Origin of the sequence: Novosphingobium sediminicola (genome assembly GCF_014196525.1) — a bacterium.
Lineage (GTDB): Bacteria > Pseudomonadota > Alphaproteobacteria > Sphingomonadales > Sphingomonadaceae > Novosphingobium > Novosphingobium sediminicola.
This window is the reverse complement of record NZ_JACIDX010000001.1, coordinates 448,714-506,384: the sequence shown is the minus strand read 5'-3', so window position 1 is coordinate 506,384 and position 57,671 is coordinate 448,714. Positions and strand designations below refer to the sequence as shown.

At 67.4% G+C, this 57,671-nt stretch carries 33 protein-coding genes (1 of these 33 running past the window's edge); 17 read left to right on the top strand and 16 right to left on the bottom strand.

The features are described 5' to 3' along the window. The first annotated feature begins 51 nt into the window (after nt 1–51). From rplK to GGR38_RS02375, 3 genes are all read left to right on the top strand, one after another. Entirely contained in the window at nt 52–483 is a 432-nt protein-coding gene (rplK, locus tag GGR38_RS02385) for a 50S ribosomal protein L11 (RefSeq protein WP_183622238.1), read from the top strand. Between the two features lie 3 nt (nt 484–486). Continuing rightward, nucleotides 487–1,188, top strand: a complete 702-nt coding sequence (gene rplA / locus GGR38_RS02380) for a 50S ribosomal protein L1 (RefSeq protein ID WP_183622237.1) — start codon at nt 487–489, stop codon at nt 1,186–1,188. Between the two features lie 153 nt (nt 1,189–1,341). Next, entirely contained in the window at nt 1,342–1,671 is a 330-nt protein-coding gene (locus tag GGR38_RS02375; protein WP_183622236.1) for a hypothetical protein, read from the top strand. Here GGR38_RS02375 and GGR38_RS02370 read toward each other — a convergent pair. The 6 genes from GGR38_RS02370 to rimO all read right to left on the bottom strand — a co-directional run bounded on the left by GGR38_RS02370 (nt 1,668) and on the right by rimO (nt 7,209). Next, the gene (locus GGR38_RS02370) at nt 1,668–2,420 is read right to left on the bottom strand and encodes a hypothetical protein (protein WP_183622235.1); all 753 of its coding nucleotides are present in this window, start codon (nt 2,418–2,420) and stop codon (nt 1,668–1,670) included. The genes GGR38_RS02375 and GGR38_RS02370 overlap by 4 nt on opposite strands. A 2-nt stretch (nt 2,421–2,422) precedes the next feature. Next, nucleotides 2,423–3,619 (bottom strand): toxic anion resistance protein, encoded by a 1,197-nt coding sequence (locus GGR38_RS02365; protein WP_183622234.1) that lies wholly within the window; start codon nt 3,617–3,619, stop codon nt 2,423–2,425. A 65-nt stretch (nt 3,620–3,684) separates the two neighbouring features. Then, nucleotides 3,685–4,245, bottom strand: coding sequence for a YqgE/AlgH family protein (locus GGR38_RS02360; protein WP_183622233.1), 561 nt, complete (start codon nt 4,243–4,245; stop codon nt 3,685–3,687). Nucleotides 4,246–4,286: 41 nt separating this feature from the next. After that, the gene (locus GGR38_RS02355; protein ID WP_183622232.1) at nt 4,287–4,805 is read right to left on the bottom strand and encodes a hypothetical protein; all 519 of its coding nucleotides are present in this window, start codon (nt 4,803–4,805) and stop codon (nt 4,287–4,289) included. Then, nucleotides 4,805–5,581, bottom strand: a complete 777-nt coding sequence (locus tag GGR38_RS02350) for a competence/damage-inducible protein A (RefSeq protein WP_183622231.1) — start codon at nt 5,579–5,581, stop codon at nt 4,805–4,807. The genes GGR38_RS02355 and GGR38_RS02350 overlap by 1 nt, the downstream gene beginning before the upstream one ends. Nucleotides 5,582–5,826: 245 nt before the next feature. Next, the gene (gene rimO / locus GGR38_RS02345; protein WP_183622230.1) at nt 5,827–7,209 is read right to left on the bottom strand and encodes a 30S ribosomal protein S12 methylthiotransferase RimO; all 1,383 of its coding nucleotides are present in this window, start codon (nt 7,207–7,209) and stop codon (nt 5,827–5,829) included. Between the two features lie 74 nt (nt 7,210–7,283). Between rimO and GGR38_RS02340 the strand changes: the two genes are divergently transcribed. Next, on the top strand, nt 7,284–7,643 hold the full coding sequence (locus GGR38_RS02340) for a DUF1761 domain-containing protein (RefSeq protein ID WP_221226956.1): 360 nt from the start codon (nt 7,284–7,286) through the stop codon (nt 7,641–7,643). Nucleotides 7,644–7,803: 160 nt separating this feature from the next. On the opposite strand, the gene GGR38_RS02335 is transcribed toward GGR38_RS02340, so the two are convergent. The 7 genes from GGR38_RS02335 to GGR38_RS02305 all read right to left on the bottom strand — a co-directional run bounded on the left by GGR38_RS02335 (nt 7,804) and on the right by GGR38_RS02305 (nt 14,600). Further along, nucleotides 7,804–8,862 (bottom strand): peptidoglycan DD-metalloendopeptidase family protein, encoded by a 1,059-nt coding sequence (locus GGR38_RS02335; protein ID WP_183622229.1) that lies wholly within the window; start codon nt 8,860–8,862, stop codon nt 7,804–7,806. Next, nucleotides 8,859–9,623: a 5'/3'-nucleotidase SurE gene (gene surE / locus GGR38_RS02330; RefSeq protein ID WP_183622228.1), complete on the bottom strand. Its 765-nt coding sequence runs from the start codon at nt 9,621–9,623 to the stop codon at nt 8,859–8,861. Before surE ends, GGR38_RS02335 begins: the two co-directional genes overlap by 4 nt. Nucleotides 9,624–9,762: 139 nt before the next feature. Further along, nucleotides 9,763–10,020, bottom strand: a complete 258-nt coding sequence (locus GGR38_RS02325) for a hypothetical protein (RefSeq protein WP_183622227.1) — start codon at nt 10,018–10,020, stop codon at nt 9,763–9,765. 66 nt (nt 10,021–10,086) lie between these two features. Continuing rightward, complete coding sequence (serS, locus tag GGR38_RS02320; RefSeq protein ID WP_183622226.1) at nt 10,087–11,358, bottom strand: serine--tRNA ligase; 1,272 nt, start codon at nt 11,356–11,358, stop codon at nt 10,087–10,089. Nucleotides 11,359–11,481: 123 nt separating this feature from the next. After that, nucleotides 11,482–11,676, bottom strand: coding sequence for a hypothetical protein (locus GGR38_RS02315; RefSeq protein WP_183622225.1), 195 nt, complete (start codon nt 11,674–11,676; stop codon nt 11,482–11,484). Between the two features lie 369 nt (nt 11,677–12,045). Then, complete coding sequence (locus GGR38_RS02310) at nt 12,046–13,332, bottom strand: dicarboxylate/amino acid:cation symporter (protein WP_183622224.1); 1,287 nt, start codon at nt 13,330–13,332, stop codon at nt 12,046–12,048. 80 nt (nt 13,333–13,412) lie between these two features. Next, nucleotides 13,413–14,600 (bottom strand): cytochrome P450, encoded by a 1,188-nt coding sequence (locus GGR38_RS02305; RefSeq protein ID WP_183622222.1) that lies wholly within the window; start codon nt 14,598–14,600, stop codon nt 13,413–13,415. Between the two features lie 119 nt (nt 14,601–14,719). Here GGR38_RS02305 and GGR38_RS02300 point away from each other — a divergent pair, with 119 nt between their 5' ends. Further along, nucleotides 14,720–15,604 (top strand): helix-turn-helix domain-containing protein, encoded by an 885-nt coding sequence (locus tag GGR38_RS02300; protein ID WP_183622221.1) that lies wholly within the window; start codon nt 14,720–14,722, stop codon nt 15,602–15,604. On the opposite strand, the gene GGR38_RS02295 is transcribed toward GGR38_RS02300, so the two are convergent. After that, nucleotides 15,601–16,236, bottom strand: coding sequence for a TetR/AcrR family transcriptional regulator (locus GGR38_RS02295; protein ID WP_183622219.1), 636 nt, complete (start codon nt 16,234–16,236; stop codon nt 15,601–15,603). The genes GGR38_RS02300 and GGR38_RS02295 overlap by 4 nt on opposite strands. Before the next feature lie 103 nt (nt 16,237–16,339). Between GGR38_RS02295 and GGR38_RS02290 the strand changes: the two genes are divergently transcribed. Beyond that, nucleotides 16,340–17,269, top strand: coding sequence for an MBL fold metallo-hydrolase (locus tag GGR38_RS02290; protein WP_183622217.1), 930 nt, complete (start codon nt 16,340–16,342; stop codon nt 17,267–17,269). Between the two features lie 47 nt (nt 17,270–17,316). Continuing rightward, a complete protein-coding gene (locus GGR38_RS02285; protein ID WP_183622214.1) occupies nt 17,317–18,291 on the top strand; it encodes an MBL fold metallo-hydrolase in 975 nt (324 codons plus the stop codon). A gap of 87 nt (nt 18,292–18,378) precedes the next feature. On the opposite strand, the gene hcp is transcribed toward GGR38_RS02285, so the two are convergent. Further along, entirely contained in the window at nt 18,379–20,019 is a 1,641-nt protein-coding gene (hcp, locus tag GGR38_RS02280) for a hydroxylamine reductase (protein ID WP_183622212.1), read from the bottom strand. Nucleotides 20,020–20,115: 96 nt separating this feature from the next. Here hcp and GGR38_RS02275 point away from each other — a divergent pair, with 96 nt between their 5' ends. The 8 genes from GGR38_RS02275 to GGR38_RS02240 all read left to right on the top strand — a co-directional run bounded on the left by GGR38_RS02275 (nt 20,116) and on the right by GGR38_RS02240 (nt 30,474). Further along, on the top strand, nt 20,116–20,502 hold the full coding sequence (locus tag GGR38_RS02275) for an RrF2 family transcriptional regulator (protein ID WP_183622210.1): 387 nt from the start codon (nt 20,116–20,118) through the stop codon (nt 20,500–20,502). A gap of 4 nt (nt 20,503–20,506) precedes the next feature. Then, the gene (locus GGR38_RS02270) at nt 20,507–21,601 is read left to right on the top strand and encodes an HPP family protein (protein ID WP_246404174.1); all 1,095 of its coding nucleotides are present in this window, start codon (nt 20,507–20,509) and stop codon (nt 21,599–21,601) included. A gap of 89 nt (nt 21,602–21,690) precedes the next feature. Continuing rightward, nucleotides 21,691–22,359 (top strand): response regulator transcription factor, encoded by a 669-nt coding sequence (locus GGR38_RS02265; protein WP_183622209.1) that lies wholly within the window; start codon nt 21,691–21,693, stop codon nt 22,357–22,359. Beyond that, nucleotides 22,356–23,690: a sensor histidine kinase gene (locus GGR38_RS02260; protein ID WP_183622207.1), complete on the top strand. Its 1,335-nt coding sequence runs from the start codon at nt 22,356–22,358 to the stop codon at nt 23,688–23,690. Before GGR38_RS02265 ends, GGR38_RS02260 begins: the two co-directional genes overlap by 4 nt. Beyond that, on the top strand, nt 23,687–25,057 hold the full coding sequence (locus GGR38_RS02255) for a TolC family protein (protein WP_183622205.1): 1,371 nt from the start codon (nt 23,687–23,689) through the stop codon (nt 25,055–25,057). The genes GGR38_RS02260 and GGR38_RS02255 overlap by 4 nt, the downstream gene beginning before the upstream one ends. Beyond that, a complete protein-coding gene (locus GGR38_RS02250) occupies nt 25,054–26,022 on the top strand; it encodes an efflux RND transporter periplasmic adaptor subunit (protein WP_183622203.1) in 969 nt (322 codons plus the stop codon). Before GGR38_RS02255 ends, GGR38_RS02250 begins: the two co-directional genes overlap by 4 nt. 3 nt (nt 26,023–26,025) lie before the next feature. Continuing rightward, the gene (locus tag GGR38_RS02245) at nt 26,026–29,109 is read left to right on the top strand and encodes an efflux RND transporter permease subunit (RefSeq protein ID WP_183622201.1); all 3,084 of its coding nucleotides are present in this window, start codon (nt 26,026–26,028) and stop codon (nt 29,107–29,109) included. 297 nt (nt 29,110–29,406) lie between these two features. Next, entirely contained in the window at nt 29,407–30,474 is a 1,068-nt protein-coding gene (locus GGR38_RS02240; protein WP_183622200.1) for a hypothetical protein, read from the top strand. 50 nt (nt 30,475–30,524) lie between these two features. Here the strand turns inward: GGR38_RS02240 and GGR38_RS02235 are convergent, their stop codons facing one another. Beyond that, complete coding sequence (locus GGR38_RS02235) at nt 30,525–31,316, bottom strand: SapC family protein (protein ID WP_183622198.1); 792 nt, start codon at nt 31,314–31,316, stop codon at nt 30,525–30,527. A 444-nt stretch (nt 31,317–31,760) separates the two neighbouring features. Here GGR38_RS02235 and GGR38_RS02230 point away from each other — a divergent pair, with 444 nt between their 5' ends. Next, nucleotides 31,761–54,029, top strand: coding sequence for an autotransporter outer membrane beta-barrel domain-containing protein (locus tag GGR38_RS02230; protein WP_183622197.1), 22,269 nt, complete (start codon nt 31,761–31,763; stop codon nt 54,027–54,029). Between the two features lie 85 nt (nt 54,030–54,114). Then, a protein-coding gene (locus GGR38_RS02225) for a hypothetical protein (protein ID WP_183622195.1) crosses the window boundary here: on the top strand, nt 54,115–57,671 show its 5' portion. Its footprint extends 2,638 nt past the window's final position; the window shows 3,557 of its 6,195 coding nt (coding positions 1–3,557); its start codon is at nt 54,115–54,117; the stop codon falls past the right edge of the window.

Below are 57,671 nucleotides of genomic sequence, written 5' to 3'. Positions count from 1 at the left end.
TTGATCTGAAGGGTCGGCCCGCCGGCTCGTACAGGATGAAAGGAGGCCATCATGGCCAAGAAAATTGACGGTTATATCAAGCTGCAGATCGCAGCCGGCCAAGCCAAGCCCAGCCCGCCGATCGGCCCGGCTCTGGGTCAGCGCGGCGTCAACATCATGGGTTTCTGTAAGGAATTCAACGCGGCCACCCAGGGCGTAGAGCCCGGCACCCCGCTGCCCACCGTGATCACGGTCTATTCGGACAAGTCGTTCTCGTTCGTGACCAAGACCCCGCCCGCCACCTTCTTCATCAAGAAGGCGCTGGGCCTGAAGTCGGGTTCGAAGCTTCCGGGCAAGGATTCGGCTGGCACGATCACCACCGCTCAGCTCGCTGACATCGCTCAGGCCAAGATGAAGGACCTGAACGCCAACGATCTGGACGCTGCTGTCAAGATCATCGCCGGTTCGGCCCGCGCCATGGGCATTCAGGTTGTGGAGGGCTAAGACATGGCCAAGCTGACCAAGAAGCAGAAGTCGCTCGTCGAAAAGCTGGGCGACAACCAGAATCTGCACGGCATCAACGATGCCATCGCGCTGCTGCGCGAACTCAAGAGCGCCAAGTATGACGAAACGCTCGAAATTTCGCTGAACCTGGGCGTTGACCCCCGCCACGCCGACCAGATGGTCCGCGGCATGGTCACGCTGCCCTCGGGCACCGGCAAGGACGTGAAGGTTGCCGTGTTCGCACGTGGCGACAAGGCTGAAGCGGCTCTGGCCGCCGGTGCCGACCGCGTTGGCGCTGAAGACCTGCTCGAAGACATGCAGGCTGGCAATCTCGACTACGGTCGCGTCATCGCCACGCCCGACATGATGGGCATCGTGGGCCGTCTGGGCAAGCTGCTGGGCCCCAAGGGCCTGATGCCGAACCCCAAGCTGGGCACCGTGACCCCGAACGTGGGCGAAGCGGTCAAGGCTGCCAAGGGCGGTCAGATCGAATTCCGCGTCGAAAAGGCCGGTATCATCCACGGCGGCATCGGCAAGCTCTCGTTCTCGGACGAAGCTCTGCGCGCCAACTTCGACGCTTTCGTTGACGCCATCGTCAAGGCGAAGCCGGCCGGCGCCAAGGGCAAGTATGTCCGCAAGATCGGCCTGTCGACCTCGCAGGGGCCGGGCATCAAGGTGGATCTGGCCGAAGTTCACGGCGGCTAATTCCATCGGTGGTTAATTCCATCGACGGCTGATCCGCTTCATCTTCGGATGGACAGGAATCAAGGGTCGGAAAGGGGAAACCTTTTCCGACCCTTTTCCTTTGCGGTCCAGAATTGACTGGACGTCGTTTGTGCGGCGCAGCATAGAAGGCCCATGCTGCATATCGCTGATTATGGCCGCCTGATGGACTGGATCGTGGACACTTTCGCGCCCACACAGGCCGACAAGATCGTCCACACCTATGTCGGTCTGGCGATCTGGCTGGGGGCGGGGGTGCTACTGCGGCGGCCTTTGGCCTCGCGCTGGCCGTTGATCGCGGTGATCGCGGCAGAGACCTTTAATGAGCTCTACGATTACTTCTTTCGTACGCTCTGGTCGTGGCAGGACACCAAGGGCGATATGCTCGCCACTTGGTTCTGGCCCTTTTTGCTGTTTGCGGCGCTGCGCTGGCTACCCTGGCTGACGGCGCGCGTGAAGGATTAACCTTCCGGCGTCTCGCCATATTTATAATCGATAAACCGGCTCTGGATCGCCAGCGCGTCCAGCTTGCCCTCGGCCAATTGGCGCGTCACGCTGTCCAGTTCCCCGCTCAGCCGGGTCAGGCTCTCGCTCAATTGCTGATCCGGGCTGCTGCCCGCGTGGGCCTGTCCACGCAGCGAAGGCGGCACGGCGGTATAGGCATTGACCAGCGTGGGCAGATGTTCGCCCACCAATTGCCGGACCTGCCCCACGGCGGGTGCATTTTCATCCACCCGATCAAGTTGAAGCGCCAGCCCGTCCAGTTGCCCGCCGATCCGCCCGACCAGATCGAGCGCCGGGGCGGGCAGGGCGGCCCGCTGCGCCTCCAGCCAGACCTGCGTTTGCCCGACCAACTGGCGCGCAGGCGCGGCGCGCAGCGTTTCAAGGCTGGGCACCGGCACCGCGCGGTTGCGCATCAGCATCCAGATCACCGCCACCAGCACCGCCGCCACCGCGCCATAGGACAGCCAGCCCAGCAGATGCACGATGCCGGAGAGCAGGCCGATCACCAGATTGACCAGCATGATCGCCACCACCACACTGAGCGCCAGCGCGGCGGCCTTGCGCTTTTGCCCGCTGCGGCGCAGCGCGGCTGAGCGCTGGCCGATGGGCTTGCCTGTGGCCACGCGCCGCCCGCCCGCCCGCTGATCGTTCAGCGAGGCGCGTGCGGCGGCCAGAATGGCGTCGCTGTTATGGGCGGAATTATCAGCCATGCTTATCCTTCAAGGCTGAGCAGCGAGGGGCCGTCATGGGCCACCTGCGCCGAGGACTGTCCCTGCGCGCGTGCGATATAGCCCTTGGATTTTTCCACCTCGGCCGACAGTGTGTTGACGGTCTGCTTCATCGAATCGAGCGCCTTCACCTTGAACGTGTCGATCGTGTCCATCGTGTCATAGATGTTCTGAAACGCGCGTTGCAGCGTTTCGACGGGGATCGTGCTGGCGGCGGCCTGAGCATGGATCTGCCCGGTCTGTTCCTTCAGCAGGGTGCTGGTCGAATCGATGATATTGGCGGTGGTTTCATTGAGCGCCGTGATCTGTTGCAGCACGAGGCGCTGGTTGGTCATCGCCTGCGCCACGGTCACCGCCGTGCGCAGCGCCGCGACCGTGGTCGTGCTGGCCCGGTCCACGCCCTTGACCAGCTCGACATTGTTCTTCTTGACCAGATCGAGCGCCAGATAGCCCTGCACCGTCACCGCCATTTGCGTCAGCAGATCCTGCGTGCGCTGGCGCGTGTAAAACAGTGCGCTTTCCCGCAAGGCCTTGGCCTTGGCCGGATCGGTAGCGTCCAGATCGCCCGCCTTTTCCTCGATCTTCTCGTCCAGCTTCTTGGAGATATGGATCATCTGCTCCAGATTGCCCATCGCCTCCCACAGCTTGGAGCGTTCGACGTCGATGGCCGCATTGTCCATCAACAGCTCGTCCTTGCCGCTGGCCAGCTTGTCGAGGATCGCCTTGATATGGCCCTGCGACGAGACATAGCCGTCGAAATATTTCTGCATCGAATTGCCGAACGGGATGAGGCCGAACAGCTTCTTGCCCGGCGACAATTTGCCCGCCTTGGCCGGATCGAGCGCCTCGACCGTGCGGCGCAATTCGATCAGATTGGCGCCCACGCCCTGATCCTTGTCCATCGCGCGCACCGGCCGGTCGAGAAAGCGGTTCGACATGCCCGATGCCGCCGCAATTTCCTTACGGCCCATGCTCGTCAACTGATCAACGCGCTTGCCGAATTCGGGCGAATTGGCGTCCTGCGCGATCAGGTCGGCGATGAAGCTATCGACCTTTTCATCCAGCTTGCTCTTCTGCTCGGTGGCCAGCGGGACAAGGCCCGCGGCCTGCGCAGGCGCCACCACCGGCACCGGATCGGGCGGGGTCAGCGTGATTGCCGGGCTTTCAAGCGTGCTCGCCATGACTATCCTCTTTGTTCAGATCTCGTGTATTATGAATATAACACGGTTGACGCAAGGCGCAAACCCTATGCCCGCCCGGTGACATTGGTCAGATGGGCCGGGTCGATCCCCTCGGCCCGCCATGCCGCGCTCCATCGCGCCTCAACCGGATGGTTGAACAGGATCGCCCCGCGCCCTTCGGCGGCATACCAGCCATGCTGGCGCATTTCGGCGTCCAGTTGTGCCTCGCCCCATCCGGCATAGCCCAGCGCGACCAGCCAGCGTGCCGGCCCGCGCCCTTCGGCAATCGCAGCCAGAATGTCGCGGCTGCCCGTCAGGCTCCACTGATCGCTGACCAGCAGCGTGCCTTCGCCCTTCCAGTCGGGGCTGTGCAGGACAAAGCCGCGTTGAGGCTCGACGGGGCCGCCGTGATGCACTTCGCAATCGGGGGCCAGCCCGGTGGGAATATTGAGATCATCGAGCAGATTGTGCAGCGTAACGCCTTCGAGCACCTGACCCACGCCAATGCCCAGCGCGCCATCCTTGTCATGCATGCACAGCGCCAGCACCGCTTCTTCAAAGCGCGGATCAGGCATGCCGGGCATGGCCAGCAGCAGGCGTCCGGCAAGGGATTGCGCTTCAATCATCAGCTAAAGGTAAGCGGGAAAGGACAATTCTGCAAGCTGCGCTATTTACCGATTACCGCAGGCGTATAGCATTCGACCACCAGCGCCAGCGGTGATCCATCGGGCAGGCGCAGCAGCGCGCGATGCGAAAGCACCGTATCACGCGGGCAACCGGGCGCCGCCCCGCGCACCGCCCCCAGTCTTTCGCGGGTAAAGCCCAGCGGGCCCGCCACCTTGCCAAAAGGCGTGTCGGTGGTGTCCAGCGTCTGGTTCATCGCCGGGGTCAGCCTCTGGCGCGCATACCAATTATGCGCCTCGGACAGAACCTTGCCGCCGCAGGACAGGCGGACATGGCGATAGGCCGGTTCCTGATCCTCGGAGAGCTTGAGCGTTTCGTCCAGATCGGGCGGGGGCATGGTGTCCTCGCCCTTGACCTGGGCGGCCTTGATGGTGGCCGGATCGGCCAGATGTCGGGCCTCGCACCATTGGCCCAGCGCGGCGGTCGCGCTGTCCTGCGCGGCCAGGGTCGCCTCAAAGGCCGACAGCGACCCGGCATGGGCCAGTAACAGTGCCAGCAGCATCAGATCCCGCCCAGCACCGGATCGCGCCCCATCGCCTCCAGCGCCGCCGATAGAGCCGTCACGCAGGCCGCCAGTTGCTCGGCATCGGTCGAGCGGATCACGAAATTCGAGCCCGTGCGCCCATCGCGGAAAAAGGGATAGGAGCCGATCGAGACGCCCTCGTGGTCCTTCTCGGTCTGGGCCAGCAATTGCACCACCTCGCTCTCGCCCACCCAGCAGCCGACCGTTTCGGCCAGCACCGGCAGGCCGCCTTCCAGCGATCCGGTCAGCGCATCGAGCATGCCCGCCGTAATCATCGGCACGCCGGCCATGATATAGATATTGCCCCAATGGATGCCCGGCGCCCCCGAATAGCGGTTGGGGATCAGCCCCGCGCCCTCGGGCACGCGGGCCATGCGCAGCCGCATCTCGGTCAATTCGCTGCCGCGTGAGGCGTAATAGTCGGCCAGAATCTGCCGCGCCTCGGGGTGGACCACCACGGGCACGCCCAGAGCCTGCGCAATCGCATCCACCGTGATGTCATCATGGGTGGGGCCGATGCCGCCGGTGGTGAAGAGGTAGTCATTGCGCACGCGCAAAGTGTTGACCGCCTCGACAATCGCATCCGTATCGTCGGCCACCACGCGCACTTCGCGCAGGCGGATGCCCTGAACCCCCAACCAGCTCGCGATCTGGGCAATATTCTTGTCCTGCGTGCGGCCGGAAAGGATTTCGTCGCCAATCACCACCAGCGCAGCGGTGAAGATGCGGGGCGAGGGAGAAGCTGATTCAACCATGGCCACAGGGGTAAGCAGACTGGCGCGGCGCGGCAAGGCGGGAAAAAGGGCAAAACTGTGCAAATCTTGCCAGAATCCAATGGAGGCTGCGGATTGCGGGCAAAAAAAACCCGGCCGGAGCCGGGCTTTGGAAGTTTTGGGAGAGGATGCCTAAAAGGCCCGCTCCTTAAGCCTGACAACGCTGACTATTGCAAATGCGAAAAGTGCGTCAATTGTTGCGCAAAACGCAAAGGATGGATTGCCCTTTACGCAATCACCCCAAAAAGGTCATGCGCATCAGCATCTTCGATCAGAACATCAACGATGTCGCCCGATTTCAGATCCTGCGGCACATCGCGCAAAAGCACCTGTCCGTCGATCTCGGGGGCATCGGCCTGGCTGCGGCCGGTGGCGCCCATGTCGCCATCTTCGTCGGGTTCGCCCACTTCGTCGATGATGACGCGAATCACGCGGCCGACCTTGGCCTGAAGCCGCGCGGCGCTGATCGCCTCGGTTTTTTCCATCAGGCGGGCGAAACGCTCCTCCTTGACCGCCTCTGGCACAGCGCCGGGCAGGTCGTTGGCGGTGGCGCCCTCCACCGGCTCAAACCGGAAGGCGCCCACGCGGTCGAGCTGCGCCTCGTCCAGCCAGTCGAGCAGATATTGGAAATCCTCCTCGGTCTCGCCGGGGAAGCCGACCACGAAGGACGAACGAATCGCCAGGTCGGGGCAGATTTCGCGCCATGCCTTGATGCGTTCCAGAACGCGCGCCTCATTGGCCGGACGCTTCATCGCGCGCAGCACATTGGGGGCGGCATGCTGGAAGGGAATGTCGAGATAGGGCGTGATCAGGCCCTGCGCCATCAGCGGGATGATCGCATCGACATGGGGATAGGGATAGACATAATGCAGCCGCACCCACGGGGCCTCGCCCTCGGGCGTGCGAAGCTGCCCCAGTTCGCGGGCCAGATCGGTCATATGCGCGCGGACCTCGCGGTCCTTCCACGTGCGGCTTTCGTGGCGAATGTCGACGCCATAGGCCGAGGTGTCCTGCGAGATGACCAGCAGTTCCTTGGTCCCTGCGGCCACCAGCTTTTCGGCCTCGCGCAGCACCGCGTCGATGCGGCGGCTGGCCAGTTTGCCGCGCAGTTGCGGGATGATACAGAAGGAGCAGGAATGATTGCACCCTTCCGAAATCTTGAGATAGGAATAGTGGCGCGGGGTCAGCTTGACCTCGCCGTCGGCCCCGGCGGGGATCAGATCGACAAACGGCCCGCGCGTGGGCGGCGCGGCCTCGTGCACCGCATCGACCACCTGCTCATACTGATGCGCGCCGGTGACGGCCAGCACATCGGGGAAGCGGGCGCGGATCACCTCGGCTTCGTTGCCCATACAACCGGTCACGATCACGCGGCCGTTTTCGGCAATCGCCTCGCCAATCGCGGCCAGAGATTCCTCCTTGGCCGAATCGAGGAAGCCGCAGGTGTTGACCAACACCACGTCCGCCCCGACATAATCGGGCGCAAACGCATAGCCATCTGCGCGCAGGCGGGTCAGGATGCGCTCGCTGTCGACCAGCGCCTTGGGGCAGCCGAGGCTGACCATGCCAACCTTGGGGGATTCGGGAATTTTTGTCAGCTTGTCACTCATGGGCTGCGCCCCTACGCTAAAATGGCGAATAAGGCCAGTTGCGGCGCAATCGCCCCGAACAAAGGAATAAGCGCATGGGTCCGGTAAACTGGTTGGCGATTGGCGTGGCGGCGCTGGTGGCGGGCCTGCTGGCGTTTCCGTGGTATGGGCTGATGCGGGCGGCGCGCAGCCCTGCGCCTGTGCGCCTGCTGGCGCTGGTGTTTCCGGCATGGCTGATCGGGCATAATTTTGCCCGGGTCGGGGCCGAAACGCTGGCGGCAAAGCCTTGGCTTTACTGGATGATGTCGGGCGGGTTTGCGCTGTTCATCGCCATTCCGGCGGGGGCGGCGCTTTATGGCCGCCACGGCATTGCCGGGCGCGAGGCGGCGGCTGACGCCGGTTATGTCTTTGTCGCCTTCATGGCGATGGGCACGGTATTTTGGGCCATGGCATAATCTTCAGTGCGCGCCATAGATCGAGGCGGGCATCTCCTCGCCATCGATCCGCATGATGATCATCCGACGCTCGTAACCTTCGCCCTCAAATGCATTACGCCGCACTCCACCCCGAATCGACCAGCCGCCCGCGTGCCATAGGAGGCAAGGCGTGTCTGGTTCAACGGGCGGGCTTTTTCGCGGCGGATGATGGCGTGTCGGATTTGCCGGGGGCCTTGCCCGCGCCCTTCTTGCCCTCGCTCAATGCCTTTTGCGCAGCGGCATCCTCCTTCTCGCCCTTGCCCGCATCGCGGCGAGGCAGCAGCGGCAGCGGGTTGACCGGATCGTCATTGCGGCGGATCTCGAAATGCAATTCGTCGCGCGTGGCCCGGCCCGAATGGCCCACAAGGCCCACCCGCTCATGCGCCTTGACGCTGTCGCCGCGCTTGACCGTCAGTTTGGACAGGAAGCCATAGGCGGTCTGCCATCCCTTGCCATGGTCGATTACCACCAGATTGCCGAAACTGTCAGGCTCACGCCCCGCAAAGAGCACCTCGCCCGGTGCGCTGGTGCGCACAGCCTCGCCCTCGGGCGCAACAATATCGAGCCCGTTGTGGAAATCGCCGCCGCCCATGTCGCGGCTCTTGGCCACGAAACCGCGCCGCATCCGCCCTTCCAGCGGCCAGAGGAAGCGAGGCCTGGCATCGGTCTTGGCCTCGCTATCGGGCGCAGCCTCATCGGCAGATTTATCCGCCTTGGCCGCATTCGTCTTGGCCATATCCGCTTTGCCCGCGCCATCGGGCTTCAGCACGGTGGGGATCAACAGCTTCTGTCCCTCACGCAGCCGAGCATTGGGCTCCAGCCCATTGGCCACCGCGATGGAAGGGTAGGATACGCCATAGCGATAGGCGATGTCGAAACCCGTTTCGCCCGCCTTGACCACATGGTGGCGCGTGCGCGGCAGAAACAGCTTTTGCCCGGCATGGACCGCGTAATGCGGCGGCTTGAGGTGGTTGGCCTCGATGATCAGGATCTTGGGCACCTTGGCCCGGTTCGCGATCCCGCCCAGCGTTTCGCCCGGCACCACCACATGCTCGCTCTCTTCTTCCAGCGGCAGCGGCGTGGGCAGATCGCCTTCGGCGCGGGGGCGGCTCTTGGCCGTCTGCGCCCAAGCACCGGGCGCGCCGATGATCAGCGAACCCGCCACCAGCGCGGCCATGCGCCAACGCGCTTTGCTCATTGAGCGAACCGCCCGGCCAGCGCGGCCAGCGAGGCGTCATGCGTCAGATCAAGCTGAAGCGGGGTGACCGAGATGAAGCCGTCGGCAATCGCCTCAAGATCAGTGCGGTGGCCCAGCGTATGTTCGATACCGTGCAGGCCGAACCAGAAATAGGGATAGCCGCGCGGGTCGACGCTTTCGACCACCGATCCGCGGGCGTAATCGTGAAAGCCCTGACGCACCACGCGGATGCCCTGAACGTCACCGGCGCGCAAGGGGGGGAAATTGACATTGACCAGCGTACGCGGCGCAAAAGGCGTGTCGATCAGTGGGCGCAGCACCTTTTCGCCCCATTGCTCGGCGGCATCGAAGGAAACATCGTCGCCCACGCCCTCCTTGGAATAGACCTGAGACAGCGCGATCGAGCGGATGCCCGCCAGCGTGCCCTCCATCGCGGCCGAGACCGTGCCCGAATAGGTCACGTCATCGCCCAGATTGGCGCCGCGATTGACGCCCGACAGGATCAGATCGGGCGCCTCGGGCAAGACCTTGCGCAGGGCCAGCGTGACCGAATCGGTGGGCGTACCGGTGACCGAAAAGCGGCGCTCGCCATGACAGCGCAGCCGCACCGGGCGCGTCAGCGTCAGGCTGTGCCCGGCTCCCGATTGCTCCTCGGAAGGCGCCACGATCCAGATGTCGTCGGAAAGGGTGCGCGCGATGGCTTCCAGAACCTTGAGGCCGGGCGCGTGAATCCCGTCGTCATTGGTCAGGAGGATGCGCATGCCTTGGCCCTTTCATTAAGAAATCAACCACCCGGCCTTACAGCCAAGCGCGCCGCCCCGCAACGAAAGCAGGACGGCGCGACAGGGATTTCTTGGTCGATTTGGCGGTCAGATTTCCAAAATGGGCCAGTCTTGGGGGTCAAATATGTTTTTTGGCCGCCTTGGCGGCATCATCGACCGCATCGTCGGCCTTGTCTGCGGCCTTGTCGATGGCTTTGCCGATCTGGTCGGCGGTGTGGTCGATGGCGTTGCTTTTGGCGGTTTCGCTGGCATCATACCGGTTAAACAGGACCAGCCCGCCCACCAGCACCGCCAGCAGCAGGATGACCAGCAGGATGGTGCCGGTGCTGCTTCTTTCGACCACGATGATCCGGGGTTCGCTCCGCTGTTCTGTCATGGTCCGCGCTCCTTTGCTGCCGATGCCTGATGGAAGAGGCACCGGCGGCAAAGGTTCCATGATCGGTTAGAGCGCGGTGATGCGATCCAGCCCGCCCATATAGGGGCGCAGCACCTCGGGAATGGTCACCGAGCCATCTTCGTTCTGATAGTTTTCGAGGATCGCCACCAGCGTGCGGCCCACGGCAAGGCCCGAACCGTTGAGCGTGTGAACGAATTTCGTGCCCTTCTCACCCGCAGGGCGATAGCGCGCGTTCATGCGGCGTGCCTGAAAATCGCCGCAGTTCGAGCAGGAGCTGATCTCGCGATACTTGCCCTGACCCGGCAGCCAGACTTCGAGGTCATAGGTCTTGCGCGCGGAAAAGCCCATGTCGCCGCTGCACAGCAGGATCCGGCGATAGGGCAGGTCAAGGCTTTGCAGGATATGTTCGGCAGCCCCCGTCATGCGCTCGTGTTCATCATCGCTTTGTTCGGGCGTGGTGATGGAGACGAGTTCGCACTTGTCGAACTGATGCTGACGGATCAGGCCGCGCGTGTCCTTGCCCGCCGCGCCCGCTTCGCTGCGGAAGCAGAGGGTAAGGGCGGTGAAGCGCAAGGGCAGGTCGCCGTCGAGGATCTGTTCGCGCACCAGATTGGTCAGCGACACTTCGGCGGTGGGGATCAGCCAGCGGCCATCGGTGGTGGCAAACAGGTCTTCGGCAAACTTGGGCAATTGCGCGGTGCCGAAAAGCGCATCGTCGCGCACCAGCACGGGGGGCACGACTTCCTGATAGCCGAAAGTCTCGGTGTGGGTGTCGAGCATGAATTGGCCGATGGCGCGGTTTAAACGCGCAATAGGCCCGCGCAGATAGGCAAAGCGTGCGCCCGAAACTACCTGCGCGCTTTCGAAATCGAGGCCCAGCGCGGCGCCGATGTCGAAATGCTCGCGTGCATTGGCGATTTCGACCGGTTCGCCCCAGCGGGCCACTTCGGCATTGTCATTCTCGTCCGCGCCCTGCGGCACTTCATCAACGGGCAGGTTGGGGATCGTGGAGAGCAGATCGACCAGCACCTTGTCGGCGCTCCGCTTGGCTTCTTCCTTGGCGGGCAGATCGAGTTTGATCGCCTCGACCTCGGCCTTGAGCGCGGCCGCGCCTTCCTTGTCACCCTTGCCCATCAGCGCGCCGATCTGCTTGGACGCGGCATTGCGCGTCGCCAGCATCGTGTCCACCGAGGTCTGAGCCGAGCGCGCCTGCGCGTCCGCCTCAAGAATAGTGGCCGAAAGCGGCTCAAGACCACGGCGCGCAAGGCCGGCGTCAAAAGCTGCGGGGTTTTCGCGGATGAATCGAATGTCGTGCATAGGGTAAGGCGGGTATGGGGTGGGCCGGTTTTGGTCAAGTCCCTATGGGGATTGCGCCATCAGCCCCGGCCATCCGGCCTGATACTGTGGGCGGGCGCTGAGGCCCGCCGCATCACAAAATTTTCAATCGCGGGTGCGATCGCAGAAGGAGCGCAGCCGGTCCTCATCCACTTCATTCTGAACATCGACGCGGATCTTGCCAAGGAAATTGCGGATTTCCACTTCGCCCAGATTATTGCCGTCACCGATCCACTTTTCGATGTCGGTAATCTGCGTGCGGTCAACGGTGAAAGACTTGAAAGGGATTGGCATGCCCATGGCAATTTCCTCGATGTTTTATGAAAAGGCTAAATCAGGATCATCGTCTGGCCATGTCTTGTATAGGTGATTCTGGTTACTAACGGATTAAGTGGTGATACTTATAGTTGGTGGGCAAGAGGTGCCTCCGGCGGGCAAAGGGCGGGGGCCCTTTGCAATCCCGTTAATGGGGTAGCGCTTTGGTTGGCACGGATGTGGATTGGGTGATCATTGAAAGCCTGCGGCGCGGCGATCTTGCGCTGTATGGCGCCGCAGGCTTTCATTTTCCCAATGCTGCGCCGATCCATGGCGGCTGATCCATAGGCGCAACAAAGACAGTATCGGGATTGCCAAGGGACAAGTCCCTTGGCCCGCCGGAGACAAACCCTTTTACCCCTTCAACGCCGCATCCAACGCCGCCTTATCCAGCTTCCCCTCCCAGCGCGCGACCACGACCGTGGCCACCGCATTGCCGACGAAATTGGTCAGGCTGCGGCATTCGGACATGAAGCGGTCGACGCCAAGGATTAGCGCCATGCCTGCCACCGGCACGGATGGCACGATGGAAAGCGTGGCCGCCAGCGTAATGAAGCCCGCGCCCGTCACCCCCGCCGCGCCCTTGGACGACAGCATGGCCACGCCCAGCAAGAGCGCCTGCTGGCCCAGCGTCAGGTCGACATTGCAGGCCTGCGCAATAAACAAAGCGGCCAGCGTCATGTAAATATTGGTGCCGTCGAGGTTGAACGAATAGCCCGTGGGCACGACCAGCCCCACCACCGCCTTGGGGCAACCGGCGCGCTCCATCTTTTCGATCAGCGCGGGCAGCGCGCTTTCCGACGAGGACGTACCCAGCACCAGCAGCAGTTCGGATTTGAGATAGGCCAGCAGGCGTAAAATCGAAAAGCCCGCAAAGCGCCCCACAATCCCCAGCACCACCACCACAAAGAGCAGCGAGGTCAGGTAGAAAGTCGCCACCAGCGCGACCAGATGGGCCAGACTGTGGACCCCATACTTGCCGATGGTAAAGGCCATGGCGCCAAAAGCCCCCAGCGGCGCGGCCTTCATCACAATGGACACCAGCCGGAAAAAGACCGTCGAAACGTCCTCCAGCACGCCCAGCACCCGTTCGCCAACCTCGCCCACCGAGGCCAGCGACACGCCGAACAGGATCGCCACCACCAGCACTTGCAGGATATTGCCCTCGGTCAGCGCCGAGACATAGGTTTCGGGCACCATCGCGTTGATAAAGCCCATGATTGAGCTTTCATGCGCCTTGGCGGCATAATCGGCCACCTTGCTGGCATCGAGGCTGGCCGGATCGATGTTCAGCCCCGCGCCGGGCCGCACCGTATTGGCCACGATCAGCCCGACGATCAGCGCCAGCGTCGAAAAGGTGAAGAAATAGGCGAAGGCCTTGGCCGCAACCCGCCCCACCGAGGACAGATCGCGCATCCCCGCAATGCCCGTGACGATGGTCAGGAAGATCACCGGCGCGATCACCATCTTGACCAGCTTGATGAAAATATCGCCCAGCGGCTTCATCGCCTCGCCCGCATCGGGCGCGAAATGGCCCAGCGCCACGCCGGCCGCAATCGCCATCAACACTTGCGCGTAAAGATGACCGTACCAGCGCTTGGTCGCCGGCTCGGCCAGAGTGGAAACGTCAGGAATATGCATGAGGGCCTTTCGCGCATCGGTTTGCCCCCATGATAGCGGCTGAACCCATGCGCGAAAGGGGGATGGCTACGCCTTATCGCTTATCCGCGGCGCAGCAGGAGTTTGCCGGGGCTGCGGAAATTGGACGAGGGCACCCATTCGAGTTGTTCCTCGACGCGGCTGAATTCCGGCACGGCGGTCAGGAATTCCTCAAACAGGATCTGCACCGCCACCCGCGCCAGCATCGAGCCGAGGCAGGCATGGACCCCGCCGCCAAAGCCCAGATGGCGTTTGGGCCGCCGGGTGATGTCATAGGTGTCGGGGTCGTTGAACACCGCGCTGTCGCGGTTGGCCGAACCATAGGCCAGCATGATGAAATCGCCCGCCTTGATGGTTTTCCCATACAGTTCAATATCCTGCGTCGCGCAACGCTTGAACCGTTGGGCCGAGGTGTTGAAGCGCAAGGATTCCTCTATGGCATCGGGCAGCAGCGAGAGATCCGCGCAGATTGCTCGCCGCGCATCAGGAAAATCGGCCATGTTCAGCGCGAACATGCCCATAAAGCCCGAGAGCGATTCAATCCCCGCCATAATCAGCGTGGTGACGGTAAGCTGCACTTCCTTGTCGAGCAGCTTTTCCCCGTCGATTTCGGCGGTGATGAAGTTGGAGAGCAGATCGTCGCCCGGATTGGCCTTGCGCTCCTCGACGATGCGCGCGGCATAATCAGCCATCCATTGAAACGCGGCCAGATGGGCCGGGCTCTTTTGCCGCGTGACCGGATCGGTCTGGACCATCAGCACCGCATTGTCGCGCACCTCATCGGCGTTTTCCGGCGGCAGGGCAAAGAGATAGAAGATGAGATCAAGCGTGACCGCGCCGCCCAGCTCGCCCACGAAATCGAACACATCCTTGCCCTCGATGGCCGCCAGATGCCGCCGCACCGAGGCGCGCGCCGGTTCGATCACATGGTCGAGCGCCCGCTTGGTCATCGCGCTTTGCACCAGCGCGCGCAGGCGGTCATGGCGCGGCGGATCGCTGCTGCCCAGCGTTGCTCCGGCGCGACCGGGGAATTCATTGATAAGATTGCCCTTGGCCGAAGAATAGAGCCGCCAGTTCTGCAAGGCGTTCAAAATATCCTCATGGCGCGAGAGCACCCACATGCCCGCCTCCTCGCTCCAGAAACAGGGATGCTCCTCGCGCAGGACTTTATAGGCGGGATAAGGATCGGCATCGTTTTGGGGAGAATAGGGATCGAATCGGAATGGTCGATTCAGCGTGATCTGGCTCATCTTGCATATCCTCTCATGGTTTCTATGCCGCCATGATTGCCATGGGCGCAGGCCCGGCGTGAGGGCCGCGCCGCGCAAGCTCTTGTACTTTTCGATCAATCGGCGCAGGATTCTGTCCCATGGCAAAACCGCATCAGATCCGCCGCTATGCGCTCTATGGCGAGGGTAATCATGCGATTGCCCCGGAATTCCTGCATATCGAAACGATCTCGGCCCGATCGAGCCAGCATGAGTGGACGATCTCGCCCCACGCCCATCCTGGTATTTTTCAACTCCTTCTGCTTGATGGCGGCCATGGCGATCTGGTCGATGATACCGGCGTCACCCGGCTTGACCCGGTCAGCCTTGTCGTGGTGCCATCGGGCTGCGTCCATGCCTTTCGTTTTGCCACCGATGCGCAAGGCTGGGTGCTCTCGTTGGCCGATGCGCTGCTGCATGATCGGCGGCTGGCGGGCTTGCTGGGCGATGGTGGGCTGGCCGGGCATGGCGCGCGTCATCGCCCATTGCCGCCCGGCCCGGCGGCTCGGCTCGGCTGGCTATTGGCCGATCTGGCGGCAGGCGCAGCACAGGGCGCGGGTATGCTGCCCACTTCGCTGGTGGCGCAACTGGCGCTGGTGCTGGCGCTGGCCGTCGAGGGACTGAGCGCCGCGCCCAACCTGCCGCGCAGCGGGCATGACGCGCTGATCGCCCGCTTCAAAGCCTTGGTCGAGGCGCATTATACCGAAGGCTGGAGCGTGCAGGATTACGCCGCCCATCTGGCCACCACCGCGCCCACGCTGACCCGCGCCTGCCGCGCCGTGCTGGATCAGGCACCCGCCGAGGTGGTCCAGCAACGCCTGCTGCTCGAAGCGATGCGCCTGCTCACCTATACGGCCAGCAGCATCGGCCAGATCGCGACCACATTGGGCTTTGCCGATCCGGCCTATTTCGCCCGCTTCTTCAAATCGCGCACCGGGCGCACCGCCTCCGATTTCCGCGAAAGCCGGGCATGGGTTTCAGCCTAAATATAATGCCGGATTTCCCGGATGAACAGGTCGACATCGACGGACGGCTGGGCCGTGCTCAGGCAGGCGGGGAAAAAGATTTCGGAAAAGAACAGGCTGCGCAATAGCAGACCGATCTGGCGCGCCGAGGCCGCCGGATTGGCCGAGCCCAGCCGGGCAAAGATCGGTTCCCAACGGGTTTGCCGCGCCAGCATGACATTTTCGACCAGTTGCATCAGCTCCGGATCGCGCCGCGCCATCAGGAAACACTCATAGCGCGCCAGCACGAATGTATCGCGCGCCTGACTGGCCACCCATTGCCACATTTCAAAGCAGCATTGCGCGACCACCTCGACGCTGGGCGTCTCGCCGCACTTCGCCTCGATGCGGTCGACGATCTGGTCCATCTGTTGGGCGTCGCGCGCAAAGACCGTGCGGATGGCCATGGCCACCAGATCCTCGCGCCGCCGAAAATAGGCCGATGTCGTGCCCTCGGGCAGGCCGAGATGGCGGTCGAGCGCGCGATGGGTGAACCCCCGGCTGCCATATTCGCCCAGCACTTCGAGCGCAGCCTGCGCCAGATCCTCGCGCCGGTTGCCTTTGGTTGCGCTTGTGGCGCGGGTGCGCGGGGGGGAGGGGGGCAGTTCGGTCATGTCACCCTCGTTTTGCCCTGCCCAACCTTGCTTGACAAGGATAGGTGTATTCTACAAATGTAGAAATGATAGAGCGGCGGACGAAACCCGCGAAAGGAGAGCGATGAAGAAGCACCGGATCGGCAAGGGGCTGGCCATGGCGGCCCTGATGATGGCGCAAGGGGCATGGGCGGCCGAATCACCCGCCCCGACGGTTTCGGGCAATCGCCTGGTCCTGCTGGGCACGGGCGGCGGGCCGGGCGGGCGGGTGGACCGCTCTGGCATCGCCACCCTGCTGGAGGTCGGCGGCCATCGCTATCTGATCGATGCGGGCGGCGGCGTGTCGCGCCAACTGGCGCTGGCGGGTGTGGCCGAGCGCGATGTGCCGCTGGTGTTTCTCACCCATCTGCATGACGATCATTACGCGGGCCTGCTCAGCCTTGCCAGCTTTGGCTGGTCGACGCGGGGGACGGGGATGCAGTTGCTGGGGCCGGCCGGCACGGTCGATCTCGCCCATGCGCTGGGCGCGGTGATGGAGGTCAATGCCCGCATCCGCAACGCTGAATCCGGGCAGGATCGCCCGGTTGCGGGGTTCCTTGCCGCACGCGATCTGACGCCCGAGGCGGGCTTTGCCGATGGTACGGTGAGCGTCAAAGCCATCGCCAACAGCCACTACACGTTGATGGACCACGCCCGCGCGCCCGGTGCGCAATCGCTGTCCTATCGTTTTGACATGGGCGGCAAGGCGGTGGTGTTTACCGGCGATACCGGGCCGATGGCGGGCCTGGCCGAATTTGCGCGCGGGGCCGATGTGCTGGTGGCCGAAATGGCGACGGCCGCCGACCGCGCGATGGTGCCGCCCCCGGTTCAGCGCCATATGGATGTCGAACATCTCTCGCCCGCGCAGGTGGGCGATCTGGCCACGCAGGCGGGCGTGCGCAAACTGGTGCTGAGCCATGTGGGCAAGGTGGACGAGGCCGATCTGGCGCAGGTGCGTGCCCATTATGCCGGGCCGGTCGTGCTGGGCCGCGATTTGCAGAGCATCGCATTTTGAAAACAACCGGCGCGGCATGACGTCCGCGCCTGGAACGGGAGATGATCATGGCGAAGAAACTGATGCTGCTGGCGGGCCTGCTGCTGGCGCAACCTGTCGCGGCCCAACCTGCCGGCACGCCGCCTGCCAAGGACGCCTATACTTGGGTGACGCTGGGCACGATGGGCGGGCCGATGCCGCGTCCGGGACGCAATGAACCGGCCAACCTGCTGGTCCGCGCGGGCGAGGCGCATCTGATCGACACCGGCGACGGCGCGATGACCGCGATGGCGGACGCGGGCGCCGACTATCCCAATCTGCGCACCGTCTGGATCAGCCATATCCATTTCGACCATCTGGGCGGGCTTTACGCGGTGCTGGGCCTGCGCCTGCAGACGCGCACGGTCCGGCCGCTGACCATCTATGGCCCGCCGGGGATGAAGGAAATCGTGGCGGGCCTGATCGCGGCGATGCGGCCCAGCGCGCGCTCGGGCTTTGGCATTCCGGGCGAGGTGCCGATCGATCCGGCCACCAATATCAACGTGGTCGAACTCGACGATGGCGCGGTGGTGAAACTGGACGCATTCACCGTTCGGGTGGCCACCAATTCACACTATAGTTTTGTTCCCGGCAGCCCCGAAGAGCATACCTATCGCTCGCTGTCCTATCGCTTTGATCTGCCGGGGCGCTCGATCATCTATACCGGCGATACCGGGCCCAGCGAGAAGGTGACGCAACTGGCCAAGGGGGCGGACATGCTGGTGACCGAGATGATCGATCTGGACAATACGCTGGCCCAGATGGACCGCCGTGTGCAGCATATTTCGCCCGAGGAAAAGACGCATATGGCCGAGCATCTGACGCGCCATCACCTCTCCACACAGGCCATCGGCCAAATGGCGGCGAGCGCGGGCGTGGGCCGGGTGGTGGTTACCCATATCGCGGGCGGCGCGGCGCAGGGTGGCGAACCGGCCTATCGCGAACAGATCGGGCGGCTGTTCAAGGGGCCCGTGGTCATCGCCAAGGATATGGAACGGTTCTGATGAAGGGATTTTTCCGGCCATTGCTGCCCTAAGGCATGGCCTAAACTGTGGCGGCCCCGGTTTTGGCCGGGGCCGCCAATCTTTGGCTTATGCCGCTTCCAGCATCCGGGCCAGGTCTTCCTTCGCATCGCCGGTCGGGCGGATGTCGAAGTTCTCCACCAGCACGCCCAGCACTTCGGGCGTCAGGAATTGCGGCAGCGTGGGGCCAAGGTGGATCTTCTTGATCCCCAGATGCAGCATGGTCAGCAGCACGGCGGTGGCCTTCTGTTCAAACCAGCTGATCGCGTAATGCAGCGGCAGGTCATTGACCCCGCAGCCCAGTGCGCCCGCCACCGCGACCGCCACCTGAATGGCGGAAAAGGCGTCGTTGCACTGGCCCATGTCCAGCACGCGGGGCACGCCGTTGATGTCGCCCATATCCTCGCGGTTAAAGCGGAACTTGCCGCAGCCCAGCGTCAGCACGAGGCTGTCCTTGGGCGTGGCGACCGCCAGATCGTGGAAATAATTGCGGCCCGGACGCGCCCCGTCGCAGCCGCCGATCAGGAACAGGTTCTTCACATCGCCCTTGCCGATCATGTCGAGTAAAGTGTCGGCCACGCCCATCACGGTGTTGCGGGCAAAACCGGCCGGGATGCGCTGTTCGGGGGCATCGGCGGCAAAACCGGGCTGAGCCAGAGCGCAGGCGATGGCGGGGGCGAAATCATGGTCGGTCAGATGCGGAATACCCGCCCAGCCCACCGGCCCTGCGGTAAAGATCCGGTCGGCATAGCCCTTGATTTCGGGGTTGATCAGGCAGTTCGAGGTCATCACGATGGCGCCGGGGAAGGCGTCGAAATCGCGCTGCTGATCCTGCCATGCGCCGCCGTAATTGCCGACCAGATGGGCATATTTCTTCAGCCCCGGATAGGCATTGGCGGGCATCAGTTCGCCGTGCGTATAGACGTTGACGCCCTTGCCCTGCGTCTGCTGCAGGATGGCTTCCAGATCGCCCATGTCATGGCCCGAGACCAGCAGCGCCTTGCCCGCGATAGGGGTCATGCGCACCATCGTCACTTCGGGATGGCCGAAACGGGTGGTGTTGGCCGCGTCGAGCAGTTCCATCACTTTCAGGTTCATCGCGCCCACCGCCAGCGATTGCGCGATCAGCGCGCTCATGTCGGTCGGGTCGCCCGCAAGAAAGGCCGAGATGCGGTGGAATTCGGCGCAGATCGCCGCTTCCTCATGGCCCAGCACGCGGGCATGTTCGCTATAGGCCGCTGTGCCCTTCAGCCCATAAAGGATCAGGTTGCGCAGGCCCGTGATGCTGGGGCCGTCGCGGTCCATAAAACGCTGGATCGCAGCAAAGGGCGCGGCCTCGGCCCATTCCTCGGCATTGGCGCCGGGGTTCCACGTGGCCGGTTCGGGCAGGTCCGACAGATCAGCACCCGCCGCGATAGCGCAGGCCTTCGCCCGCTCGCGCATTGCCAGCGCCTGCGTGATCAGCGCGTCGAAACGGCCCGCGTCAAAGTTCACATTGGTCAGCGTGGTGAACCATGCGTGGGGGGTAAAGGCATCGACCTGTTCATCGCGCGCACCCTTGGCGGCGGCGCGGTCGGCATAGGCCGAGACCCCCTGCATCAGGCGCAGCAGCACGTCCTGCATGTCGGCCACGGTCGCGCTCTTGCCGCAGGAGCCGATTTTGACAGCGCAGCCGCCCTTGTTCGATTGTTCGCATTGGACGCAGTACATGGGGGCTCTCCTGATAAGATGACTTTCAAAGCCCACTTATCGGCGGTCGAGAAAGATTCATTTGAGATGAATCAATTTGTCGCTTAACGCCCGACGATGCAATTGACCCGCCACACCGATTATGCGCTGCGCCTGTTGATCGCTCTGGCCCAGTCCGATGGTACACGTATGGCCATTGCCGATGTCGCCGCCGCGCAGGATATTTCGCGCACCCATTTGATGAAGATCGCCAACCAACTGGTCCATGCCGGTTTTATCGAGGCCACGCGTGGGCGGGGCGGCGGCATCCGGCTGGCCCGCGATCCGGCGGATATCAACATCGGCGCGGTGGTCGCCGCGATGGAGCCGGATTGCGGGATGGTTGATTGCGCAGGATGCGCGTTGGTGCGGCGCTGCGGATTGCCCGGTGTGTTTGCGCGGGCGCGGGGGGCCTTTGCCGATGTGCTGGGGCAATATTCGCTGGCCGATGTGATGGAGGGGTGAAATCATGCGCGTCATGAACAATCTCTTTCACTGGGTCGGTATTCAGAGCGCGCCTACGGCCTCGCGCCTGTGGACGGCAGGGCTGGGTGCGGCTTTCGGCATTCTGGCGGCGGGGCTGGCGGTGCGTTTCTGGCCTCAGATGGGGCTGGGCCTGCCTTTGCTGGTGGCGCCCATCGGGGCTTCGGCGGTGCTGCTCTTTGCCGTCCCGGCCAGCCCCTTGGCCCAGCCTTGGGCGATTGTCGGGGGCAATACGGTTTCGGCTTTATGCGGCATTTTCTGGATGAAGGTGCTGGGCGATCCGGCCTATGCGGCCTGCCTTGCCGTGGCCAGCGCGATTGTGGCGATGAGCCTTGCGCGCTGCCTTCACCCGCCCGGTGGGGCCTGCGCGCTGACCTGTGTGATCGGGGGCAAGGCGGTGGTGGCGGCGGGCTGGTCCTTTGCGCTGGTGCCGGTGGCGCTCGACAGCGCTTTGCTGGTGGCCTTTGGCGTTTTGTATAATTCGGCGGTGCGGGGCAATTATCCCCATCGCGCCGCGCAATTTGCCGCGCCGGGGCCTGTGCGGGCGGGCTTTTCGATGGCCGACATCGAATCGGTCCTTTCCCAATATGACCAATTGCTAGACGTCAGCAGCGAGGATCTCGACACGCTGTTCCGTCAGGTCGAAACCCGCGCCTATCGTCGGTTGCACGGCACGATCCGTTGCGAACAGATCATGCGCGAGGATGGCCTGACGCTGCGCCCTGAGGATGGGTTGGCGCGGGCGGTGGCGCTGTTTGGCGGGCATCGGATCGGCGCGCTGCCGGTGGTCGATGCCGAGGGGCGGCTCGAAGGATTGCTGCGCCTCGACAGCCTCGTCTCGGTGGGCGAGGAGGCGCGGGTGGAACAGGTGATGGACAATTCGCCCTGTATTGCCGCGGCGGACGCGCCCATCGACGAATTGCTGCCGATCCTGTCGGGCGGGATGTATCACGAGGCGCTGGTGGTCGATGCTCGCGGCCATCTGCTGGGGATGATTACCCAGACCGACCTGCTCTGCGCCCTGTGGCGCGGGCATATTGCCGAACAGATCGCCCTGCACGAAGGGGGTAAGGCCGGGTAAACCACGCGCGATGGTTGGCAAATTGTATCCACCATCGCCTATCGGAATGGGTTATGCGGTGGCCAACGCCGCTAGTGAGCCCGATCCGCATGAACATTCTTCTGGCCGAGGACGATCCCGATACGCGCCAATTCGTCGAGGATGCCCTCGGCGAAATGGGGCATGGCGTGATGGCCACGGCCAGCGGCGCGCAGGCGCTGGATTGGGCGCGCGATTCCGGCGCCGACATTCTGGTGCTAGACCGGATGCTGCCCGATATGGATGGCATCGCGGTGCTGCGCGCCCTGCGCGGGGGCGGGCATGGCCTTCCCGTGCTGATGCTGACCGCGCTGGGCCGGATCGAGGATCGGGTCGATGGGCTGGACGCGGGCGCGGATGATTATCTGGTCAAACCCTTTGCCATTAGTGAGCTGGTCGCGCGGATCAACGCGCTGACGCGGCGGACGGCCCCGGCGGAGGCCGGGCCGAGCTTTGGCGGCATCGCGCTTGATCTGCGCACGCGGCAGGTGATGCGCGAAGGGCGGGTGATCCTGTTGCAGCCGCGCGAGTTCCGCCTGCTCGAAGAACTGGTGCGCGAGGGCGGGGCTTTCGTCACGCGCAAGATGCTGCTCGAACGGGTGTGGGATTTCCATTTCGATCCCCAGACCAAGATCGTCGAAACCCATATGAGCCGCCTGCGTTCGAAGCTGAACGAGGGTTTTGCCGAGGACGCCATCGAAACGGTGCGCGGCATGGGCTATCGGGTGCGCGGATCATGATCTGGCTGCGGGCCAGCGCGGCGCGGCGCATCGCGCTGATCAGCTTTTGCGCCTATGCTCTGGCCATGCTGCTGGTGGCGGGCGCGGTCTATCTGGCCACGCATGCCGCCTTTTCCCGCCAGATCAACCTGAGCGTCGAACATGCCAGCGCCGCGCTGATGGCCGAATATCGCGACGATGGCCTGACCGGCCTGTCGCGCGCGGTGGCGATGCAGCAAAGCCCCGGCCCGATTGCGCTGGGTTCGGCGGTGTTTTCGGCCGACGGGCGGCATCTGGCGGGTAATCTTGCCACCTCCGCCCCCGCGCCGGGCTGGCAACGCATCACCTTTCTCGATCCTCTCGAAGGCCCCGACACCGCGCGGGCCAAGGTCACGCTGCTGCCGGGCGGAGAACGTCTGGTGGTGGCCGCCGATCTGGAGGATCTGCAGGCGATCGACCGCGCGATCCTGAGCATTTTTGCCGGGGCCATGCTGGTGCTGCTGGGCATTGGCGTGGGTGGGGCGCTGGTTCTGGCGCGCTATTTGCGGGTCAAACTGGCGGTGATCGAGGATACGGCCTCGGCCATTGTCGCGGGCGATTTCGCCCGTCGTGCGCCGGTGGGTCACAATGGCGATGAATTCGACCGTGTGGCGGTATCGCTCAACGCCATGCTCGATCAGATCACCTCGCTGATCGCCAATCTGCGGCAGGTCAGCGCCGATCTGGCCCATGATCTGCGCACGCCTTTGACGGGCCTGCGCAACCATCTGGAGCGCATGGCGACGCATGGCGGCGAGCAGGTCGCCACGGCGCTGACCCGCACCGACGAGGTGCTGGAGCTGTTCGAGGCGATCCTGCGCATTTCCGAAGTCGAGGAGGGCAGCCTGCGCCGCGCCTTCACCCGGCTCGATCTGGCCGCTCTGCTGGGCGAATTGTCCGAAACGCTCGACCTGCTGGCCGAGGATGCGGGCAAAAGGCTGGAGACGCGCTGGCATCCCGGCCTGATGGTGCTGGGCGACCGGCAATTGCTGGCGCAGGTTCTCATCAATCTGGTCGAAAACGCGATGCGCCATACGCCGCCGGGCGCGGCAATCGAAATCTCGGTGCTGGAGCGTGAGGGCCATGTTGTCTTGCAGGTGCGCGACAATGGCCCCGGCATTCCCGAGGCCGAGCGTGCCCGCGTGCTGCGCCGTTTCGTGCGGCTCGAATCCTCGCGTTCCACTCCCGGCCATGGCCTTGGCCTCAGCCTTGTGGCCGCGATTGCCGATGCTCATGGCGCGGCGCTGACACTGGGCGATGCGAGGCCGGGCCTGATCGTAACCCTTACTTTTCCGCGAAAGAGCGCGACATGAAATTGCTGAAATTGTCGATGGGGCTGGGGGCTTGCGGCCTGCTGGCGGGATGTATGCATGCCCCGCCGGTGCCGGTGGACCTGAATGCGCAGGTTTCCGCCGCCGCCAGTTCCACCTATGATCCCGCGCAGGTGGCCGCCGCCGCCCGCGCCATGGCCCCGACGGCCAAGGTTGCCCCCGATGCGCCCGACCGGCTTTCGCTGCTGGCGGCGCTGATGCTCTATGATCCGCGCATTGCCCAGGCGCAAAAGGCGCTGACCGTGGCGATGCGCGAGGCCGCCTCGGCGCGCAAAGTGGGCCAGCCCAGCTTTGCCCTGACCGGGCAATATTCGAACGACCCTACCACCGAGCCATGGCAGGCCAGCCTTGGCGCCAGCCTGCCGCTCGATTACGGCGGGGTGAAGGGCGCGCGTCTGAGGCGGGCCGATGTGGCGGTGCTGATCGCGCGTCATGATCTGGCCGAGGTGATCTGGGCCGAACGCATGGCCGCGCGCGGGGCTTTGATCGACCTGATGGTCGCCCGGATGCGCAGCCCCTTGCTGACCCAACAGGTCGCGATACGCGCGCAAATTTTGGACGCCACCGATGCCCGCCTGCGCGCGGGCGAAGGAGCCGCCATCGAGCGCGACAGCGCCCGCATCGCCGCGCGGCAGGCCCAGCGTGCATTGGACGACAATCGCGCCGCCATTGCGGATGCTCGCGCCCGGCTGGCCACCACGCTGGGCCTGCCGCAATCCGCACTGGTGGATTTCGGTTGGGCCGATTTTGCCGATCCGGTTGCCGTCGCTCCCGTGCCCGATGCCGCGCTGGCCCATGGCGCGGTGGTCGCGCGCGCTGATGTGCTGCGCAGCGTTTCGGCCTATGACCAGAGCGAGGCGGATCTGCGCGGCGAACTGGCGCGGCAATATCCGCAAGTCACCCTGCAACCCTCGATGACATGGGCGGGCGGGCCGATGACGGTTCCCTTTGGCCTTGGCCTGTCGATGCCCTCATGGGATGCCAATCGCGCCACGATCCGCGCCGCTCTGGCCCGGCGCGAGGCGGCGGGCGCCGCGATCCACACCGCCATCGCCAATGCCCTTGGCACGATAGATACCGCCGCGCAGGAAAGCCGCGCTGCGCGGCTGGCGCAGGCCCATGTGCAGAGCGGCGAATGGCCCGCCGCCATGGCCGCCGCCCGCCGCGCGCAGCAGCGCCTTGCCATGGGCGAGACGGCCCGCATCGAGGCGCTGACCATGCAGGCAGGCGCGCTCGATGCCCAACTGACCCTTACCGATGCGCTGGGGCGGATCCAGCGGGCCGATGCGGCGCTGGAGGATGCGCTGCGCCGTCCGCTGTCCGGCCCCGAAATGGAGATCAAGCGATGAAACAGCCTCTTGCCGTGGCAGGCTATATTCTGGGCGGCGCGCTGGCAGGCGCGGCGCTGCTGCATTTCGCCTCGGGCGCCAGTGTGCCGGATGATGATGATGCGCCCAAAAAGGAGGCTGCCGAACCGGCAGAAGCCGATGGCGCGCTGCATGCCGATGCCGAAAAACTCGGTCTGCAATTGGCCCCTTTGAGCGCAACCACGATCAGCGCAGGCCAGCAGGGCTATGCCCGCGCCATCGACCTGTCGCCTCTGGCTGCGATTGGGGCAGAGATCACCGCGGCGCAGGCAGCGGTGGCGGCCTCCGGCGCGGAGGCGGCGCGGCTGAATGACCTGGCGGCGCAGGACGGCAATGCCTCCCGCCGCGAGGCGCAGGCCGCCGGCGCGCAGGCCACCAGCGACAAGGCCCGCCTGACGCTGGCGTGTCAGCGCGTGGCGCTGGAATTTGGCGCGGGGCTGGCGCGGCTGGGCTGCAACGCGATACCGGGTCTGGCGCGCCAGGCGGCCGCCGGAACGCGGGCGGTGATCCGTATCGACATGCCCGCCGGGCCTCCGCCCACGGGCGCGATGGTCGAAGTGGGCGAGGGCGCGCAGGCGAAACGGCTGCGCGTGCTTGGCCCGGCGGTGGGCGGCGATGCGCAATTGCAGACCGCAGGCGTGCTGGCCATCGCCGAGGGCACGGCCAGCGTTGGCCGCGTCCTGCCCGCGCGCATGGGCGCAGCGGCCGGGCAGGCGGGCGTGCTGGTGCCGCGCGCGGCGCTGGTGCGCTCCGATGGCGCTTTGTTCGTCTATCGCGCGCGGGGCAAGGATGGGTTTGAACGCATCGCGCTGACCGGCGCGGTGGCGGGCGATGCGGGGTGGGCCGTGCCAGTGGGCGCGCTGCACGTGGGCGACCGTATTGTCGTGGAAGGCGCAGGAACCCTGCTGGGGCTGGAACATGCCGCACCTGCGGGCGGGGATGATTAAGCCATGCTGACCACGATTGTCCGCCAATCCCTGCGCTATCCATGGCTGGTGCTGCTGGCCGCGCTGACCTTGCTGGCCAGCGGGATCATGGTGCTGCGTCAGGCGCCTTTTGACGTGTTCCCCGAATTCGTGCCCCCGCAGGCCAGCGTGCAGACCGAGGTGCCGGGTTTTACCCCGCTTCAGGTCGAGCAACTGGTCACGCGGCCGCTCGAAGCGGTGATCAACGGGGCCAATGGGGTGGAAACGGTTCGCTCGGAATCGATTCAGGGCCTCTCGGTCATCAACATCACCTTTCGCGAAGGCTCCGACCCCTATCGCGCGCGCCAGCAGGTGTCCGAGGCGCTGGCCGATGCGGCGGCGCGATTGCCCGCCGGATCGGGGACGCCGCGCCTCACGCCGTTGGTCTCCTCGACGATGGATCTGCTCAAAGTAGGGCTGGTCAGCGACAAGATGACGCCGATGCAATTGCGCGAGCTGGCCGAATGGACCTTGCGGCCGCGTCTGCTGGCGGCGCATGGGGTGGCGCGGGTCAATGTCTATGGCGGCGATGAACGCCGGATCGAGGTGCGGGCGCGGCCCGAGGCTTTGTTGACGCGCGGGTTGACGCTGTCCGATCTGAGCTCGGCGGTGAGCCGGGCGGTGGCGGTCAATGGCGGCGGTTTTGCCGATACGCATAACCAGCGTATCCTGATCGATCCGGGTGCCAGCGCGACCACGGCGCAGGCCGTGGCCGATGCCGTGTTGAACCGTGCAGGCGGCGGCACGGTGCGGATCGGGGATGTGGCCGATGTGGCCGATACCGCCGCGCCGCGTTTTGGCGATGCGCTGGTGATGGGGCGGCCGGGGGTCTTGCTGACCGTATCGAGCCAGTATGGCGCCAACACGCTGGACGCCACGGCAACGGTTGAACAGGCGCTGGATGAATTGAAGCCTGCCTTGGCCAGCAGCGGGGTGATGGTCTATCCCGCGCTGCATCGTCCGGCCAATTTCATCGAGACGGCGCTGTCGGGCATCGGGCGCGATCTGGTGGTGGGCGCGCTGATGATCGCGGCGGTGCTGTTTGCCTTTATGCGCCGGTGGAAGGTCGTGCTGATCGCCTTCCTGTCGATCCCGCTTTCGCTGGTCGCGGCGCTGCTGGTGCTCAACGCTTTTGGCATGACGATCAATGTCATGACGCTGGGCGGCTTGGCGGTCGCGCTAGGCGTGGTGATCGACGATGCGATTGTCGACATCGAAAACATCGTGCGCCGCCTGCGTGAGGCAGGGGCCGGGGTTGATGCCCATGCCCGCCGCGCCATCATCGAACAGGCCAGCGTCGAGGTGCGCGCGCCGGTGGTCTATGCCACCTTTGTGCTGGGCCTGACGATGCTGCCGGTGGTGTTGCTCAGCGGGCTGCACGGGGCGTTCTTTGCGCCTTTGGGGCTGGCGTTTTTGCTGGCGACCATGGCCTCCTTGCTGGTGGCGCTGACGGTGACGCCTGCTTTCTCGCTGTTGCTGCTGGGCGCGGATGAACATGCCGAGGAGCCGCGCGCGCTGACCCGGTTCAAGGATCGGCATCAGGCGCTGGTGGCGCGGATCTGCGCGCATCCGGTGCGGGCGGGCTGGGCGCTGGCGCTGATCGGGGTGGTGACGCTGGGGGGCTTTTATGCGCTGAACAGCGAATTGCTGCCCGCCTTTCGTGAGCGGCATTATGTGCTGGGCATCAAGGGGCCGCCGGGTGCGTCCTTTGACTGGATGCGGACCACGGGCATCAAGATTTCCAAGCAATTGCTCGCCATCCCCGAAGTGCTGAGTGTTGAGGAGCAGATGGGCCGCGCCGAGGCTGGCGAGGATACATGGCCGCCCAGTCAGGGCGAATTCCATGTGCGGTTGAAATCCGTCTCGGCGGCGGGCGAGGAGCATGCGCTTTCGGAAATCCGCCGGATTTTGGCCGATACGCCGGGGATTGAGAGCGAGGCGACGACTTTCCTTGGCGACCGTATCGGGGAATCGCTCTCGGGCGAAACCGCCTCGATTTCGGTCAGCGTGCATGGCGCGGATCTCGATGAACTGGACCGCGTGGCGGCGCAGGTGGCGGGGGTTCTGTCCGCCACGCCCGGCGCGGTCGAGGTGCGCGTCAAATCCCAGCCCGGCGCGCCCGCGCTGGGGGTGGCGCCCGATCCGGCGCGCATGGCGCTGCATGGGGTCAGCGCGGGCGATGCGGGCGATGCGATCCGCGCCACCTTTGCCGGCATGAGCGCGGGGCAGATCAGCCTTGCCGACCGCACGGTGGATGTGGCCATCAGCGTGCCGCCCGCCCTGCGACAGGACCCCGAAGCGCTGGGCAATGTGATGGTGCGCGGGTCAGGCGGCAGCGCGGTGCGGCTGGCCGACATCGCCACCATCTCGCTGGGCACGGCGCGCGCTACCATCGAGCATGAGGGCGGCCAGCGCCGTCAGGTGGTGACCGCCAACGCTGCGGCCGGTGCCAATGTGGGCCAGATCGTCGCCAATGCGCAGGCGCAGATCGCGGCGAAAATCAAGCTGCCGCCGGGCGTTTACCTGTCATGGTCGGGCGCGGCCGAGGGGCAGGCGGCGGCCTCGCAGCAATTGCTGAGCCATGTCGCCTTTACCGCGATCGGCATGGTGGCGCTGCTGGTGCTGGCCTTTGGCGGATTGCGTCCGGCGCTGCTGGTGCTGGCGGGTTTGCCTCTGGCGATGGCGGGGGGCGTGGTGGCCGTGGCGTTGACCGGGGGCGTGGTGTCGCTGGGCGCGCTGGTGGGCTTTATCACGCTGTTCGGCATTTCGGCGCGCAATGCCATCCTGCTGATTTCCCATGCCGATCATCTGGTGGCCGAGGAGGGGGCGCAGTGGTCGATGGACACGGTGCTGCGTGCGGTGCGTGAACGCGTGACGCCGATCCTGCTGACCGCGCTGGTGACGGGTTTTGCGCTGGTGCCGCTGGCGCTGGAAACCGGGCAATCGGGGCGCGAGATTCAGGGGCCGATGGCGCTGGTCATTCTTGGCGGGCTGGTCAGTTCGCTGCTGCTCACGCTGCTGTTGCTGCCCGCGCTGGTGTGGCGCTGGCGGCACAGAACAGCGGCCTGAGCCTTAAGGGGAAAAAGGGGCCCGCGGATGCATGATCCACGGGCCCTTAGTCATCGGGTCAGGCCAGAGTCGGCCCGAGGGGTCTTCCGCCGGAGACGGAAAGGTAAACTGCTGCGTGGCCCGGCGATTGGGCCAGAGCGCGCACCGAAGCCAGAGCTGGCTGGCTCATTTTGAAAAAGCGTGGAAAAAAAGCTATTTGATCCTGCGGCCCCTTATCGGCAATTCCACCGATCTGTCATGAGCGCCGCCGGGCGCGCGTTGCCCTGCTATGGCTAGGTTCCAAAGGATAGGCTGGTTTTGCAATCGCTTCGTTTCCCATGGTCGCTGACACATATCGCCCGGATGCCCCATCCCGACATCAGCCGCGTGGCCGACGAATTTCTGGCCGCCGGGGGCGAAACCGGAAAACAGGGCGGGGCGATGGCACGCCGACATACGCTGGCCACCTATCGCCTTGTCATCCGCCTGTTGACGGAAATGCAGTTGCAGGGCGTGGTGGCGCTGGCGCGGCTGGTGGATCAGGATTATCTGGGCGGCAATGCGCTTGTCGCGCTGCTGGCCGAGGCCGGGCGGTTGCGGCCCAAGGCGCTGGAATCATCGGACTGTCTGCTGGATCGGCCGATCACGATCCGGGCCATGGCGCGGTCATTTCACCGCCCTTATGAGACCATGCGCCGCGCGCTGCACCGATTGTCCGAACTTGGGCTGGTGGATCTGGGCGAGGATGGCGTGGTGTTGGGCCGGGGCGTGGTCGAAAAGCCCGAGATCCGCGCATATCTCTCGCAAATGCATGACATCATGGTCACTTTCTTGGAGGACCTGTTTGTCTTTGCCCGTCTGCCCTTTCCCGAAACGCCCCGTTTCGATCCGGCCATGGCGAACCATCGGCAAAGTCTGATCACACTGGCCGCGCTCGATCTGCATCTGCTTTCGGTTGAAGGGATGCAGGGCATTTTCAGCGACTGGACCGGGCTGTTGCTGGCCGCCGCGATCACTGCAGGCAATATCCGCCATGTGACCTATCATCCCCAACTGGCCTTCACCTATGCGGCGGCAGACAGCATACCGCCGATGGCATTGCGCAGGCCGGTTCTGTTCAAGACGCTGTGCGACACGCTGCCGCTTTGCCCGACCACGGCATGGCGGCGCATCACGGTGATGAAAATGCTGGGGTCGATCCGCACCATCGACGGCGGACTGATTCTGGACAGCAAATGGCTGGGCCATCCCATGCTGATCGCCAATGCCTGCGAGCGGATCGAGCGGATGCATGCGATCATCAACCGTATGGTGCAAAGCGGGGTCGCGCTCGATGCGATCGGTGATCTTTATATCCGTGGCCGGGTCGATCCAATCGACCTCTAGACCAAGCAGGGAACAGGCGGTTTTGAACCAGCCTGCCCCCCACTAAGGCTTCAGGCCGTCAGCGGCAGCCGTTCCCAATTGGCCTGCGAGGCGATCTGGGCATAGATCGCGGGCAAGGCGCCCAATGTGCGAAGACGCAGGAAGGCTTCATCGGAAAGTTCGGCCAGCTTTTGGGCTGAAATCGTCTGGAATTCCAGCAGCAGCGTCGGCTGTTCAGCCCCCGGCGCGGTGTAATGCGATTGCTGACCCGCCAGCAGGTCATATTCGCGCAGCAAAGCGACCAGATTGCGGGTGCGGCCATCGGCGGCCACATAGGTTTCGCAGAAATCGAGCGCCTGACGCGTGGCTGCGGTCGGTTCGTCGCCTTCGAACAGAGGTACCGCACCGGCATCGCCCCGCTTGCCCACGCGCGAAGAGGCATGGTCGAGGCACAGGATCAGGCGGTCCGAATTTTCATCGCGCGCAAAAACGAAAGGATAGCGGCGCAGATAGGCCGGGATATAGGATCCGGTGCGGAACTGGCCATCGACGATGAACTGGTTGCGATCCGCCTCCAGCGAGGTGACGGCATAGGGCTGGGCGTCCTCGCCAAAGAATACGATGGGGTAATCCAGACCCGCCCGTTCGAATTCATCGACGGTCAACTGCACCATCGGCGCGCTTGCGGCAAAGGCGTAATCGCCCGCCCCCGTCAACACCGCCACGTCGGCATGGGTGCGCGAATGGACTGCGCGCGGCGAGGCATAGAGCGGCAGGCTGCCCGCCACATCGGGCCCTGCGGCCTCGGGTGCCTGGGCGGTTTTGTTCGCGGCCTTGCGGCTCTTTTCCTGCAGGTTGTCCATCTGTGCTGTAACCCCTCCCTCATGGATAGATTGTCGTTTCCGGTATCGCTGCGGGGTCGCTGCTTTGCCGGTTCGACCGGGTGTCAGATTACACGGTCGAAATATTTGCGCAATCTTGGGATGCCAATGAAATATTGGTGGAGAACACCGTTTTGGCTAAAATTTTTTTATGAACGTGGAACGTGCCTGTGTGCGGATAAAAAATCCATAATAAAAAAATATACATAAATATCAATATTTTAAAAAATTCAGTTTCAGCGACCAGTGCGAAAGGTTTCCAGATAGCGTTGATGGATAAGTATAAACTACCAATTCTGGCTATTGCCTTACTCTGCACACCGTCATAGCAATGAACCAATGGGGGTAAAGTATGTGTGGCCGAAGGGCGGCGGCGCAGACATATTCCTGCAATAAATGGGGGCCGTGATGCAAGGGCTTGGTCGAGTGGCTGTCGGCGCGAACGCGCGTGGCAAGGGTGGGCATTCGAGCAAGCGCAAGGCGCCCGCATGGCGCCATGCCAGCTCGCTCACCGTTATGGCCGGGATGATCGCCGTGGGCAGCGGGGGCCTCAATCCGGCATGGGCCGCACCGCCTCCGCCCATCGTCCTGCCCGCCGTGGGCCAAACTGTGTTCAATCCGGACACGGGCCAGAACGAAACGGTCGCCTCGCAAAATCCGCCTGCCTCGGTCACGACGTCGGCCAACAATCAGGTCTTCGTGGCCACCACCGTTGGCCAGAGCTTCACCGTTTCGGGCGTCACCTACACCGTCACGGCCGTCACCACCGGCACCGGCGGCGCGGTGACTGATGTCACCCTGCTCGATTCCAATTCGGTCAGCTCGACCACCCATGTCGTCACCTCGGTCGCCCCGGCCAGCAACGGCACCGGCTCGACCACGCTCAGCTATTCGGGCGGCGGTTATTACAACATCCAGCGCGGCGGCAGCGGCGGCAACGGCCATGCGGGCGCCCTGTTCGTTTCGGCGGGCGACGGCGGCGACGGCGCCAATGGGCCCAACATCACCGACACCTACAGCGGCCCCAACATCGCCACCAGCGGCGACCGCGTGCATGCGATCATCGTTCAGAGCATCGGCGGCAATGGCGGCAGCGGCGGCGACGGCTATCTGGGCGCCAGCGGCGGCAGCGGCGGTTCGGCCGGGCGCGGCGGCAATGTCAATTTCACCAATGCCGCAGGCGTCAAGACCACGGGTCAGGGCAGCTATGGCATCCTTGTGTCCAGCATCAGCGGCAAGGGCGGTTCGGGGGGCGACGGCTTCCTGTTTTCCTCGGGCGGCAGCGCGGGCGGTGCGCCCGGCGTCGGCGGCAATGCCACGGTCACCAACACCGGATCGGTGCTGACCGGCGATGTCGATGCCAATGGCAATCTGCTGCTCAACGCCAATGGCACGGCCCAGAATCCGTCTCAGGGCGCCGGCTCCATCGGTATTTACGCGCAGAGCCTTGGCGGATCGGCGGGCAGCGGTGGCAGCAGCTATGCCTCGATCGTTTCCGACCCCGGTTCGGGCAGCTTTGGCGGCAATGGCGGCACGGTTCAGGTTAATCAGAACGGCATCGTCAAGACAACCGGCATTGCCGCGCATGGCGTATTGGCGCAATCCATCGGCGGATCGGGCGGCGATGCGGGCACCAGCGCGGGCCTTGTTGCGCTGGGCGGATCGGGCGGCGGCGGCGGCAGCGGCGGCTCGGCCTCGATCACCGCCGACAGCACGGCGCTTACCGAAACCCATGGCAATTACGCCAATGGCCTGATGGCTCAGTCGATCGGCGGCGGCGGCGGCAACGGCTCGACCTCGGTGGGTCTGGTCGGGCTGGGCGGCTCGGGCGCGGGCGGCGGCTCGGGCGGTGCGGTGTCCATCGTCAATGATGGCGTCATCCGCACCTATGGCCAGTTTGCCAATGGCATCTATGCGCAGAGCGTGGGTGGCGGCGGCGGCAATGGCGGCGCATCGGTGGGTATCGGCGCCATCGGCGGCAGCGGTTCGAACACCAGCCCGGGCGGCACGGTTTCGGTGGTCAATGGCGGGGCGATCACCACGGCCAACATCGGCTCCATCGGCATTTTTGCCCAGTCGATCGGCGGCGGCGGCGGTGATGGCGGCGCGTCCATCGGCCTGATCAGCCTTGGCGGCAAGGGCGGCGGCGGCGGCGCGGGCGGCACGGTTTCGGTCAATAACAGCGGCTCCATCGCCACGGGCGGCACCGGATCGACCGGCATTTTCGCCCAGTCCGTGGGCGGGGGCGGCGGCAATGGCGGCACCTCGACCGGCCTGCTCTCGCTGGGCGGCAGCGGCGCGCAGGGCGGCGTGGGCGGCAATGTCACGGTCCTCAATTCCGGCGCGATCAGCACCTCGGGCGAGGCTTCGATGGGCATTTTTGCCCAATCCGTCGGCGGCGGCGGCGGCAATGGCGGCGGCTCGGGCGGCACGGTTGCCATGGGCGGCGGCGGCGGCGCAGGCGGCAATGCGGGCCGGGTGACTATCGGCGACACCGGCAGCATCAGCACCGGCGGCGACAATTCCGCCGCGATCTTTGCCCAGGCTGTGGGCGGCGGCGGCGGCAATGGCGGCGGCGCGATCTCGGGCGGTCTGTTTGCCAGCGCGGCCTTTGGCGGCACGGGCGGCAATGGCGGCGCGGGCGGGCTGGTCTGCGTCAATGCCAATGCGGGCTGCACCGGCATTCAGAGCAACCTTGGCAACACCACGATCTATACCACCGGCGACCGTTCGCGCGGGCTTTTCGCGCAATCCGTCGGCGGCGGCGGCGGCAATGGCGGCTTTGCGGTTTCGGCCTCGGCGGGGCTGGGCGCGACGGTGTCGATGGCCTTTGGCGGCACGGGCGGCAATGGCGGCTCGGGCAATAATGTGATCGTCGGCCTTGCCGGTTCGATCACCACACAGGGCACCCAGTCGGACGGCATTTATGCCAGCTCGGTGGGCGGCGGCGGCGGCAATGGCGGCTTTTCGGTGGCCGCGGGCGTCTCGCTGGGCGCCAGCTTCACCATGGGCTTTGGCGGCGCGGGCGGCGTGGGCGGCACGGGCGGCTCGGTTCTGGTCAACAGCCACACCGACATCACCACCGGCGATAATCAGTCGCGCGGCATCTTTGCGCAATCCGTTGGCGGCGGCGGCGGCAATGGCGGCTTTGCGGCCAGCGGCGGCGTGGGGCTGGGCGCGGTTAATTCGACCTTTGGCGGCGCTGGCGGCGCGGGTTCGGATGCCTCGACCGTCAATGTCACCTCGGTGGGCGCGATTGCTACGCAGGGCACCCAGTCGGACGCGATCTTTGCCGAAAGCGTGGGCGGGGGCGGCGGCAATGGCGGCTTTGCCGTGGGTCTTGCTGGCGGCGCGATCGGCGGTGCCAGCCTGACCTTTGGCGGCGCGGGCGGCAATGGCGGCGCGGGCAAGGCGGTGACGGTTGCCTCAAGCGGCGATCTGTCGACCAATGGCAATTCCTCCTCGGGCATCTTTGCCCAGTCCATCGGCGGCGGCGGCGGCAATGGCGGCTTTTCGGTCTCGGGCGCGGGCGGCGGGATCGGCGGCATCGCGGCCTCGTTTGGCGGCGCGGGCGCGAATGGCGGCAATGCGGGCACGGTCAATGTTTCCAGCGTGGGTGATATTTCCACCAGCGGGGTGACATCCTTTGGCGCGATGGCGCAGTCCATCGGCGGGGGCGGCGGCAATGGCGGCTTTGCCGCTTCGGCCTCGGGCGGCTGGGCCGGCGGGGTCAGCCTTGGCTTTGGCGGCGCGGGCGCGAATGGCGGCAATGGCGCGGCCGTCACGCTCAGCAGCACCGGCAATGTCAGCACCAATGGCGGCAGCGCGCAGGGTCTGTTTGCGCAGAGCGTGGGCGGCGGCGGCGGCAATGGCGGCGGCGTGGTCACGGCGGCGGGCGGTCAGGGCGGCGGAGCCAGCCTGAGCTTTGGCGGCGGCGGCGGCAATGGCGGTGATGGCAGCACGGTCACGCTGGGCAGCAGCGGCGCGGTTTCCACCAATGGCGCCAATTCCGACGCCATTCTCGCCCAGTCGCTGGGCGGCGGCGGCGGCAATGGCGGCTTTGCCATCGCGCTGTCGGGCGGTCAGTTCGGCGCGCTTAGCGTGGCGGTGGGCGGCGATGGCGGCAATGGCGGCACATCGGGCAATGTCGGCGTCACCAGCAATGGCGACCTGACCACCAGCGGCGATTTCTCGACTGGCGCGCGGGCGCAGTCGGTGGGCGGGGGTGGCGGCAATGGCGGCTTTGCCATCAGCGCGGCGGGGGCCCAGTTCGGGGCCGTCTCGCTTGGCTTCGGCGGCAAGGGGGCCAGCGGCGGCGTCTCGGGCAATGTCTCGCTCGATTCGACCGGCACTGTGTCCACCACGGGCGCCAATGCGCAGGGCCTGTTTGCCCAGAGCGTGGGCGGCGGCGGCGGCAACGGCGGCTTTTCCGTGGCGGCGGCGGGCGCGCAATTTGGTGCAGCCGCGCTGTCGTTTGGCGGCGGCGCGGGCAATGGCGCCTCGGCGGGTTCGTCCAGCCTGACCAATGCGGGCAATATCACCACCATCGGCGATTTCAGCGCGGGCGCGCAGTCGCAGTCAATTGGCGGGGGCGGCGGCAATGGCGGCTGGTCGGTGGCGGCGGCGGGCGCGCAATATGGCTCGCTGGCGCTGGGCTTTGGCGGCGCAGGCGGCGGCGGCGGCAATGCGGGCAGCGCCAGCCTGACCAGCACCGGCACGGTGATCACGCAGGGCGCGCAATCGGCGGGCCTGTTTGCGCAATCGCTGGGCGGGGGCGGCGGCAATGGCGGCTTTTCGGCCAGCCTTGCAGGCGCGCAATATGGCACGGCCTCGCTGTCCTTTGGCGGCGGCGCTGGCGGCGGCGGCGATGCCGGCGATGTTGACCTGAGCAGCACCGGCGACATTTCGACCGCATCGCAGATGTCCAACGGCATCGAGGCGCAGAGCGTGGGCGGGGGCGGCGGCAACGGCGGCTTTTCCATCGCGGCGGGCGGCGCGCAATATGGCGCGCTCTCGATGGGCTTTGGCGGCGCGGGCGGCGGCGCGGGCAATGCGGGCAATGTCACGGCCAGCACGATCGGCATGATCCGCACGCTGGGCGACCAGTCGAACGGCATTTTCGCGCAAAGCGTGGGCGGTGGCGGCGGCAATGGCGGCTTTGCCTTCAGCGGCGCGGGCGCGCAATATGGGGCCGCCGCGCTCTCGTTTGGCGGCGGGGCCGGACAGGGCGGCGATGCGGGCACGGTCACCGTGTCGAGCACCGGCGATATCGGCACCAGCGGCATCATGGCCAATGGCATTGTCGCGCAGTCGCTGGGCGGCGGCGGCGGCAATGGCGGCTTCTCGGTTTCGGTGGCGGGGGCGCAATATGCTGCGCCCAGCCTGTCGCTGGGCGGCGCGGGCGGCAATGGCGGCAAGGGCAGCGATGTTTCGGTCGATTCGGCGGGCAATATCCAGACCACCGGCATTCAGGCCTATGGCGTTCTGGCCCAGTCGCTGGGCGGGGGCGGCGGCAATGGCGGTTTTGCCATTTCCGGCTCGATCACTTTCAACAGCAGCGGCGTGGCCGCAGCCGTGGCCGTCGGCGGTCAGGGCGGGCTTGGCGCCACGGCGGGCAATGTCCATCTGGGCAGCACCGGTGATGTTTCCACCACGGGCGACAGTTCGGTCGGCCTGTTTGCGCAGAGCGTGGGCGGCGGCGGCGGCAATGGCGGCTTTTCGGGCGCGCTCTCGCTGTCGCAGGGCAATGCCGTGGGCGTGGGCATCGGCGGCACGGGCGGCACGGGCAATGCGGCTGGCAATGTCGATCTGGTCTCGGTCGGCAATATCACCACGCTGGGCAACAATGCCGATGGCATCGAGGCGCAGTCGATCGGCGGCGGCGGCGGCAATGGCGGGTTCAGCCTGACGGTCACCGGATCGATCAAGGGCCAGTCGATTGGCCGCAATTATGGCGGCGCGGGCGGCGATGGCGGTCTGGCGGGCGATGTTTCGGTGCAGAGCACCGGCACCGTGGCCACGCAGGGCAATCTGTCCAACGGCATTTTCGCGCAGAGCGTTGGCGGCGGCGGCGGCAATGGCGGCTTTTCGATTGCCGCCTCGCTTTCGCAAAAGGGCGGGGCCAATACGCAGGGCATCGGCGGCCTGGGCGGCGCGGGCAATGATGCGGGCGCGGTCACGGTCAGCGCCGATCTGGGCGCGAACCCGCTGATCGCGGGCTATTCGGTGGTCACGCAGGGCACCGGCTCCAACGGCATTCTGGCCCAGTCGGTGGGCGGGGGCGGCGGCAATGGCGGCTTTGCCATTGGCGGGGCTTTCTCGGCCGATTCGGACGCCACCAGCAATCAGGTCGGCGGCGGCGGCGGGGCGGCGGGCAATGCCTCGACCGTTTCGGTCACCAATATCGGCGGCATTTCGACGCTGGGCGCGACGGCCAATGGCATCTTTGCGCAGAGCGTGGGCGGCGGCGGCGGCAATGGCGCCTTTGCCGTGGGCGCGGGCGTTTCATTGAAGAAGGACGCTGATTCCTCGGTCGGCGGCGGCGCGGGCGGCACGGCGGGCAATGCCGATACGGTCTCGGTGGCCAATACGGGCCTGATCACCACGGTGGGCGCTTTCTCGAACGGTGTGCTGGCGCAGAGCGTGGGCGGCGGCGGCGGCGTGGGCGGCTTCTCGGTGGGCGGCGCTTTCTCCAAGGATGGCGGGGCCTCTTCGGATGTCGTTGGCGGCGGCGGCGGCAGCGGCGGCAATGCGGGCGACGTGACGGTTGACACCAGCGGCGGCGTTTCGACGCAGGGCATGGGCTCGAACGGCGTGTTCGCGCAAAGCGTGGGCGGCGGCGGCGGCAAGGGCGGCTTTGGCGTGGGCGCCACGCTGACGCTCAAGGAAGATGGCGATTCCACCTCGACGGTGGGCGGCGGTGCAGGCTCGCTGGGCGGCACATCGGGCAATGTTTCGGTCACCACGAATGGCACGATCACCACGGTGGGCGGCATTGCCAACGGCATATTTGCCCAATCGATCGGCGGCGGCGGCGGCTCGGGCGGCTTTGCCGCGGGCGGCGCTTTCTCCAAGGAAGGCGGCGCGGAATCGAGCGTGGTCGGCGGCGAGGGCGGTTCGGGTTCGACCTCGGGCAATGTCACCGTGGCGGCCACCAGCGACATCGGCACGCAGGGCCAAGGCTCGAACGGCATTCTGGCCCAGTCGATTGGCGGGGGCGGCGGCAATGGCGGCCTCTCGGTGGGGCTGGGCGCGTCGATCTCGGGCGAATCCTCGTCCAAGGTGGGCGGCGGCGGCGGCGGCACCGGGTCTGATGCGGGCACGGTTTCCGTCACGGGCAGCGGCATTATCGCCACCATCGGCGATCAGGCCAATGGCGTGCTGGCGCAAAGCGTGGGCGGCGGCGGCGGCACGGGCGGCCTGTCGGTCGGGCTGGGCCTGTCCAAGGATGCCGGCGCGGACAGCGAATCGGTGGGCGGCAGCGGCGGCGGCGCAGGCAATGCGGGCGACGTCACCATCGACCGCAGCGGCGCCATCGGCACGCAGGGCGTTCAGGCCAACGGCATTTTCGCTCAATCCGTGGGCGGCGGCGGCGGCAAGGGCGGCCTTGCCGTGGGCGGCGCTTTCTCGATGACGGACGATGCCTCCTCCTCGGTCGGCGGCGGCGCGGGCGGCACGGCGGGCGATGCGGGCGCGGTTTCGGTCACGCAGAGCGGCTTGATCCAGACCGGCAAGGACAGTTCGAACGGCATCTTTGCCCAGTCGGTTGGCGGCGGCGGCGGTTCGGGCGGTTTCTCGATCGGCGCGTCCTTCTCGAAATCGGGCGGCTCGACCAGCGACAGCGTGGGCGGCGCGGGCGGCAGCGGCGGCAATGCGGGCACCGTCAGCGTCAACACCAGCGGCGGCCTGACCACCAGCGGCAATTATGCCAATGGCGTGCTGGCCCAATCGGTGGGCGGCGGCGGCGGCAGCGGCGGCTTTGCCATCGGCCTCGGCCTCTCGCTTGAGGGCGAGGCGCAATCCTCGGTGGGCGGCGGCGCCGGGTCGAATGGCGGCACGGCGGGCGATGTCGATGTGGCCACGCAGGGCACCATCGTGACCACCGGCCTTTCTGCCAACGGTGTCTTTGCGCAGAGCGTGGGCGGCGGCGGCGGCAGCGGCGGCTTTGCCATCGGCGCGGGTTTCACCAACAGCGGCGGTTCGGCCAGTTCGACGAGCGTCGGCGGCGAGGGCGGCTCGGGCTCGACCTCGGGCAATGTGGTGGTCGCGGCCGACAGCGCCATCGGCACGCATGGCGACAATGCCAATGGCATCTTTGCCCAGTCGATCGGCGGCGGCGGCGGTCGTGGCGGCTTTGCCGTGGGCGGGGCCATCGGCATTGATGGCGATGCCAATTCCAGCGTCGGCGGTGGCGGCGGCGGCACCGGATCGGATGCAGGCGGCGTTACCGTGTCGGGCTCGGGGGTGATTGTCACCACGGGCGCGAACGCTTCGGGCATTTTTGCCCAATCCGTCGGCGGCGGCGGCGGCACAGGCGGCTTTTCCGTGGGCGCGGCTTTCTCCAGCGCGGCGGCGGCGGCCAGCGACAGCGTGGGCGGCACCGGCGGCGGCGCGGGCAATGCGGGCGATGTCAGCGTTACGCGCAACGGCAGCATCAGCACCAGCGGGGCCAATGCGGCGGGCATTGTGGCGCAATCCATCGGCGGCGGTGGCGGTCGCGGCGGCTTTGCCGTGGGCCTTGGCGCGTCGATTGATGCCGACGCGACCAGCTCGGTCGGCGGCGGTGGCGGCGGCACGGCGGGCAATGCCGGCAAGGTCACGGTCAGCGAGACCGGCGACATCACCACCACGGGCGACAATGCGGCGGGCGTCTATGCCCAGAGCGTGGGCGGCGGCGGCGGCAGCGGCGGCTTCTCGGTCGGCGGGGCCTTCTCCAGCAAGGGCGCGTCGAGTTCGACCAGCGTGGGCGGATCGGGCGCGGGCGGCGGCAATGCCGACGATGTTGCGGTCACGGTCATCGGCAATATCATGACCAGCGGGCGCCTGTCCGACGGCATTTTTGCCCAGAGCGTTGGCGGCGGCGGCGGCGCGGGCGGCTTTTCCATCGGCCTTGGCGTATCGCTGGAGGGCGATGCGGATTCGACCGTGGGCGGCGGCGCGGGCGGCACCGGCGGCAGCGCGGGCAATGTCACCATCGGCGGCAATGGCACGATCATCACGAGCGGCTTCAACGCGGCGGGCATCTTTGCCCAGTCGGTGGGCGGCGGCGGCGGTCAGGGCGGCTTCTCGGTCGGCGCGGGCTTTTCCTCGCAAGGATCGGCCGCGCATGACACGATCGGCGGTTCGGGCGGCGCGGGCGGCGCGGGCGGCGATGTCACCATCGCGCGCAGCGGCGCAATCGGCACGCAGGGCGATGGCGCCAACGGCATTCTGGCCCAATCGGTGGGCGGCGGCGGCGGCAATGGCGGCTTTGCCATCGGCGCGGCGCTCAGCCTTGGCAAGGAGGCCGAATCCAGCGTTGGCGGCAATGCCGCGGGCGGCGGCGGCGGCGCGGGCAACACCTCGGGCAATGTTTCGGTCACGCAATCGGGCATGATCGTCACGCAGGGCGTGGGCGCGAACGGCATCTTTGCCCAGTCTGTGGGCGGCGGCGGCGGCTCGGGCGGCTTTGCCATCGGCGCGGGCTTCTCCTCGGAAGGCACCGTGTCGAGCACCAGCATCGGCGGCGAGGGCGGCATCGGCGGCACTTCGGGCGATGTCACCGTCAACCAGACGGGCAATATTTCGACCATCGGCGCGCGTTCGGACGCCATTCTGGCGCAGAGCATCGGCGGCGGCGGCGGCAGCGGCGGCTTTGCCGTGGGCGCGGCGGCCAGCCTCAAGGGGCAGGCCAATTCCTCGGTCGGCGGCGGTTCGGGCGGCACGGGCGGCGATGCAGGCGCGGTCTCGGTCACCAGTGCGGGCCTGCTGACCACGCAGGGCTTCAATTCCAACGCCATCTTTGCCCAGAGCGTGGGCGGCGGCGGCGGCAGCGGCGGCTTCAGCGTCGGCGCGGGCCTCTCCTCAGAGGGCGGCGCGGCCATTTCGAGCGTGGGCGGCGGCGGCGGCGCGGGGGGCAATGCGTCCTCGGTGTCGGTGGCGCAGACCGGCGATATTGCCACACGGGGCGTTCAGGCCAACGGCATCTTTGCCCAATCGGTGGGCGGCGGCGGCGGCGCGGGCGGCTTTGCCGTGGGCGCTGGGGCCAGCCTCAAGGATGATGCCGAGTCCAGCGTGGGCGGCGGCGCGGGCGGCGCCGCCGGTTCGGGCGCCAATGTGACCGTTTCGGAAGCCGGGTCGATCAGCACCCATGGCGATGCGGCCAATGGCGTGCTGGCCCAATCGGTGGGCGGCGGCGGCGGCATCGGCGGCTTCTCGATCTCGGGCGCGCTCAGCCAGCAGGGCGGGGCATCCTCGGATTCCACGGGCGGTTCGGGCGGATCGTCGGGCGCGGCGGGCACGGTTTCCGTGACCATGACCGGCGACATCGAAACCACCGGCGCCCATGCGCGCGGCGTCTTTGCGCAGAGCGTGGGCGGCGGCGGCGGCGCGGGCGGCTTTGCCATCGGCGCGGGGGCCAGCCTTCAGGGCGACGCCAATTCCAGCACCGGCGGCGGGCTGGGCGGCGCAGCGGGCAATTCGGACGCGGTCAGCGTCAGCCTGCATGGCAATATCATTACCAACGGTCTGGCTTCGGCGGCGATCATCGCACAGTCGATCGGCGGGGGCGGCGGCGCGGGCGGCTTTGCCGTGGGCGCATCGCTGTCCTCTGACGGCGGCACTTCGGCCGAAACCACGGGCGGCGGCGGCGGATCGTCGGGCAATGCGGGCGCGGTCACGGTCAGCCATGTCGGCGGGATCGAGACGTGGAGCGACCAGTCGGGCGCGATTCTGGCGCAGAGCGTGGGCGGCGGCGGCGGCTCGGGCGGCTTTGGCGTGGGCGGCGCGCTCTCGGTCAAGGGCGCGGCCACATCGGGCGTGGGCGGCGGCTCGGGCGGCGCGGCGGGCGATGCCGATGCCGTTTCGGTCGATAATATCGGCAATATCTTTACCCATGGCGCCAATTCGGCGGCCATCACCGCGCAGTCCATCGGCGGCGGCGGCGGTCAGGGCGGCTTCTCGGTCGCGGCGGGTCTGACCACATCCTCGGCCGATGCGGCGGCCAGTTCGACGGGCGGCGCGGGCGGTTCTGCGGGCCGGGGTGCGGATGTGTCGGTGTCCTCGCTGGGCCTGCTCAACATCTATGGCGATCACAGTCGGGGCATTGTTGCGCAATCCATCGGCGGCGGCGGCGGCGCGGGCGGCTTCTCGATCTCGGGCGCGCTTGCCACCAGCGCGGGCGGCGCATCGGACAGCGTGGGCGGCGCGGGCGGCGCGGGCAATTCGGCGGGCAATGTCACGGTAACCTCGGGCGGCCAGATCCTGACCCATGGCGATGTGGCCAATGCGGTGCTGGCCCAGTCGATTGGCGGCGGCGGCGGCGCGGGCGGCTTTTCGGGCAGTCTGGCGGCGGCCCTTGGCGGCGGCGCGGCCAGCAGCTCGGTGGGCGGCAATGGCGGCGTGGGCTCGGATGCGGGCAACGTCACGTTGACGCTGACCGGACAGGTCGGCACGCTGGGCAACAATTCGGCGGCGGTGGTGGCGCAATCCATCGGCGGCGGCGGCGGCCAGGGCGGCTTCTCGCTGGGCGCGGGTTTTGCCTCGAACGGCACGGGCGCAAGCGATGTCACAGGCGGCGCGGGCGGCAATGGCGGCGTGGGCGGTGATGTGCTGGTGTTCAGCAGCGCGATCATCCAGACCCACGGCGATCTGTCGGACGGCATTCTGGCCCAGTCGATCGGCGGCGGCGGCGGCGCGGGCGGCTTTGCGGCCTCGGGCACGATGGCGCTGGGCGAAGGCGCGGCCTCCTCGGCCACGGGCGGGCGCGGCGGCACGGGCCAGAACGCGGGCACGGTCACCGTGTTCAACGCCGGTCAGGTCTATGCCTTTACCGCCGGTTCGGCGGGCATCGTGGCGCAATCCATCGGCGGCGGCGGCGGTCAGGGCGGCTTTGCCGGTTCCTTCGCCATTTCCTCGACCAATTCGGCGATCAGCAACGCGCTGGGCGGATCGGGCGGCGTGGGCGGCGATGCCGATCACGTCAAGGTGGTCAACACCGGCGATGTGCAGGTGAACGGCGACCGCTCGGTGGCGATCATGGCGCAGAGCATCGGCGGTGGCGGCGGTTCCGGCGGTTTCTCGCTGGGCGCGGCGGCGTCGCAGGCCAAGGCGGCCAGCGATGCGGTGGGCGGCAGCGGCGGCGCGGGCGGCAATGCCGGCGGGGTCGAGGTGGCCAATGGCAGCACTGGTACGATCCTCACCAATGGCGCCTTTGGCTATGCGGTCTTTGCGCAATCCATCGGCGGCGGCGGCGGCAATGGCGGCTTTGCGGCGGGCGGTGCGCTTTCGCTCAAGGATGGCGCCAATTCCTCGATCGGCGGGGGCGCAGGCGGTGCGGCAGGCGATGGCTCGACCGTGGCGGTCAACAATTATTCGCAGATCGAAACCAATGGCATCGGCGCCACGGCGGTCTTTGCCCAGAGCATCGGCGGCGGCGGCGGCGCGGGCGGTTTTGCCGCAGGCGCCGGCATCGCGGGCGGCACGGGCAGCACGCTGTCGAGCAGCATTGGCGGCGGCGGCGGTTCGGGCGGCAATGCGGGCGACGTGCGCCTGTTCAACGCCGGTTCGATCCTGACGCAGGCGGATCAGTCGGCGGCGGTGCTGCTGCAATCCATCGGCGGCGGCGGCGGGCGCGGGGCCTTTGCGGTCGGCGGAGCGCTGGCCAAGGGCGATACGGCCAGCCAGAGCGTGGGCGGCGATGGCGGTGCGGCCGGTTCTGCGGGCGCGGTCGATGTCGTCAATATTGCGGGCGGCACGATTGTCACCAAGGGCGCGCTGTCCAACGCGGTTCAGGCGCAGAGCATCGGCGGCGGCGGCGGCGCGGGCGGCTTTGCCGTGGGCGCGGGCCTTTCGCTGGATGGCGGGGTGGATTCGCATGTCGGCTCGGGATCGGGCGGCGCAGGCGGCAGCGCAGGCGCGGTGACGATCACCACCGATGGCGCGATCGGCACGATGGGCGATGGCTCGGTCGCGGTGCTGGCCCAATCGGTGGGCGGCGGCGGCGGCAGCGGCGGCTTTGCCGTATCGGGCGGCCTGTCGGCCAATGGCGCGGCCACCAGCAATTCGGTGGGCGGCGCGGGCGCGGGCGGCGGCACGGGCGGCGCTGTCTCGGTGCATAATGGCGGGCTGATTGAAACGCTGGGCGTCAATGCCACGGCGGTCTTTGCCCAGAGCGTGGGCGGCGGCGGCGGCGTTGGCGGCTTCTCGGCGGGCGCGGCGGCGGCCAACAGCGATGGCGCGTCCAACGTGGTGGGCGGCGATGGCGGCGCGGGCGGCGCAGGCGGCGATGTCACGGTGGACAATGCCACCGGCGGCGCGATCCGCACTTCGGGCGCTTTCTCTGATGGCGTTTATGCCCAATCCATCGGCGGCGGCGGCGGTCAGGGCGGCTTTGCCGCAGGCGGCGCGCTGGCGATCAATGGCGATACAGCATCCAAGGTGGGCGCCGGATCGGGCGGCGGCGGCGGCGACGGCGGCCTGATCGGCGTGACCAACGGCGGCAGCATCGAAACCAGCGGCGACAATGCGCTGGGCGTCTTTGCGCAGTCGGTCGGCGGCGGCGGCGGCCAGGGCGGCTTTGCCGCAGGCGGCGGCATCAGCGCGCAGGGCGGCGGTATCTCGAACGTCACGGGCGGTTCGGGCGGCGGCGCGGGCGCGGGCGGGATCGTCTCGGTCGCCTCGACCGGCGCGATCAGCACGCTGGGCGCCAATGCCACGGCGGTCTTTGCCCAGAGCGTGGGCGGCGGCGGCGGCGCGGGCGGCTTTGCCGTGGGCGCGGCGGCCTCGCGCGCGGGGGCGGTGGCCAACAGCGTGGGCGGCAATGGCGGCGGTGGCGGCGCGGGCGGCGATGTCACCGTATCGAACGGCACCGGCATCATCACCACGGCGGGCACGATGGCCGATGGCGTCTATGCGCAGAGCATCGGCGGCGGCGGCGGTGCGGGCGGTTTCTCGGCGGGCGGCGCGTTGACGGTGGATGCCGACGCGACCTCTTCGGTTGGCGGCGGCAATGGCGGCGGCGGCGGTTCCGGCGGCGTGGTGCATGTCGATAATGCGGGCCTGATCGCCACCAAGGGCGCGGGCGCGCAGGCGATCTTTGCCCAGTCGGTCGGCGGCGGCGGCGGTCAGGGCGGCTTTGCCGCCGGTGGCGGCCTGACGGCGCAGGGCGGCGCGGCCAGCGATACCGTGGGCGGCAGCGGCGGTGCTGGCGGCGCGGGCGGTCTCGTCTCGATCACCACATCGGGCGCGGTTCAGACCGAGGGCGCGAATGCCACGGCGGTCTTTGCCCAGAGCGTTGGCGGCGGCGGCGGCGTGGGCGGCTTCTCGGCGGGCGGCGCGCTGTCCAAGGCCAAGAGCGCGTCCAGCAATGTCGGCGGTGAAGGCGGCGGCGGCGGCGCAGGCGGCGATGTTGAGGTGGACAATGCCGACGGCGGCGCGGTCACCACGCTGGGCGCGCTGTCCTATGGCGTTTATGCGCAGAGCGTTGGCGGCGGCGGCGGCAAGGGCGGCTTTGCCGCAGGCGGCGCGCTGGGCGTCGATGATGACGCAACATCGGTGGTGGGCGGCGGATCGGCGGGCGGCGGCGGCGCCGGTGGCCGGATCACCTTCAACAATGGCGGCGCCATCGGCACGGCGGGCGCAGGCTCCATCGCGGTCTTTGCGCAGTCGGTGGGCGGCGGCGGCGGCGCCGGCGGCTTTGCGGCCGGGGGCGGGTTGACCGTCAACGGCGGGGCGCAGGCCAACAGCATCGGCGGCGCAGGCGGCGCGGGCGGTTCGGGCGGCATTATCGCGCTGACCAGTTCGGGCGCGATCACTACGCTGGGCGACAATGCCACGGCGGTCTATGCCCAGAGCATCGGCGGCGGCGGCGGCGTGGGCGGTTTCAGCGTCGGCGGCGCGGGCGCGCAGGCGGGTTCGGCCACCGAAACCGTGGGCGGCAATGGCGGCGGCGGCGGCAATGGCGGCGCGATCAGCTTTGCCAACACCGCCACCGGGTCGGTGATGACGCTGGGCACCCTGTCCTATGGCGTCTATGCGCAATCCATCGGCGGCGGCGGCGGCAGCGGCGGCTTTGCCGTGGGCGGCGGGCTGACGGTCGACGGCGGGGCCAGTTCGAGCATCGGCGCGGGCAGCGGCGGCGCAGGCGGCAATGGCGGCGCGATCACCTTTACCAATGGCGGCACTATCGGCACGGCGGGCGATGGCTCGATCGCGGTCTTTGCCCAGTCGGTTGGCGGCGGCGGCGGCGCAGGCGGGTTTGCCGTGTCGGGCGGTCTGGCCGCCAATGGCGGCGCGCAATCCAATAGCGTGGGCGGCAATGGCGGCGGCGGCGGCGCGGGCGGCGTGGTCGATCTGGTCACCACCGGATCGGTCATCACGCTGGGCGCCAATGCCACGGCCATCTTTGCCCAGAGCATCGGCGGCGGCGGCGGCGCGGGCGGCTTCTCGGTATCGGGCGGTCTGGCCAAGGCGGATGCGGCGGCCAATGCGATCGGCGGCACGGGCGGCGGCGGCGGCGCTGGCGGCGTGGTCAGCGTGACCAACGGCGGCACGGTGGGCACGGCGGGCGACAATTCGCTGGCGGTCTTTGCGCAGAGCGTGGGCGGCGGCGGCGGCCAGGGCGGCTTTGCCGCAGGCGGCGGCCTTTCGGCCAGCGGCGGCGCGGCCAGCGATGTGATCGGCGGCACGGGCGGCGCAGGCGGCGCGGGCGGCAATGCCTCGGTGGCCAATGCAGGCCTGATCGAGACGCTGGGCGCCAATTCGACCGCGATCTATGCCCAGAGCATCGGCGGCGGCGGCGGCGTTGGCGGCTTCAGTGTCGGCGGCGCGGGCGCGCAGGCGAACAGCGCGGCCAATATCGTGGGCGGCACGGGCGGCGGCGGCGGCGCGGGCGGTATCGTCAGCGTGGGCAATACGGCGACCGGTTCGGTCGCCACCAGCGGCCTGTTTTCCTATGGCGTCTATGCGCAAAGCGTGGGCGGCGGCGGCGGCAGCGGCGGCTTTGCCGCAGGCGGCGCGGTGGGCCTGTCGGGCGATGCCAGCTCGACCGTGGGCGGCGGATCGGCGGGCGGCGGCGGCGCGGGCGGCAAGGTCGATCTGACCAATGCCGGTTCGATCACCACGGCCGGGGCCAGCGCCATTGCGGTGTTTGGCCAGTCGGTTGGCGGCGGCGGCGGCGCAGGCGGCTTTGCGGCGGGCGGCGGCCTGTCGGGCGGCGGCGCGGCGGCCAACACGGTCGGCGGCGCGGGCGGCGCGGGCGGCGCCGGGGGTCAGGTCACGCTGACCTCCGGCGGGATCATCGCGACCACGGGCGACAATGCCGATGCGGTCTTTGCGCAGAGCGTGGGCGGCGGCGGCGGTGCCGGCGGCTTCAGTGTCGGCGCGGCGGGCGCTCAGGCCGATAGCGCAGCCAATATCGTGGGCGGCACGGGCGGCGGCGGCGGCGATGGCGGCCTCGTCTCGCTCTCCAACGCGGCGGATGGCAAGATTTCCACCACGGGCAAGCTGTCCTATGCGGTCTTTGCCCAGTCGGTAGGCGGCGGCGGCGGTGCTGGCGGCTTTACCGCAGGCGGCGCGCTGACCCTTGGCGGCGATGCGACATCGAGTGTGGGCGGCGGCGGCGGCAGTGCTGGCGGCAAGGGCGCGGCGGTCACGCTGTCCAACCTTGGCCAGATCGGCACGGCGGGCGACGATTCCATCGCGGTCTTTGCCCAGAGCATCGGCGGCGGCGGCGGCGCGGGCGGCTTTGCCGTGGGCGGCGGCCTTTCGGCGGGCGGCGGCGCGGCCTCCAATGTCGTGGGTGGCAGCGGCGGCGCTGGCGGTGCGGGCGGTCTGGTCGGCCTCACCAATGGCGGCCTCATCCTGACCACGGGCCAGAACGCTACGGCGGTCTTTGCCCAGTCGGTCGGCGGCGGCGGCGGCGTGGCCGGTTTTGCGGCGGGCGGCGCGGCCTCGGATGCGGCGGGCGTGTCGCAGGTGATCGGCGGCGACGGCGGGGTTGCGGGCGCGGGTGGCAACATCACCATCGCCAACACCAGCGGCGGCACCATCGGCACCAAGGGCGCGATTGCTTACGGCGTCTATGCGCAGAGCATCGGCGGCGGCGGCGGCAGCGGCGGCTTTGCCGCAGGCGGCGCGCTGACCCTTTCGGGCGATGCCAGTTCGACCGTGGGCGCGGGCGCTGGCGGTTCGGGCGGCCGGGGCGGCACCATCGGCTTTACCAATGCCGGTAATGTCTACACGCTGGGCGATCAGTCGATTGCGGTCTTTGCGCAAAGCGTGGGCGGCGGCGGCGGTGCGGGCGGCTTTGCTGCAGGCGGCGGCATTTCGGCTTCGGGTCAGGCGCTTGCTTCGAGCGTTGGCGGGGCCGGTGGCGCAGGCGGTGCGGGCGGCGTCCTGACGCTGGACAACAGCGGCATCGTGGCCACCAGCGGCCAGATGGCCAGCGCCATTCTGGCGCAGAGCATCGGCGGCGGCGGCGGCGTGGGCGGCTTTGCCGTGGGCGCGGGCGCTTCGCAGGCCGGATCGCTGGCCGATGTGATCGGCGGCAGCGGCGGGGCAGGCGGGCTTGGCGGCGCGATCACCATCACCAACAGCAGCGCGGGCGCGATCTCGACGCTGGGCGCCTTTGCCTATGGCATTCAGGCGCAGAGCGTGGGCGGCGGCGGCGGCAATGGCGGCTTTGCCGCAGGCGGCACGCTGGCGGTGGACGGCGATGCGCGCTCGACCATCGGCGGCGGTGCGGGCGGCGGCGGCGGTATCGGCGGCGCGATCACCCTGACCAACGCGGGCACGGTGGACACCGAGGGCGCAGGGGCCATCGCGGTCTTTGCCCAGTCGGTGGGCGGCGGCGGCGGCGCGGGCGGCTTTGCCGGTGCGCTCAGCGCATCGGGCGGCGGCACGTTCGGTTCGGCCATTGGCGGCGACGGCGGCGCGGCCAGCATGGGCGGCGTGGTGAGCATCACCAATACGGGCCAGATCCATACCGGCGGCGCGAATGCGGTGGGCGTCTATGCCCAGAGCATCGGCGGCGGCGGCGGTGTCGGCGGTTTCTCGCTGGCGGCGGGCGGCGGCGTGGGCAGCCTGTCCAACGCGATTGGCGGCATGGGCGGGGCCGGCGGCGAAGGCGGCGCGGTCAGCGTCAGCAATGCCGGCGGGGCGACCATTGTGGCCGATGGCGCGCTCTCCTATGGCGTCTATGCCCAGAGCGTTGGCGGCGGCGGCGGCAAGGGCGGCTTTGCTGTGACCGGCACGCTGGCCACCAGCGGTTCGGCCAGTTCCAGCCTTGGCGCGGGCGCCGGGGGCGGCGGCGGCGATGGCGGCCTTGTGGGCGTGACCAATGACGGCGCGGTGCAGGCCAAGGGCGCGGGATCGGTGGGTGTGTTTGCCCAATCGGTCGGCGGCGGCGGCGGCGCGGGCGGCTTTGCGGGCGGCCTGACCATCGGCAGCGGCGGGGCGATTGCCCAGTCGGTCGGCGGCGAAGGCGGCGGCGGCGGCACGGGCGGCGTGGTTTCGGTGGCCAACACCGGGCTGGTTCAGACGCTGTCCGACAATTCCATCGGCGTGTTTGCGCAAAGCGTGGGCGGCGGCGGCGGCCTTGGCGGCTTCTCGATTGCCGGTTCGGGCTCTTCCGGCTCGGGCACGGCCACTTCGATTGGCGGCACGGGCGGCGCAGGCGGCAGCGCGGGCGATGTCACCATCACCAACAGCGGCCTGATCAATGCCAAGGGCAACCTGTCCTATGGCGTGTTCGCTCAGTCGGTTGGCGGCGGCGGCGGCGTTGCCGGTATGGCGGTGTCGGGCACGCTGGCCGAAGGCAGCGGCGGCCTGACCTCGGCGGTGGGCGGCACGGGCGGCGGCGGCGGCAATGGCGGCGTGGTGACGGTCAGCAACACCGGATCGATCGTGGTCGAAGGCGCGGCATCGGTGGGCGTTCTGGCCCAGTCGATTGGCGGCGGCGGCGGCGCGGGCGGCTTTTCGGGCAGCCTTGCGGCATCGGGCGGCACGCTGGGCAACCAGCTTGGCGGTTCGGGCGGCGCGGGCGGCAATGGCGGCAATGTCACGGTTACCTCGACGGGTTCGATCACCACGCTGGGCGACGATTCGGTCGCGGTGCTGGCGCAATCCATCGCGGGCGGCGGCGGCCAGTCGGCCTTTGCCATCTCGGCCCAGACCGGCTCGTTCGACGCGCTCAGCCTGCGTCTTGGCGCGCAGGGCAATGGCATCACCGGCACGCAGGGTCAGGTCATCGTCAATCTGTCGGGCGGCACGATCCGCACGGCGGGCGCTTTGTCCTATGGCTTGCTGGCGCAGGCGATCGGCGCGGGCGGCGGCAATGGCGCGATCTCGGTGCCGGATCCGCTCTCGGTGGGCGCGGGCGGGGTCACGCTGGCGGTCGGCGGCAGCGGCGGGGTCACGGGCGATGGCAATGTCGTCGATCTGACCAATGCCAATCCCATCGGCACGGGCGGCGCGGGGGCCATCGGCTTTGTCGCGCAGAGCGTTGGCGGCGGCGGCGGCATCGAGGGCGTGACGGGCGATGTCACGCTGGGTTCGGGCAATTCGGCATGGACCACAAGCGTTGGCGGCACCTCCACCTCGGCGGGCAGCGGCCAGTCGGTCACCATCGCCAATTCCGGCGCGATCAGCACCTCTGGCATCTCGGCCTATGGCCTGTTGGCGCAGAGCGTTGGCGGCGGCGGCGGCGTGGGTTCGCTGGCGCTGGGCGTGACCACGGGGTCGGCCTCGGCCATGAATCTGGCCACGGGCGGATCGCAGACCACACAGGGCGATGGCGGCGACATCACCTTCACCACATCGACCGGCGCGATCAGCACCACGGGCAAGCTGGCCTCTGGTCTGGTGGTCCAGTCGATCGGCGGCGGCGGCGGCGTGGCCGACATGACCTCGCTCAATGGCGCGGCGATTGGCTCTGGCGGCATTACGCTGGCCTCGGGCGGCACGGGCGGCGCGGGCGGCAATGGCGGGGCGATCACGCTGAGCCAGAACGGTGCCATTTCCACCACCGGCGCGGGCGCGAACGGCGTTTCGCTGCAATCCATCGGTGGCGGCGGCGGCGTTTCGGCCATGGATAACACCGGCGGCAGCGGCGTGGTTTCGGGTGCGAGCATCGGCGGCGCGGCCAGCGGCAATGGCGGGGCGATCAGCTTCAACCTTGCCGGAAATGTCACCACCACCGGCATCGGTGCGGGCGGCGTTTCGGTGCAGTCCATCGGCGGCGGCGGCGGCACGGTGGACAGTTTTGGCTCGACGGTCTCGGCGCCTCTGGTGCTGGGTTCGACCAATGGCGCATCGGGCAATGGCGGCGCGGTCAATCTGACCACCACGGGCGGTATCGCCACCAGCGGGGCGGGGGCAACCGGCCTGTTGGTGCAATCCATCGGCGGCGGCGGCGGCAATGCCACGGCCACGGACGCGGGCGGCGCGGTCCAGACCCTTGCGGTCCAGACGGCGGCGGGCGGCGGCGGCGGCAATGGCGGCGCGACCAGCGTGACCGTCGGCGGCGCGATCACCACCACCGGGGCCAAGGCTAATGGCGTGGTGGTCCAGTCCATCGGCGGCGGCGGCGGCCTTGTGGGTAATACATCGGTCGCGCTGGGCGGGATCGGTTCGGGCGGCGCGGTGGGCCTGACGGTCAACGCGCCGGTTGTCACCACGGGCACCGGCTCTTCGGCGCTGGTTGTGGGCAGCGAGGGCGGCAGCGGCGTCGGGGCGATCAATATCGCCATCGGCACTGTGGCCATCACCGGCGGCAAGGGCGGCAATGCGCTGCAACTGCATGGCGGGGCCAATAATACCATCACCACGGCGGGCACGTTGACCACGGCCGATGGCCAGACCGGCATGGTGATCACCGCCACCGGGGGCAACAATGCCATCACCAACACCGGCACGATTGTCGGTTCGATTGATCTGGGTTCGGGCAACAACAGCCTGACCAACGTTGCGGGCGGGGTGTTCCTGGCCGGGCCGCTGGTCAATCTGGGTTCGGGCACGTTCTTTAACAGCGGCACGATCGATCCGGGCGGGGCCAATGTGGTCAAGACGCTGGCCATCACCGGCAATCTGGCGACCACGGCCACCAGCCTTTATCGCAGCGATTTCGACGCGCGCACCAACACCGCCGATCTGGTCACGGTATCGGGCACGGCGGCGCTGGCGGGCACGGTCAATGTCAATGTGATGAACCCGGGCTATGCCAAATCGGGCGCGCATGACATCGTGATCCTGCGGGCGGCGGGTGGTATTACCAGCCATGCCGGGCTGACGCTGGTGGCGCCCAATTCGGCGGTGGCCACTTACAGCCTGACCTATCCCAACGCCAATGACGAGACACTGCATTACGTCATCGAATTCGCGCCGAACGGGCTGAGCGCCCAGCAGGCGCGGCTGGGTCAGCTCATCAACCGCATCCAGACCAATCCGACCGCCGCCTTTGCGCCGACCGCCGCCACGATCATGACGATCCCGACGGTCTCCACGCTGGGCGCGGTCTATGACAGTCTGAGCGGCGAGGGCGTGGTGGCGGCCAAGACGGCGGCCTTCACCGTTTCGACCAATTTCCACGATGCGATTTCGCTCCAGCGTGAATCGCGCCTGCTGGATGGCGGTCCGGGCAAGCCCATCGAGCGCTTCGGCAATCTGTGGCTGACCATGACGGGCGGCAATGAAACCGTGCGCGGGGCCAATGGCACGCATGATGTGGAGACCAACGGCTATGCCCTTCAGGGCGGCTGGGATATCCGCCTTGGCCGCAACACCGTGGCCGGGATCAGCGTGGCGGGCGATCCGCAGAACTTCCGCGTGGGCGGGGTCGGCACGGGCGGGCGGATCACCTCGTTCAGCGCGGGCGGCTATCTGGGCACGAATGTCGGGCCTTTGTCGCTGGGGGCCGATCTGGTCTACAGCAACTATGCCACGACCTATACGCGCTCGATGACGCTGCCCGGGACCAGCGAGCTGGCGCGCGGGGCCTTTACCATGAAGGCGCTGTCGGGCCGGATGCAGATCACCGGCAATTTCATGACCGGTTCGCTGCAGATGCGCCCCTTCGCCAGTCTGGATGTGACGCGCCTGTCGATTCCTTCGTTCCACGAAACCTCGGCCACCACATTGGGAACCGCAGGCGTGTTGGGGCTGGGCTTTGGCAAGGAGGCGATGGTGCGCAGCCGGACCTTTGCGGGTGTGGATCTGGGCCGCAACTTCGATCTGGGCGGCGGCACCACTCTGACGCTGGCGGGCAAGGCGGCATGGTCGCATGACTTTGATCCGCAGCGTTCGCTGATGGCCGGTTTTGTCGGGGTGCCTGACTACAGCTTCGAGACGCTGGGCGCCTCGGCGCCTGCGGATGCGGCCCGGCTGGATCTGCGCGGCGCGGTGACGCGCGGCAATGTCCAGTTCCGCTTCAACCTGGGCAGCACGATGGCCGCCCGTTACCACAATTTCGCCGCGCAGGCCGGTTTCCGGGTCGCGTGGTGATGATGCTTTCGACACTTAACGGGGGCCGTCGCGCCCCCAACATCTTTTGGGGCCGCGGCCTCGACGCATCAGGGGGAGACTTGCTGTGAAAAATGTCCTGAAGAGCGGAGCTTCGGCAATGGCGCTGATGCTTTTCACGCCGCAAGCCGCGCTGGCGGCCCCGGTCGGGGCCTGCGGCATCCCCGATACGTCGCAGAACCCCAATGTGGTGTCCTGCATATCGGACCCGACCAGCTATCAGAACGGCATCATCTATGATCAGAACACCTTTGCCACCCCGGCGGGGCTGAAGATCGATATTTACGGCACGGCGGTGGTCAACACCAATCTGGCCGGGGCGGCGGTGTCGGTGACCGGTTCGAGCGGCAATGCGGCCCAGATCGCGCTGCGTGCTGGCGCGCATGTGACCAATACGGGCATTGCCGCAGAGGCGCTGGCCTCGGGCACAGGCACTGCCTCGATTGATAACCACGGCATCCTTGCCGCCCAGACCGGCGGCCTGCTGGCCCTTGGCGACACCAGCGGGGCGGCGGGCTCGGGCTCGGTCATCAACCGGAGCGACGGCTCGGTCACGCTCATCCCTTCCTCGGGCACGGTCTATGGCGCGCTGGCGCAGGGCGGGTCGGCCAGCGTGGTCAACAACGGCGCAATCTCGCTGACCAACATCACCGGCACCGGCGCGTTCAGTGGCCTTGCCGCCGGTTCCTATGCCAGCGGCGGCACGCTCTCGATCAACAACACCGGCATTGTCTCGCTCGATGTGCGCGGCACGGTGGCGCTGACGGGCATGAATGTGATCGCCAATGCGGGCGCGGCCGCGCTGACCAATTCGGGCAGCGTGAGCGTGCATAGCGGTTCGGGCGCGGCCACGGGCATGTTGGTGAACAACGCGGGCGTAGGCGGGGCCACGACGCTGACCAACACCGGATCGCTGGCGGTGGCCTCGGATACGGGCACGGCCATCGGCATGGACGTTCAGCATGGCACCAGCGTCACGCTCAACAACACCCAGACCGTAACGGGCGGAACGAGCCTGACCGTGACGGGCGCGGATGTCATCGGCTTTCGCGTGGCCAATGCCACCGGGGCGGTGGCGCTCAACAATTCGGGCGTGGCGATCGGCCTGACGGCGGGCGCAGGCCATAGCGCGACTGCGGCGACGCTGAGCGGCGGCACCACCCAGACCGTCCAATTCACCGATGCCAAGCCGGGCAGCACGCTCTATTCGGGCGATGTTACGGTTCAGGCGGGCGGGAATGCCACCGGCATCGCGCTGAGCGGGGCGACCGGCGCGGTAAATGTCTCGCTGACCGGGGCCTCGCTCTCGGTGACCAGCACGGCGGGCAATGCCAGCGGCGTGTCGGTGTCGGGCGGGTCGAGCGTTCAGATCACGACGGCCTTTGACGCACCCAACGAGGTTGCCGCAAACATTGCGGTGACCGGCGGCGGCAATGGCGGCACGGCGGCCGGTATCGCCATTTCGGGCGCCACCGGCACCGAAACGGTCAATCTGGGCCAGAGCTTCTCGGTAACCAACACCGCCAATGGCGGCGGCGCGGCCACGGGCATCACGCTGGATGGCGGCACCGATGGCGCGATCACGCTGGCCAGAGGTCTGACGGTGACGGGCGCGGGCGCAACCGGCGTGGTCGCCGGGGCAACCACCGCCCAGTCGGGCAATGATACGCTGACCAGCAATGCCGCCTTTACGGTGGATGGCACCACGGGCAGCGCCACCGGCATCAGCCTGAACGCGGGCGGCGGCGCGTCGGCCACGGTGAGCCGCCTGTCGGTGACGGGTACGGGGGCGACCGGCGCGGCGCTGACCGGCGGCACGGGAGCGGTCAGCTTTACCGACAATGGCGCGCTTTCGGTTCTGGGCGGTACGGGCGCAGCCAGCGGCATCAGCACCACGGGCGGCACGGATCAGACCATCGCGCTGTTGCAGGGTGGCACGGTAACGGGCGCCTCGGCCACGGGCGCGACGATGAGCGGGGCCAGCGGGGCGGAGAATTTCACCGCTTCGGATGTCTTCACCGTCACGGGCGGTACGGGCAGCGCCACCGGCGTTTCGGCCTCGGGCGGCACGGCCCAGACGCTGACCTTTGCCAAGGCGCTTTCGGTCGGCTCGACGGGCGGCGTTGCCAATGGCGTGTTGACCAGCGGCTCGAACGCCGCATTGACGCTCAATGCCAATGACACGTTCACCGTGACATCGGGCACCGCCGGAGCAAATGGCGTGACCGTGTCGAGCAGCGCCAGCGCCAGCACCACCTATGCCAAGGGGCTCAATGTCCATGGCGGGGGCGTTTCCAACGGCCAGAACCTGTTCAGCACGGGCGCCATGACCACGGTGGCCAATGGCGCATGGTCGGTCATCGCCGACAGCGGTCAGGCCATCGGCGGGCAGGATTTCGGGGGCACCTCGCAATCCATCACGCTCAATGGCGCGGTGACGATCCAGGGTGTGACTTTCGCGGGCGGCTTTGCCACCAGCGGCGGCAGCGGGGCGGCGTCGATCGCCTTTAACGGCGGCCTCTCGGTCTTGGCCAGCGGCGGTTCGGCCGCAGGCGCGGCGCAGACGGGCGGCACCACCGAAACGCTCAGCGTGCTGAGCGGCGCCACCATTTCGGGTACGGCCAGCGGCACTTACGGCTTCCGCCAGTTCGGCGGTACGGATGCCACCACCTTTACCGGCACCGGCGCCATCGCCGTTTCCACCACCAGCGGCAGCGCTTGGGGCATCATCCAGTCGGGCGGATCGAGCGAGACGATCACGCTCAATGATGCGCTGAGCGTGAATGGCGCGGGCGGGAGCACCATCGGCCTGCAGCAGACGGGATCGGCCACGGGGCTTATCACCACCAAGGCGGGCTTTACCGTTGCCAACACCGGCACCGGCGCCATCGGCGTTTTGACCGCCAACAGCACCAGCAGCACGGCCAACATCAACGCCGGGATGAGCGTGACGGGCGGCAGCGGCACGTCCTATGGTGTGCAGATGACCGGCGCGGGCAGCCAGAGCGTCAATGTCACCGGCGACCTGTCGGTGACGGCTGACAATGCCATTGCCAATAACAATGCATGGGGCATCCTGCTGACCGGGGGCACGGCGAAATCGGCGGGCGTCACCGGCGCGCTGACGGTTTCGGCCAATGGTCAGGCGGTCGGCGCTTCGCTCAACGGCGGCAGCGGCGCGGCCGGTTTTACCGCCGGGGGGCCGGTCAATGTGACCTCGGTGGCGGGGTCGGCCTATGGCCTTTCGCTGATCAATGGCACGACGCACACGATCAGCACCGCCAAGACGGTCACGGTCAGCGGCGCCAATGCTGAGGTCTATGGCCTGCGCAGCAGTCAGGCCGGCGGATCGGTGGCGATCACCGCCGCCGATACGGTTACGGTCAGCAACAGTTCGGGCGTGGCCACGGGCATTCAGGTGCTGAACGGCGCCGATGTCACGGTTTCGGTGGCCAAGGCGGTGACCGCGACGGCAACGGGCACGGGCAATGCCTATGGGCTGGACCTGTCGGGCGCGACGGACATGACCACCGTGAATGTTCCGGCGGGCATCCTGATCAAGGCGGTGGCCAATACGGGCGCGGCCTATGGCATTTCGGCGGTCAATGGCGCGGGCCTGACCAT

Coding starts and splice junctions, on each gene's coding strand:
- rplK (WP_183622238.1), top strand. CDS start 52: ATGGCCAAGAAAATTGACGGTTATATCAAGCTGCAGATCGCAGCCGGC.
- rplA (WP_183622237.1), top strand. CDS start 487: ATGGCCAAGCTGACCAAGAAGCAGAAGTCGCTCGTCGAAAAGCTGGGC.
- GGR38_RS02375 (WP_183622236.1), top strand. CDS start 1,342: ATGCTGCATATCGCTGATTATGGCCGCCTGATGGACTGGATCGTGGAC.
- GGR38_RS02370 (WP_183622235.1), bottom strand. CDS start 2,420: ATGGCTGATAATTCCGCCCATAACAGCGACGCCATTCTGGCCGCCGCA.
- GGR38_RS02365 (WP_183622234.1), bottom strand. CDS start 3,619: ATGGCGAGCACGCTTGAAAGCCCGGCAATCACGCTGACCCCGCCCGAT.
- GGR38_RS02360 (WP_183622233.1), bottom strand. CDS start 4,245: ATGATTGAAGCGCAATCCCTTGCCGGACGCCTGCTGCTGGCCATGCCC.
- GGR38_RS02355 (WP_183622232.1), bottom strand. CDS start 4,805: ATGCTGCTGGCACTGTTACTGGCCCATGCCGGGTCGCTGTCGGCCTTT.
- GGR38_RS02350 (WP_183622231.1), bottom strand. CDS start 5,581: ATGGTTGAATCAGCTTCTCCCTCGCCCCGCATCTTCACCGCTGCGCTG.
- rimO (WP_183622230.1), bottom strand. CDS start 7,209: ATGAGTGACAAGCTGACAAAAATTCCCGAATCCCCCAAGGTTGGCATG.
- GGR38_RS02340 (WP_221226956.1), top strand. CDS start 7,284: ATGGGTCCGGTAAACTGGTTGGCGATTGGCGTGGCGGCGCTGGTGGCG.
- GGR38_RS02335 (WP_183622229.1), bottom strand. CDS start 8,862: ATGAGCAAAGCGCGTTGGCGCATGGCCGCGCTGGTGGCGGGTTCGCTG.
- surE (WP_183622228.1), bottom strand. CDS start 9,623: ATGCGCATCCTCCTGACCAATGACGACGGGATTCACGCGCCCGGCCTC.
- GGR38_RS02325 (WP_183622227.1), bottom strand. CDS start 10,020: ATGACAGAACAGCGGAGCGAACCCCGGATCATCGTGGTCGAAAGAAGC.
- serS (WP_183622226.1), bottom strand. CDS start 11,358: ATGCACGACATTCGATTCATCCGCGAAAACCCCGCAGCTTTTGACGCC.
- GGR38_RS02315 (WP_183622225.1), bottom strand. CDS start 11,676: ATGGGCATGCCAATCCCTTTCAAGTCTTTCACCGTTGACCGCACGCAG.
- GGR38_RS02310 (WP_183622224.1), bottom strand. CDS start 13,332: ATGCATATTCCTGACGTTTCCACTCTGGCCGAGCCGGCGACCAAGCGC.
- GGR38_RS02305 (WP_183622222.1), bottom strand. CDS start 14,600: ATGAGCCAGATCACGCTGAATCGACCATTCCGATTCGATCCCTATTCT.
- GGR38_RS02300 (WP_183622221.1), top strand. CDS start 14,720: ATGGCAAAACCGCATCAGATCCGCCGCTATGCGCTCTATGGCGAGGGT.
- GGR38_RS02295 (WP_183622219.1), bottom strand. CDS start 16,236: ATGACCGAACTGCCCCCCTCCCCCCCGCGCACCCGCGCCACAAGCGCA.
- GGR38_RS02290 (WP_183622217.1), top strand. CDS start 16,340: ATGAAGAAGCACCGGATCGGCAAGGGGCTGGCCATGGCGGCCCTGATG.
- GGR38_RS02285 (WP_183622214.1), top strand. CDS start 17,317: ATGGCGAAGAAACTGATGCTGCTGGCGGGCCTGCTGCTGGCGCAACCT.
- hcp (WP_183622212.1), bottom strand. CDS start 20,019: ATGTACTGCGTCCAATGCGAACAATCGAACAAGGGCGGCTGCGCTGTC.
- GGR38_RS02275 (WP_183622210.1), top strand. CDS start 20,116: ATGCAATTGACCCGCCACACCGATTATGCGCTGCGCCTGTTGATCGCT.
- GGR38_RS02270 (WP_246404174.1), top strand. CDS start 20,507: ATGCGCGTCATGAACAATCTCTTTCACTGGGTCGGTATTCAGAGCGCG.
- GGR38_RS02265 (WP_183622209.1), top strand. CDS start 21,691: ATGAACATTCTTCTGGCCGAGGACGATCCCGATACGCGCCAATTCGTC.
- GGR38_RS02260 (WP_183622207.1), top strand. CDS start 22,356: ATGATCTGGCTGCGGGCCAGCGCGGCGCGGCGCATCGCGCTGATCAGC.
- GGR38_RS02255 (WP_183622205.1), top strand. CDS start 23,687: ATGAAATTGCTGAAATTGTCGATGGGGCTGGGGGCTTGCGGCCTGCTG.
- GGR38_RS02250 (WP_183622203.1), top strand. CDS start 25,054: ATGAAACAGCCTCTTGCCGTGGCAGGCTATATTCTGGGCGGCGCGCTG.
- GGR38_RS02245 (WP_183622201.1), top strand. CDS start 26,026: ATGCTGACCACGATTGTCCGCCAATCCCTGCGCTATCCATGGCTGGTG.
- GGR38_RS02235 (WP_183622198.1), bottom strand. CDS start 31,316: ATGGACAACCTGCAGGAAAAGAGCCGCAAGGCCGCGAACAAAACCGCC.